Raw genomic sequence first — 57,671 nt, 5'->3', positions numbered from 1 at the left:
GCTGCGCGTGCGCAGCGTATGGGTGGCGCTGGCCGGCGGCCTGTTCACCCGGCTCGGCATCTCCGGCATGTTCCTGTTGCTGGTGCTGTTCCTGCAGGTGGGTTGCGGCTGGTCGCCGATGATGGCCGGCCTGATGATGGTGCCGCAGGCACTGGGTTCGATCAGCGCCAAGTGGGTGATCAACCGGGCCCTGGTCCACTTCGGCTACCGCCGCCTGCTGCTCGGCAACACGCTGATGGTGGCGGTGCTGCTGGCCGCTTTCGCCCTGCTCGGCCCGACCTCGCCGGTCTGGCTGATCACCCTGCTCACCTTCTTGTACGGCAGTTTCTCGGGGCTGCAGTACACCGCGATGAACACGCTGATCTACAACGACCTGGACATCAAGCACGCCTCGATGGCCTCGTCGATGGCCTCGACGGTGCAATACCTGGCGATGAGTTTCGGTATCGCGCTGTCCACGCTGTTGATGGAAGCGCTGCTGCAGGGCCATGCCCATGATGACTACGTCGTGGCGTTCCGCTGGACGGTATTGCTGCTGGCGGCAGTCACCGCCGCGGCCAGCCGGGTGTTCAGCCGGTTGCGGCACGATCGCCCGCTGCCAGGCGCTGCCGCGACCGAGTAGGCAGGCCCCTGCGCGTGGTCGCGACATGATCTGCACACATGTAGGATGCTGGCTCTGCCGACAGCTTGAGTTCGCCGCATGCACCACGCCAGCGACATCCTGTTCACCCTGTTCATCGTGTTCGTCGCCGCCCAGATCGGCGGCGAGATTGCGCAACGGCTGAAGCTGCCCGGCGTGGTGGGCCAGATCGCCGCCGGTTGCGTGATCGGTCCGTCGCTGCTCGGCTGGATCACTCCCGAGCAAACCGCCACCGGCACGCCGCTGGATGTGCTGGCCGAGATCGGCGTGGTGCTGCTGCTGTTCTCGGTCGGCCTGGAAACCCGGCTGGAGGATCTGAAGAAAGTCGGCAAGGTGGCCTTTCTGGTAGGCGTGCTCGGCGTGCTGGTGCCGTTCGGCATGGGTAGCGTGTGGGCGCATGGCAACGGCTTCGACTGGGACAAGTCGTTGTTCGTGGCAGCCGCCTTCGTCGCCACCTCGGCCGGCATCACGGCGCGTGTCCTGCAGGAGTTGCACGTGCTGCAACGCGTCGAGAGCAAGGTGATCCTCGGCGCGGCGGTGATCGACGACATCCTGGCGATGCTGCTGCTTGGCGTGGTGGTGTCGATGCAGGGTGGCGGCGGTTTCAATCTCTCGCACCTGCTGATGGTGCTGGCGGGCGCGGTCGGCTTCATTGCCGTCGTCGGCCTGGGCGGTGCGCGAGTGATGCGCTGGAACTCCAGCTGGCTGGAAAAACCGATGGATCCGCATTCGCCGCTGATGATCGTGTTGGCGCTGTGCCTCGGGCTGGCCTATCTGTCCACCCAGTTCGGGCTGGCGGCGATCATCGGCGCTTTCCTGGCCGGCATGATCGCCTCGGAAACGCGTCAGCAGCACACGCTGGAGAAGCAGACCATGCCATTGCTCGCGCTGCTCACGCCGTTCTTCTTCGTGATCACCGGCAGCAAGATCGACCTGCATGAGCTGGCCAGCGCGGACGCTTTGCTGATGCTCGCGGCGGTCACCGCGATCGCGATCATTTCCAAACTCGCCGGCGGCTGGCTCGGTTCGCTGTCGCTGGGCAAGCGCAGCGCCACGATCATCGGTTTCGGCATGGTGCCGCGCGGCGAAGTCGGCGTGGTGATCGCCAGCCTCGGCCTCGCGGCCGGCGTCTTCAACAACCGCATCTACGCGATCATCGTGGCGATGTCGCTGCTCACCGCGATGGTGACGCCGCCGGTGCTGGCATGGCTGCTGAAGCGTACCGGCAGCGCCGAAGTCGTCGATCAGCCACGCGAGAGCTGATACGCCGCCAGCGCCTCGGCGCGCGAGGCGCCGAGATCCACCACCGGCGTCGGGTAACCGCTGCGCTTCAGCAGCGCCGGATCCTTCCATGGTTCATGCAGCAACGCGGTCGGCGCCTCGGCCAGTTCCGGCAACCAGCGGCGCAGATAGCTGCCCTGCGGATCGAACTTCAGCGACTGCGTCACCGGGTTGAACACACGGAAATACGGCGCTGCATCCGCACCGCAGCCGGCCACCCACTGCCAGCCCAGCGTGTTGTTGGCGAGGTCTGCATCGACCAGCGTGTCCCAGAACCAGCGCGCGCCGTGCAACCAGTGCTGACGCAGGTTCTTGGTGAGGAAGCTGGCGACGATCATGCGCACGCGGTTGTGCATCCAGCCGGTATGCCACAGCTCGCGCATGCCGGCGTCGACCAGCGGGATGCCGGTGCGGCCGTGCTGCCAGCGCTGCAGCAACGCCTCATCGGCAGCAGCCCAGCGGAAACCATCGAAGCGCGGGTTGAAGTTCTCCGTCGGCGTGCCTGGGAAGTGATACAGCAGGTGGTGCGCAAACTCGCGCCAGCCCAGCTCGCGCAGGTAGGGCTCGATATCCGGCCGTCGCCTTGCATCCACGCGCTGCGTCTGCACATGCAGCGCATGATGGATCTGCCGCGGCGAGATCTCGCCGAAATGCAGATGCGGCGACAGCCGCGAGGTGCCATGCCGCGCCGGCAGATCGCGCGCCTGCGCGTAGTCGCCGATCGCGTCGTCGCCGAACAGTTCCAGCAGCTCTTCTGCACCCTGCTCGCCCGGTGTCCAGGCTTCGCGCAGGCCGCCATCCCAGCCGATCCTCGGCAACAAGGCCAGCGATTCCAATGAGGTGCTGCCCGTCGCCTTCGCGCAGCGCAGCGAGGATGGCACCGGCAACGGTGCGCTCACGCTCAACTGCGCGCGCAGATTGCGCCAGTACGGCGTGAACACCCGATACGGCTCGCCCTGCCTGGTGGCGATCTGCCACGGCTCGCGCCATAGCGCGGCATGGCTGCTATGCACCTCGACACCCCGCTCACGCAGCGCCGCCTTGATCGACGTGTCGCGCCTGATCGTCGCCGGCTCGTACAGGCGGTTCCAGTACACCGCGCCGGCGCCAGTCTGCTCCAGCAAAGCCTGCAGCACGGCGAGCGTGTCGCCCTGACGGATATGCAACTCGCCGCCACGCGCCTTCAAGCCGCGCTGCAAGGACGCCAGCGAATGGTGCAGCCACCAGCGGCTTGCCGCGCCGGGCACCCAGTCAGCATCCTCGTCGGGCGCGTGGATGTAGAGCGGCAACACCTGCTCGTGTGCGGCGCATGCAGCTGCAAGCGCCGGGTTGTCGGCCAGGCGCAGGTCGCGGCGAAGCAGCAGGATGGCCGTCGTCATCCGGCGAGTTTACGTGAGTTGCAGCGGGTCTTCGATATTCACGCCTTCACCGCATCGACCTGCCGATGCTGCATGATTGGGGAAGATCATCGTCCCGTACGCCACGTCCGGCTCGGCACTTCACGCATCGGGAACACATCCATGGTCAGTCGCAAGAACACCGAAGATGGCGGCCTGGAAACACCGCCATGGGCGAACCTGGGCGCCGGCCTGATCACCGGCGCAGCCGACGACGACCCCAGCGGCATCGCCACCTACTCGCAGGTGGGCGCCGCCTTCGGCTATGGCATGCTGTGGTGCATCCTGCTGACCATGCCGTTGATGATCGCGATCCAGGCGATCAGTGCCGGCATCGGGCGGGTCACCGGCAACGGCCTGATGGAGGGCATCCGCACGTACTATCCGAGGACGCTGGTGTACGGGCTGGTCGTCTCCATCGTCGTGGCTAACGTGATCAATCTGGCCGCGGACATCGGCGCGATGGGCGCTGCGCTGAAATTGCTGATCGGTGGTCCGGCGCTGGTCTACGCCGCCGTCTTCGCCATGCTGTCGCTGGTGCTGCAGATCTTCATCCCGTTCACCCGCTACTCGCCGATCCTCAAGCTGCTCACGCTGAGCCTGTTCGCCTACGTGGCGACCGTGCTGGTGATCGAGGTGCCCTGGCTGGCCGTGTTGAAGAGCATCGTGGTGCCGCCGATCACCTGGAATGCCAAATACGCCGTCGGCCTGGTCGCCCTGCTCGGCACCACCATCAGCCCCTACCTGTTCTGCTGGCAGGCGTCGCAGGAAGTGGAAGAGATCGGATCCAACAAGCAACGAAAGGCACTGCGAAAAGCGCCCCACCAGGCACCGAGTGCGCTGCGCCGCATCGGCATCGACACCACCATCGGCATGATCTTCTCCAACTTGATCGCCTTCTTCATCATCCTCACTGCCGCGGTGGTGCTGCACGCCCACGGCAAGACCGACATCCAGTCCTCGTCCCAAGCCGCCGAAGCGCTGCGGCCACTGGCCGGCAGGCTGGCCTTCGCCCTGTTCGCCGCAGGCATCATCGGCACCGGCCTGCTGGCCGTGCCGGTGCTGGCCGGCGCCACCGCCTACGCCGCATCCGGCGCGTTCGGCCAGCGCAGCGGGCTGGAGAACAAACTGCACGAGGCCAAGTTCTTCTACGGCGTGCTGATCGTCGCCAGCCTCGCCGGCATCGCGCTGAACCTGACCCCGCTCGACCCGATCAAGGCACTGTACTGGAGCGCGGTGATCAATGGCGTGGCCGCGGTGCCGCTGATGATCGTGATGATGCTGATGGGCTCCAGCCGCAAGGTGATGGGCAAGTTCACGATGCCGTGGCCATTGAAGCTGTTCGGCTGGATAGCCACGGCCGCGATGGCGGCAGCGGCGGTGGTGATGTTCATTACCTGGGGAGACTGAAGGGCCAACTCGGGCCCGCGTTCTTTTGGCAGCGAAGTGGGAATATGCTGGGCCACGCCGGAATGGGCCTGAGGGGCTATGCGTGGATACGAAGAAAACCGTCCTGATCGTCGATGACGATGTCCTGGTGCTGGAATCGATCGACCTGCATCTATCGGCGACCGATGACTTTCAGACTATCCGCGCCCAGGGCTCAGTGGGCGCCGCCAGCCACCTGGTGAATGCCCAGAAGATCGACGTCATCATTGCCGACGTCGTCCTGGCCGGAAGCATGACTGGCATCGACATCAGTCAGAAAGCCATCGAACAACACCCCGCCATCGCCGTGGTCGTGATCACCGCCGACCCGGAAGTGCATTGCGCCGAGATTCCGCAACGAGGCGTCTTTCTGCGCAAACCGTTTGGCGGGGAACAGTTGCTGGAAGCGATCGGAGAAGCGCTGGGACGTGTGGGTGGGGATTCGGCGTAAGGCCTGGATCAGCTCGTCCTAGGCATCAGGAAATCGCGCGCAACCGCATGGGCATGCCCTTTTCACGTCACCAGGGAAATACTCCCTCGTTGACCAGACACCGGCGCGACGAAATTCCCGAGGTTGCCTGGCCTGTCGAAAACTTTCAGGGCCATCGGACATGGGCAAGAAATACCCCGCTCCCGCACACCGCGACGAAAGGCTTGCCCAGCTGCGCAATCTGAAGATGGCGAAGTCCGCGCATGCCTATGTACGGGGCAATACCATTCAGTTCTACGAATGGCTGGAGGCGTCGGAGCGCGTGCTTCCGCACGGTCCCCCCGTATGGATCTGTGGCGATTGCCACGTCAGCAACATCGGTCCCATCGCGGATGCGGACGGCAACATCAAGGTGCAGATCCGCGACCTGGACCAGACCGTCGTCGGCAACCCGGCACACGACATCATCCGGCTTGGGGTTTCACTGGCGATGGCGGCACGAGGGTCCGACCTGCCGGGCGTGGTCACCGCGAAAATGATGGAACAGCTCATCGTCGGCTACGAATTGGCATTCAGCGCCAGGCCGGGCAGTCGCAAGACGATGCAAAAGCGGCCGGACACGATTCGACTCATCATGAAGCGCGCGATGCGGCGCAAGTGGAGGCATCTGGCCGCCGAACGCATTGAAGGCCTTGAGCCCAACATTCCCCTGTCGAAAAACTACTGGCCCATTTCAGGATCCGAACGGACCGAACTGAAGGCGCTCATGTCGACCGAGAAAGTTCGCCTGCTCGCCACTGCCCTGATCCAGCGCGACGCAAAGGATCAAGTGGAGATGCTGGACGCGGCTTATTGGGTCAAAGGCTGCAGTTCGCTGGGGCTGCTGCGCTACGCCGTCCTGCTCAGGGTGGGTGAATCCAAGGATCCGGAGAGCAGCCTTTGCCTCATCGACGTCAAGGAGGCCGTTCGCTCCGCAGCGCCAAGGGCCAAAGGCATCCGGATGCCAAGAGACAACGCGTCGCGGATCATCCAGGGTGCACTCCATCTTGCGCCCAACCTCGGCGAACGCATGCTGGCCGGGCGCATCCGAGGCAACGCGGTCTTTCTGCGGGAGTTGCTGCCGCAGGATCTGAAAGTCGACCTTGATCACCTGGACCATGAGCAGGCGATGGAGGTCGCCGCCTACCTCGGAAATGTCGTAGGGCGGGCGCATGCTCACCAGATGAAAAGCGCCGATCGGGGGCGATGGCTGCAAGAGCTGAGTCGCAACCGGCCGAAAACCATCGATACGCCGTCCTGGCTATGGCATAGCGTCGTGGAGCTGGTGAAAGCCCACGAAGGCGCTTACCTCGAACATTGCCGCCGGTTTGCAAACCTCCCTACCTGATCCGAACAGTATCCTTGGTGCGCATGGAGGGAGGCGCGGTGCACAAGTCGTGCATGTTGGCCTGAATGGCTCGGTTCCGGCTTCGGGAAGTGCAGCGTGTTTCCCGGAGACGCGCAGGCGCAACCAGCGGCACCGCCATGCCAGACGCTTGCACGAAAAAAGGCCCGGGCTGAATCCCCGGGCCTTCAAATGTTTCACATGCTTGTTGGAACGGTGTTTATTGAGCCAGTGTCGTGATCAATGCGGCCTTCGGACTACCCCAGCCGGTCACCAGGTCGTAGCCGGTCACGGCCGAATAGCTGCCGGACTTGCCGCTGGTGATGTCGTGGAAGTCCGTGGCGTAGGTACTCGTCACGTTCTGCGGATAGATGGTCGCGTTGAAGTTGCCGACGCGTGCCCCGCCATTGGCAACCAATTGCTGGTTGACCAGCGCAATGAACGCCGCCCACATCGGCGCCGCAAAACTGGTGCCGCCATATTCGTTGGCCTGGCAGGCTTGCTGGTCGCCACAGGTGTAGAAGGTGAAATTGGCGTTGGCCGAGACATCCGGACCATTGCGATAGGTGGTCGAGCCCTTGTTGGTCGAGGTGATCACGCCCGAAAGCTTCTGCCACGAAGGAATGGCGATCTTGTCGGGCGAGATGCCGCCACCGCTATCGACCCAGGCCGTCTCCGACTTCCAGGGACCTGCCGCACTGCTGGTCGTCAGGTCGGTGCCACCGACGGAGATGACATAGGCGTCGTCGGCGGGCCATGCCGCGGCGCTGCCGGTTTTCTTCCAGGTCGAATCATCGCCCGACGCGGCGAAGAAGGTCTGGCCCTGCGCGGCCATCTTCTCGAAGTACGGATCGAGCGTGGTCGGGTCCGCCGGCGTCCAGCCCCATGAGCAGCCGATCGTGGTGGGCAGCGGGCTGTGCGTCGTCATGGCACTGATGATGGCGGTGTCGGTGGAACCGACGTACATCACCAGGCTGCTCAGGCCGGGCGCCATGCCAAGGGCCTGCGTCATGTCGAGATTCTGCTCGCCATCGTCGCAGTCGCCGCCGGCCTTCGTATAGACGCACGAGGTGCTGGTTCCGTCGGTCGAGAAAAGCGTCACGGGAACGTTGTTGGTCTGCTTGACGTTCTTGTAATACGTCGTCAGGTCGGCCAGGTCGGTGCCGTAGTATTCGAACAGCCCCAGGTTCTGGCCTGCGCCGGTCAGCGCCGTGCCACCGTAGTAGGCGGCGCGCATGTCGCTGCCCAGGAACGAGGCCGAGGGACCCGAACCGGTCGTCGCATGCGTGACCACCGCATCGGGACTGATGCCATGGGCCTTGGCGTAATCGCCCTTCTTGACGTACAGCGGATGCGGGATCGAGTAGTTGTCCAGACCGGAAACATGCCAGAGCGGTATTGCCAGCGAAGTCGTGGGCTCGCGGTCCGGGCTGAAAAAGACGCGATTCTCCGTCGGGTGCCGATAGGTAAGCATGCGGACATTGAAGGCCGCTTCGACCGCCGAGACCGGCCCCCTTACCTGCACATCCATGCCATCGCGGCTTCCACCGGTCACCGTCAGCCCGTTCTTGCGCAGATACTGGACGACGGCGTCATAGTCCTGCTGGGTCGGACCGAATCGGGCCGTGAACTGCGCCGGCGTGAGGTATTGGCGGAAAGACGGGCTGGCCGGGTCGGCCACACTGGCCACGAACGCATCCAGGCCCGCCTTGTCGCGCACCGGCAGGACCACATTGAGACTCATCACCTGATGCATCGGAAGAGTACCGACCTGCGCTGCGGCATGTTCGCTCACTACATTGCGCACATGGTGAGTCATCACTCCGGCAGCTTGCACCGCCGTGGTTGTGCCCAATGCCAGGGCAACGGCCACCGAAAGCCCGCATGTCCTGCGGACCAGGTTGGCAAGGTCAATTCCCCGAGCGGTCCCACGCGAATCTATTCTATTCATTGGAAATCACTCCCCGTATTACCAGTGAAAGATTGAGGGGGACTGACCGCATGCTCCCCACAGCATGCTCCCCCGGTGCCGATTGGCCGCCGAAGCGTATGACGACATTTGTTATCTTCGGGTGATGAATTTTGTCTTGAATAACCACCGACCCAGCCCGTCGATAAAACAAGCCCGGCGCTGAAACATAATGCGATCCATGCGTATCATTTTGCATGCCGCAAAATCACCATGCCGGCTGATTCATGGACGAGTGTTAATCATCGAGACCATGGCCATCGCTGACGCAAGTTCTACTCGAAATTTTTTGGCAGCGGATAATGACATGCCGAGTTTCGCAAGAAAGCGTGGTTCGCAAGCGCGCGCCATGCCGTCATGCGACAGACTCATCACAAACCATTTCCGACATGAATGCCGCTGACCGATCGCCTGGAGCGCAGGACGACCGTGGTCTTGTTGCCTTTCCCGCCAGGTATGGAAAGCTTGTCTTCGGACGAACCGCAGGCGGTCGGAAGGGCACGAGCCATGAGTCCCGCTTGGCACCGGTTCTTGATGTTCGAAATCCGTCCTCGCAGCCCGCCGGGAGACTAATGAACTGTCTTCGCGAGCTCAGCCTCATCCTTGAGATAGCTTGCGCTGAGCGTCGCCTGTTTCTGCGCAATCGGCAGCAGCGTTGGGTAGAACTGGACGAAAGTCGTGTCCACCGCCGCATGCTCGCCATGGCATGCGTAGCAGGTTGCTGTCGTCGGTATCTTCGCGGCCGGCGCATTGCCATCGACATCGAAAAACGCCCAGCCACGGTCGAACCGAGCCATATCCTTCACATGCATCTCGAACCCCAGGACATCAGTGCTCTGGAAATGGCCGCGTTGATTGATTGAGCCCTTGCTGGATGAGCTGCGGACCTCAAGCACAAATTGCGTCTTGTCTGGCCAGGTACCTGTCTGGCGGAATACACGATAAGCCTCTGGGTTGACAAAGACATTGTCGAATACCGGCTTGTCGGATGCGATGGCCTTTTTGTTGTAGCTCATGTCCAGGCCAGAACTCAGAAAGACCCATTCGCGGTAGTCCTTCGGCGGAATGATCCTGCCGTCGCTCGTGTAGACGGGCTCATGAGCATTCTTCGTCTGGCCATCAGCGAACGATCCGATCGGCAGCGCAGCCACGGCGGCAACAACAAGTGCGAGGCGGAAAAGAACCGGTCTGGACATGTCATGCGCCCTTTGTCGTAAGGCGTGCATTGACGCCCTTGGGAGTGCCGGCTTTCGAAAGTTCGGCGGCCCGCACACTGGCAGCCGAGGGCATGCTCGGCAACACGGCGAGAACAACTGTCTTCACGATGGATCCTTGCTTGTTCGATGGGCCTGGGTTTGACTGACCTGGTCTGGCCCGGCCAGACCAAAGCGCCGGCAGTACGTGCTCGGTGATACGGAGAACCTTCGCTCGAACGCGCGCCGAAACGCATCGGCGCTGCGAAATCCGACGGCGCGGGAGATCGCCTCGACACGCAATCCCTGCATCAACAGGCTCCGCGCATGGTCAAGGCGCATGCGCTCGGCGAACCGGGCCGGCGGCTCGCCGAAAGCCTGCATGAAGCGCCTGGTCAGGTGCCGCGGGCTGGTGCCTGTGCGCTCGCACAACGCGGCAACCGAATGGTCGGCCTGCGGATTGGCCAGCATCCAGGCCAGTAAATCTCCCATTTTGCCGGCGCTGCGCTGCTGCCATTGCAAAGGCTCGGAAAACTGTGCCTGATCACCGGGCCGCCGGTAATGCACGACCAGCTGCCTCGCACAGGCGATCGACACCGTTTCGCCAAGATCCTCGGCAATCAATTTCAAGGCCAGGTCAATCGCCGCCGTCACGCCCGCCGACGACCACAGGTTGCCGTCGTGCACATACAGTGCATCGGCATCCACCTGCAATGACGGAAAGCGTGTGCGCAGCTCATCTGCGTACTTCCAGTGCGTGGCGATGCGATGAGAGCCCTGGGTGAGTTCAGCGGCCAGGAAAGCACCCGTGCAGACACTGACCAGGCGGCGGCTGCGACGGGCAAGCGTGGCCAGCAGCTTGCGTTGCAAGCCACTCAACTGCAGAGACCGCGCACCGCAGCCGCCGGGGATGATCAAGGTGTCGGGACGCAGATTGGCATGCATGCAACGATCGGCCAGCACGCGTGCGCCGTTCTCGGCTCGCACCACCTCGCCTTCGAGACTCCATGACTGCAAACGGTAACTGCCAGGCACCAGCGCGTTGGCCGCATCGAAAGCATCCAGTGGACCGAATACGTCCAGCGCCTGGAATCCCTCGAAAAGGATCAGCGCGACAGTTCGCTCCCTCGGCCCGACGGGTTTCATCGACCGGATCGAACCAAGCTGCAAAGCGGCTGCGGCGCGGAGTGCGCACTCAATAACGGTGGCATGAATCTTTCCCTATGGCGCCCGACGCCTGATTCTGCTGATTCGCGGATTTGGCGTAAAGGACATAAATACGACGATTTGGGACATCGCGCACAGGAGCTGTATTTGCCCACTCCGAGCTGGCCTCCAGCAAAGCATTCGCCGCTATCACCGACGCGTCGTGGCGCAACCAGCTTGACGACGTGCCATGGCGCGCGCATCATGAATATATGAAGTTAACCTTTGTAGTTATCCTTCACACATGCCGGACATGACCATGGGCAAGCCAGCGAACGATCCCCAGGCTGCACGCACGCTGGCTGCAGCCGGCGAACTTCGCGTCGTGCTGGGCAAGCTGAAACGGCGCCTGCGCGAAGAGCTGCACATGGGCAATCTGACCTGGCCGCAGGTGTCGGTGCTCGGTCACCTTGAGCGTGGCGGCCCCGCGACCGTCACCGCGCTTGCGCAAGCCGAGGGTGTGCGCCCGCAATCCATGGGCGCCACGGTGGCCACGCTGGAAAAGGCCGGGCTTGTCAGCGGCAGTGCGGATCCGAACGACGGTCGGCAAACGGTCATCTCGCTCACCGCGGCGTGCCGGGATTTGATCAAGGCCAGCCGCGCAGCGCGGGAGGACTGGTTATTCCGCAGCATGCGGGCAAACCTGACACTTGCCGAACAAAAGCAGCTCGCGAGCGCTGTCGAGCTGCTCAAGCGCATCGCCGATTCCTGACCTCCCCGGCCCAGCATTGACCGTGCGACAGCGGCGTTACCGGTCATGGTTTCGCCGTCATCCGGGCACGGAACCGGCGCATCGAACCACGGCGGCGCAATGCATTCGCGACCTCCCGCCATCCACCTCACCCGAAGGAACAGCCATGGCACTCACCACCCTCGATCCGAAGACCGCCCTGATCGTCATCGACCTGCAGAAAGGCATCGTCGCCTATCCCACCGCGCATCCCGCTGCCGAGGTCGTGAAGCAGGCCAGCACGCTGGCTGATGCGTTCCGTCGCCACGGCTTGCCGATTGTGCTGGTCAACGTCACCGGTGGCGCACCGGGCCGCACGGAACAGGTGCGCAATCTGGATGAGCTTCCTGCCGATTGGGCCGAACTCGTGCCCGAGCTCAACCAGCAACCCACGGACCATACGGTGACGAAACGCACCTGGGGCGCATTCACTCACACCGGCCTCGACGAATACCTGAAGAAGCTGGGCGTCAGCCAGGTCGTGATCGTCGGTATCGCCACCAGCATCGGCGTCGAATCGACCGCGCGCCACGCGCACGAGAACGGCTACAACGTCGCCCTCGCCATCGACGCGATGACCGACATGAATCCCGATGCCCACCACAACAGCGTCACGCGGATCTTCCCGCGCCTGGGCGAAACCGGCGCGACGCAGGAGATCATCGACCTGCTCGACCGCAGGAGCGCATGACCATGGCGTGGCTGCCTTATGCCGCCTGGTTCCTGGGCGGCGCTTTCCTCACCAATGCGGTCCCGCATTTTGTCAGCGGCGTGATGGGACGGCCTTTTCAAAGCCCGTTCGCCACGCCGCATGGCGTCGGGCTTTCCAGTTCGACCGTCAACGTGCTGTGGGGATGCTTCAACCTGGCCGTCGGCTACGTCCTGCTATGCCGGGTGGGCAACTTCGACCTGCGTTCCACGGCTGATGCGATAGCTGCGGGACTGGGCATGTCGCTGACGGGCGTGCTGACCGCGCGCATGTTCGGACGGCTGCACGGCGGCAACGACCCGGCACGCGGCGAGTGACATGAAAGGCACCTTCCGCTCGCTGCGCAACTACAACTACCGCGTATGGGCCAGCGGCGCGATCGTGTCGAATATCGGCACCTGGATGCAGCGCACGGCGCAGGACTGGATCGTCCTCACCCGGCTCACCCGCCACAATGCGGCGGCCGTCGGCGTGGTGATGGCGCTGCAGTTCGGGCCGCAGCTGCTGATGCTGCCACTGACCGGCTTTGCCGCCGATCATCTCGACCGCCGCAAACTGCTGATCGCCACCCAGGCAGCGATGGGCTTGCTGGCGCTGGGGCTGGGCCTGCTCACCGTCAGCGGCCTCGTGCAGTTGTGGCACGTCTATGTGTTCGCCTTCCTGCTTGGCTGCGTGGCCGCATTCGATGCACCGGCACGCCAGACCTTTGTCTCCGACCTGGTCGGCGAAACCGACCTGTCGAATGCGGTGGCGTTGAATTCCACCTCGTTCAACGTGGCACGGATGATCGGCCCCGCCGTCGCCGGCATGCTGATCGCCGGCGTGGGCACCGGCTGGGTATTCCTGATCAACGCAGCGTCGTTTGTTGCGGTGCTCTGCTCGCTGGGCTGCCTGCGCACCGGCGAACTGCACCGAAGCCATCGGCCGGTGCGTACCCGCGGCAGCCTCGTCGAAGGTTTCCGCTATGTCTGGCATCGTCCCGACTTGAAAGCCATCCTGCTCATGCTGTTCCTGATCGGCACGTTCGGGCTCAACTTTCCGATCTTCATCTCCACCATGTCGGTGACCGTGTTCCACGCCGGCGCGACCGAATACGGATTGCTCACGTCAATCATGGCGATCGGCTCGGTCGCCGGTGCATTGCTGGCTGCCCAGCGTGGCAAACCGCACATCGCCCTGCTACTCGTTGCCGTGGCCATCTTCGGCTTTGGTTTCGCGCTGGCCGCAGTCATGCCGGACGTCCAGCTGTTCGGCCTCGCTCTCGTCATCATCGGCGTGTCCGCGCAGACCCTCACCACCTCGACGATCAGCCTGGTGCAGCTGTCCACCGAGCCTGCGATGCGCGGGCGCGTGATGGCGATCTTGCTGGCGATTGCCCTGGGTGGCACACCGATCGGTGCACCGCTGGTGGGATGGGTGGCGGACACCTTGGGGCCGCGCCGGGCACTTTGGGTTGGTGCGATGTCGGGATTCTCGGCGGCGATGGTTGGCATCCGTTACCTGCTGAGGTACCGGGGGTTGCGGGTGCGGGTCGTGGACGGGTGGATACGGTTCAGTGTTGACGAGGGCGAGATGGAGGGCGGTCTCAAGGTTCCCCTGTAGCGCTCGGAATATTGCCCATGCCAACTATGGCCCCGCCGCAACCAAGCCATACTTGGCGGCACGCGCCTCGATTTCCCGATCGAGCGCGCGCGCAGCGACCAGGTCGGCGTTGCCCGCATCGGTCTGGCCACTGCGAATCTTGGCCAAGCCAAGGCCATAGCGCGACCACGCGTTGTGCGGCATTTGCGCCACGGCCTGCTCGTAGGCCTCGACCGATTCGGGATAATGCCCCAGTCGCAACTGCACCAGGCCGAGGCTGTCGAGGTAGGCCGGCTTTTCGCCATCGCGCCTGATCGCCTTGCGGCAGTCCTTCAAGGCATCGTCAAGCATCTGATTGCTCAGACCACGCGCCCAGCAGCGCTCGTTGAGCGCCGCTCCGAGCATGGCGTCATTGCCGTGCAGCCGAATCCATTCGTCGAGCATCGGCAGCGCCACGGCCGGTTGATCGAGCCGGACATACAGGTTGGCAAGCACGCGTGCCTGTGCCGATCCCGCCGGCGCCAAGACGCTTGCCGCCGTCACGTCGGCCGCCGCACCCGCGCGGTCCTTGTGCAAGAAGCGAAATTCGGCGCGCAGCAACAAGGCATCGACGTTGTTCGAATCCAGGCTCAGTGACTTGTCCAGATCGGCGAGCGCCGCATCGGGTTGTTTGTCCGCCATGTGTGCCCGCGCACGGGCAGCATAGTAAGCCGCCTGATCGGGGGCCATGCGGATCGCCTCGTCCAGATCGGCTACGGCGCCCTTTGGTTCGCCGCGAGACAGGTCCGCCTCGCCACGCAGCGCGTAGTCGGCCGCGGTCTTTGGTGCCGAACCGTCGTCGTCCGCTGTGGCACCGGCATCAGGTTTGTCGCTGTCGCTCGGCGCCTGGGCCAGGCTGAACACGCGCCCGCCGTTGTAGGTGAAATAGACTTTCCTCTGGCTGTTGGCAATGAACATGTGATGAGCGAGCATGAAATCCACGCCAAGCAACATGTCGGTGTCGCCGCCGCCAATGTTTCCGTCGATGACCTGCATCTGGCTGTGCTGGATGGTTTCCGTACCGACCGAGAACGAATCAATCGGCACGGTCCATGTCTTGACCGATCTGGCGCCAATGCCGAAGCTGCTGCCCACCCCGGCCTCGGGCGCATTCAAGTCGATGCCAACCCGCTCGGCGCCGCGGCGGCTGAGCAAGGTGGCATACGCCCCCGAATCGAGCACGGCACGCACCTTCTTGCCATTTATCATCACGTCGAGAAACGTGCGCCGATCGCTCCGATTGACGGCCGGCTCGATGTCTGCATCGTTGTACTTGCCGTCCTTGGACCAATACGCCAGCGCCCGCTTATCGCAGTGATCGGCCTTGAACAGAGTCAACTTGCCATGGGCCAGATCGATTTCCAGATCGACCAGATCGAGCAGGTTGGCGCCGAGCAATCCATGACCGGTATCGGTGCCTCCAACGATGAAAGCAATATCGTGCAGGGTGGTGCCGAGGATGCCGAAATCCTTGACCTGGGTGAACTGGACGTCCGTGGAACCTCCAATGCCGCTGATGCGATAACCGAATGGCGCAGGTCGCAGCTTGAGCCCCAGCGACAACGCGTTGGCACGCGACATGGTGTTGAAGAAAGCTCCGGTATCGATGATGAAGCGCGTATCGCTCCCGTTGATCTTCACCATGGTGGTGGCTTGCCCACCGACCATTTCCACCGGCAACGTGCCGTAATCCCTCAACTGGCAGCCGTCAGCCCAGGCGTGGCCGGCCAGCACAGCGCTGATGCCGAGGCAGCCCAAACGCAACATCCTTATCATCATCGTCCCCTTTGGTTGCCAAGGCTGCGGAATGCAGGCATGGCCGTCGAGCGCCGGTTCGTACGGGCGCTCCGGGCATAGTGGCGAAAACCATGAAGCCACTCAAGGCGTGACTGGGCAACGCAGGTCGAGCGGTTTACGCAGTCCGGAAGAACAGTGGCTGGAGCGCGGCAAACCGACTTCGCAGCTAGCGGCTCGATCGGCGCATCGATGAAAACACCGCCGCGTCGTTCGCATTTGACGCAAGCTGCCGCGCCAACTCGGCGTGCAGAAAGTCGACAAACCGGCGCACGCGCGGCGGCTGAAAGACGTTCCGGTGGTACATCGCATGGATGGGTGTGGGGGCGGACCACGCCGGTGCGTTGACCAGCACCAGCCGGCCTTCGCGCACATCCGCCGCCACCGCCCAAAGCTGCCGGTAGGCAAACCCGCGACCGCGCACGGCCCACCTGCGGATGACTTCGCTGTCGGTGCACTCGTGATATCGCCGAACCCGCACGACGGCCTCCCCAAGGCGCCATTCGTTGCGTGGCCCGGCATTCGTAGTCAGTACCAGCGTGGGCAATTCGACCAGATCCTCGGGTTGCCCTGGTGTCCCATGGGTCGCGATACATGTCGGCGAAGCGCACACCACGCGCCAGCTGTCGGCAAGATGGCGCGCAACGAGATCGCTGTCCTCCAAGGGGCCGACGCGGATGGCCACGTCGATGTCATCCGGCACGAAACGCGAGAGCGAATCCGACAGCGTCAGCACGATGCGCACCTCCGGGTGGAGGCCCATGAAACCGTCGAGGATGTCGACCAGCAGGTTGCGCCCCAGGTCGGACGGCGCCGATACGCGCAGCGTCCCGCGCACACCGTCGGTGCCGCTGCGAACCGCGCGCTCGGCCTCCTTCATGGTCTCGATGGCGACCCGGCAGGAGTCGATGTAGATGCGCCCCTCATCGGTCAGGCGCAATTGACGACTCGTGCGCTCGAAGAGCCGCGCACCGAGCATGGCCTCGACCCGTTGCAGACAGGCACTGGCGGCGGCCGGCGAAAGCCCGGCCCGACGCCCGGCAGCCGACAGGCTGCTGAGGTCGGCCGCATCGACGAGGAGCTGCATGTCGCTGAGGCGATTCATGGCGTCAGGTCCGGGCTGCGGAAGGCATGGCGGGATGATCTTCAAATCCCATTTGAAGATCAATAAAGACCAAAGCCTATTATCAAAAAGGAAGGCGCGGGAGACGATGCCAGCTACCCCACACACCCAAGGCATCCCCATGTCACGCGCAAAACTCCTGCTGCTCGCCGCCTTCCTCGCCCCGATGCTCGCGCCGATCACGGCCGCCGCCCAGGATGCGGCGATGAAGCACAGTGGCGGCACCGGCGATCACGCGCTGGTGCCCAGGGAACTGATCAGCGCCTGGACCCTCGTCCGCTGCGACAACGTCTACCCCGATGGTCGCCGCGTGGAGCTGTACGGTCCCCATCCGGAAGGCATGTGGCTCATCGATGCCCAAGGCGACTACATGATGCAGATCGTGCGGGCGAAACGGATGCCCTTCGCGGCGAACGACAAATCCAGGGGAACCCCGGACGAGTACCGTGCCGCCTCGATGGACAGCAATGCCCACTTCGGCCATGTCAGCGCCGACGCCAAGGTCATGCACACTCAGATCCTGCATGCGTCGTTCCCGAACTGGGACGGCAAGAGCGGAGATTCGGGCTACACCATCAACGGCGATGAATTGACCTATCGCGTGGCCAAGCCGTCAAGCGGTGCCGCCGAAGGCGCCCATGGCGAGGTGGTATGGCGGCGCGTTCACTCATAAGCGGGCAAGCCAAAGCATGGTGGCAGGGACACTACGGGCATGCCGCGGTCGCCCGATCCGGCATGCAACGACATTACAGCTGGTTCTGGCTTCGACCCGCGCGCGGAACCGATCCGCTCCGCGCGCGTTTCAGACCTTGTCCACCCTCTCGGCATCGCACTTGCGGGAACTCAGTTTTTCGCGCCTTCAGCGGCAAGCAAGTCGGCGATCTGCTCGGCCAGCAGCCAGTGTTGCGACGGCCCTTCGTTGCTGGTCAGCGCCACCGCCGCACCGGTCTCCCAAACCATCTCCAGGTTGGCCGTGGTGCCCTCGATGCCGCCCTGGTGGCCACGGATGTGGCGACCGTGCGCGAGCCGCTCGTCGATGCCGGCGCCAATGGCACCGGGGCCGTCGTTCGGCACTTCGCCGTCGAACATCTTCGCCAGCGTGGTGGCTTTGAGCAGCTTGCCTCCATGCACGGCCCGGGCGAACCGCAACAGATCGGCATTGGTCGAATAACCGCCACCTGCGGGACTGCCCTTGTAGATGCCCTGCACCCAGTTTGCCTTCCACGTCCGGGAGAACACCCCATCGTCGTGGTAGTAGCCGACCGCAAGCCCGGGCACGATCTCGTCCACGCTGTCGAAGCCGCTGGATGCCATCTGCGCGGGTTCGAAGACGTGGCGCTGGATATAGTCGAAGTAACTTTCGCCGGAGACGTTCTCGATGATGCGGCCGAGCAGAATGTAGCCGGCGTTGCTGTAGCTCAACCCCTTGCCCGGCTCGCCCACCTTCGGCTGGCGGGCGATCAGCCCCAGATAGTCCACCGGATTGACGTAGCGTTCGGCGTGCTCGAAATAGTCCGGCACCATGAAATCGCCCAGACCCGAGGTGTGGTGCAGGAGTTCCCACACCGTGATCTTCTTCGCCATCGCCTGGTCGGGATATTCCGGAACCAGCTTCGCCAGCGTGTCGTTCCACGACAGCTTGCCGGCCTCGACCAGTTGCGCGATGGCGACCGCGGTGAACATCTTGCCGACCGAGGCGATGCGGAACTTGGTCTGGTGATCGACCGGCACGTTGAAACTGCGATCGGCCAGTCCGCGGCATTCGTCGAACACGGTCTCGCCGCCATCGAAGACGGTCACGCAACCTGAGAAATCTGACACGCGCACCAATCGGTCCAGTACGGCATGTATCTGTTTTCCCAGCTCCGCATGCGATACCGGCCGCCTGGGCCAGTCGGCATAAAGCGGATTGTCCATCGGGACCAGCATCGCCTGCGCGAGCCGGTCCGGATGCGCCGGGTCGGCGGTCAGCCAGAACAGGGCGGCCTGCCCGTTGTGACGTCCCTTGACGGCAACTTCGAGCAGTCCCGGCTGGTGCGGATCGGTGCGCACATCGAACACGTCCAGGCCGCCGCTGTCGCGTGCCGCCGAGACCAGGTCCGTGACAAATGCCGCCTTGTCGTCGGAAGCGACGGACGCCGACAGGATACTGGGCGCCCATTGCCGGATCCGCACGGGACCATCGGCATTGGCATGACGGATCAGTTCGCCGGCAAGCCGGCCCACCGGCGTATCGGGCAGTTGCGTGTGCAAGGACGCCGCGGCCATGGACGGACCCGCGGCGCTGTACAGCGCAACGAAAATCCACAAGGGAACGAGTCGGAACGCGTGGATCGCAATCCTGACGCTGGAGGTGCGCTCGATCATGGGGGAGGCTCTCTGGGTCACCGGCCGACATGGCGGTATGGGTCCCCAGATGCAGCAAGCCCGCTGTTGGTTGCGGGGCGCATTTGTGCAGGCTCGGAGCGGCAGCCGAAGTCGGCTCGGCAACAACGACACCACGAGGGCGGCTGCGGACCAGCGTGCCGCTCGCGTTTGGCGTTCGTCATCTGGCTGATCTAATCCGCGATGCCGAATGAAATCTGCCGAGCTGGAACTCGAATTCAAACTGCTGATCAGTGATGGTGCTCGTGCAGCTGCATCGGTACAGCCGCACCATCCAGGCCGCCGTCATCCAGCCATTGCCGTGTGCATGCTTTGGCCTGGGCAATGAGCGCGTGCGCCATGGAATAGTCGTACGGCGATGTTTCGAGTGGGCATAAGCTGGGGACGATTCGCAGTTCGACCCGGCCACCTGCGAACTGCTCCGCATCGTGCACCAATTGGCGCGATACCAGCAGGCTGAGTGCGTGCATCGCGCGTGCGATGGCCCCTCTTGGCATCTGGTTGAGTGCGCAGGCAAAGCCCGTGGGCAGCACGATGATCCGCGTTGCGCCCAGCTTCACCGCCGTGGAAATCGGCGTGTTGTTGGCGACACCGCCATCGACCAGCAAGCGTGCGCCGACCTGCACCGGCGGAAACACGCCAGGTATCGCCGTGCTCGCCAGCACCGCGTCAATCACCGATCCCGACGACAGCAACACTTCATGCCCAGTCAACATGTCCGAGGCCACGATGTGAATCGGCATGGCCGCTTCTTCGAGTCGCCGATACGGCAGATGCTGCTCCAGCAGACGCCGCAGCGCATCCGGATCCACCAGGTAATCGCGACGACGCAGCAGACCAAGCACGCTGCTCAGGTTGAGCGGAAAAACATCCCGGCGGCGCAGCACACACCAGAGCCGCTCCAGCTTGTCGGCCCCCGCGCGGGTGGGATCAGCGGCGAAGTAAGCCGCATTGATGGCGCCCGCCGATGCGCCGACCATGAAGGCAGGCGTCTCGCCCCAGTCGAGCAGGGCCTGCAGCATGCCCACTTCCACCGCGCCAAGACTGCCGCCGCCGGCGAGCACAAAGGCCGTGCGTCGGGTTGTGCTGTCGATGATCGCGCTGGTATCCGTCATTCCAGTCACCTGCGTGAACGGGTGTCGTGCCTGATCCGACTATCGCTTGGGCACTCGGCCCGGGCATGCTCTTCACCTCGACCTGCCCCGCTGCAAAAGCGGCCTGTTACAGCGAAGTCGTCAGGCGCGTCAGCCAGTCGGGACTGATCGAGAGAATGAGCGCCTCGAGCTTGCGATCGAAGCCGGTCAGGATGAGCGTGCCGAGGATCACGAACAGTCCGCCCATCACCGCTTTTGCGGCATGCCCGAGCGAAGACAGCGAACCGCGCATCCGCATCATGGTGGCATGCGACAGGCCGCCCAGCAGCAGCAACGGCAAGCCTGCCCCCAGCCCGAACACCAGCATGAGCAAGGCGATCTGCGCAAGATCGCGCCCTTGTGCCGCGAGCGTGGAAGCGGCGCCAAGCGTCGGCCCGACGCATGGGCTCCAGACCAGGCCCAGCAGCAACCCGATCGCGAACTGGCTCGCCAGGCCTTCGCCCTTGATCGCGCCGAGGGCGTGCTGCCCGCTCGAGCCGACCCGGGAACTGGCGGTGGCGAACGCCAGCTGCAACCGCGGCGACAGCATCACCACACCGAACAGCACCATCAGCGCGGCGGCCACGCGGCGCAGCGTCTCCGTACCCAGACCAATCGATGCACCCAGCGTGGCGATGAAAATCCCGACCACGGCAAACGACAGGGCCAGCCCGAGTGCCAGCGCCGCCGTGCCGAGGCGGTGCCTGGACAATGCCGAGGCGATCAGGATGGGCAGGATCGGCAACACGCACGGCGACAGGATCGAGGCGCAGCCGGCCAGGAAACTCACTGCATACGTGGCGAGGCCAAAATCCATCACAACGCCTTCTGCAGTATTTCGCGGATCGCCGGCTCCTGCGTCTGCCCGGTGGAACGCGCGACTTCGTGGCCGTGGCTGAAAACCACGAAGGTCGATTGCTGGCCGACCTTAAGCGTCTTTTCCAGCGCGGTTTCCGTATCGAAGTCGGCCTCGAAGATCGTCACGGCCTTGAGCTGCGGCTCCACCGCGAGCCGCGCCACGATGGGCTGCTGTACGCGGCAGGTCGGGCACCAGTCGGCGTGGAAATAGACCACGACCGGCTGGCCGGCGGCCCTGGCCTGGTCGAACTTCGCCTGGTTGAAAGGCACCTCGTCCGCCATCGCGCCGCATGCCAGCGCCAGCAGGAACACGCCCAATAGAAGTTTTTTCATGATGAAGACCGTCCTCGTGACTTTTTCAATCTGCAGCGACGCGTTACATCCAGTCATTCGTCCGCTGAATGCGTCCGGTTACAAGCCGCGCCAACGATGCGATGTCGCCGTCATCGGTCCGCGCGTGCAGCGCAGGCAATCAGTCCTGCGTGCGAATGCCGAGCCAGCGCGCCACCAGCGTGTCGAGGCTGGCCTTGCCCGGTCCGGCAATGAGCAGCCAGAAGAAGATCAGGCTGTAGACCACCTCGTCCGCCTCGACGTAATCGTCCAGGCCCATCAAGTTGGCCGACACCACCAGGGTGACCGCAACGGCCATATTGATGATCATCGGAATGCAGACGAGCCGCGTGCACAGGCCCAGCAGGATAAACAGGCCGCCGAGCAGTTCGGTCCACGCCGAGAGCGCCGCGTTGAAGGCTGGATGGGGAATGTGCCAACCGACAAAACGCTGGGTGAAGCCATCCAGGTTCTGCACTTTGGCGATGCCTGTCTCGAGCCAGAAATAACCGAACACCAGGCGCACCACGAGCGGCCCCACCCAGCGGTTGGCATGCAGCAATTCGAGTAATCGTGAAGCCTTGTCAGCGATGAACTGGCGCATCGTAAAATCCCGTGAGCATGACGAGCCGGCATCTTGCGTGCGTATCCGGGCCGCCGCCATGTTCGTGCGTCCATGCTTTCTTGCCGCGCGTCCGGCTCTGCGCCCGGTTGCTCGCTACCGGACGATCGGGCACAAAAACGGGATGCACGGGAACAGCCAGTGCCCCCTGCGAATGCCGAAGATGCGCTCGTCGGGATCGGCTCAAGGCGGCAAGGCAAACCTACCCGGCGAGACATCTCCTTATGCCGCATTCGATTGCGGCCCATACGACTTAGCTGGAGTTACCCATGAAGACCAACAAACTCAACGGTGCTGCAATGGCAGTGATGGTTGCCGGCCTGTTTGCGATGAGCTCGATGTCGTCCGCAGTCGCATCGCCCAGCGGCGCCAGCGATACCGCCACGGTCAAATGCATGAACTCGTCATCCTGCAAAGGCCATGGCGCATGCAAGCAGGCCACCAACTCGTGCAAGGGCCAGAACTCCTGCAAGGGCCAGGGCTTCACCATGCAGAAGACACAGGCGGACTGCACCGCTGCGCAAGCGACCAACAAGTCGTCTTCCTGATCCACCAGGCGGGGCTTTCCGGTTCCGATGCACGGAAAGCCCCTTCCTCCTGCGCCTGCCTGCGGCTTTCCCAAATCATGACCATCGAGACAGACATCCATCGGTTGCCCTATCTGGGTTACGGCCTTGGCTTGCGCGTCGAGCATTACGAAAGCCTGCTGGAGGAACCCGGCAACGTCGAATGGCTGGAAATCGTTTCCGAGAATTACATGATCCCCGGCGGTCGCCCGCTGGTGTGGCTGGATAAATTCCGCGAGCGCTTTCCGCTGGTGATGCATGGCGTATCGATGTCGATCGGCGGCACCGATTCGCTGGACGAGGGCTATCTTGCGCGCCTCGCCGCGCTGGCCCGCCGCGTGGAGCCGGCATGGATTTCCGATCACCTGTGCTGGACCGGCGTGCAGGGCATCAACCTGCACGACCTGATGCCGCTGCCCTATACCGAAGAGGCCCTGGCGCATGTGGTCGATCGCGTGCGCCGCGTGCAGGACGTGCTGGGCCGGCGCATCCTGCTGGAAAATGTTTCGAGCTACATCAGCTTTGCCGACGCACAGCTGACGGAATGGCAATTCCTGGCGGCCGTGGCCGAACGCGCCGATTGCCTGATCCTGCTGGATATCAACAATATCCATGTCAGCGCGCACAACCATGGGTTTTCGCCGCTGGACTATCTCGATGGCATCCCGGCATCGCGCGTCCAGCAGTTCCATCTGGCCGGCCACGAACACGGCGAACAGCTGCTGATCGACACGCACGATGCGCCGATCGTCGACGACGTGTGGAACCTCTATGTCGAGGCGGTTCGTCGATATGGCGCGGTCTCGACGATGATCGAACGCGACGACCATATGCCGCCTCTCGCCGACTTGCTGGCCGAACTCGACGACGCGCGTTCGCTGGCCAGACCACTGCTGCGGGCTGCGGCATGAGCCAGCTGCAGGCACTTCAACAACGCATGCTGCAGGCCGTGCTTGCCGACAGGCCACCCCAGCTGCCGGAACTGCGGAACGATGCGCGCGCGGATGCCATGATGCGTCTGGCGATCTATCGCAACGGTTACCGCGTGCGGCTGCGGGATGCGCTGGCCATCGAATACCCTGGCCTGGGCTTGATGATGGGCCGCCGATTCGGCAACTTGCTGGACCGCTATGTCGAGACGCACCCGTCCGTGCACTACAACATCCGCTGGCACGGCGCAGGCATCGCGGCCTTCCTGGAATATGCCCTGCCCTGGCGCGAGCGGCCCGCGCTGGCCGAGATGGCGCGTCTGGACTGGGCCATCTCCACCGCGTTCGACGCCGCCGATGAACCGGTGCTTGCCGCTGCCGACCTGGCTGGCGTGCCCGCCGACGCCTGGGCGAATCTGCGCCTGCTTCCGCAAAACCACCTGCAGATCCTTTCCACCCACCACAACGTGGAAGCTTTTCGCCGTGCGGCGGATCGCAACGACAAACGCCCGCGCTTGCACCGCCATGACACAGCACGCCACCTGCTGGTCTGGCGCCAGGCGCTGACGGTGCATTACCGATCCATCGGCCTGGACGAATTGTCGGCACTGCATGGTGCGATCAAGGGCGAGCCATTCGCGATCCTGTGCGAACTGCTTTCCGAGCATCACGACCCGGCAGAAGCGTTGCCGCGCATGGCGGGCTTCCTGCATCAATGGCTCGCCGACGGATTGATCAGCCGCTGCCTGCCGGACTGAGGTATCCATCGCACCTGACGGCCGATGTAACCATCGGTGTGCCTTTGGCGAAAGAGGCTATGAGCGCCACTCGCCGGAAGGACACACCTGTGTATATCGAACCCAATCCGATGCTGGCCAGCGAACCTCGTCCGCCGCTGATCGAGCCGGCACTCGAATCGCTGCTGAATCAATCGATATTGCGCGTGGCGGTCGTCGCCGAGCTGCATCGGTGCGGCTCGTGGTTTCTCGATGGGCCACGCTACCACTGCGGACTGTTCCATCTCGTCGGTACCGGCCAATGCAAAGTCGAGTGCGCCGCACTCGGCCACGCCATGCAATTGGAAGCCGGCGACTTGGTCGTGTTTCCGCAGGGCGATCCGCATCGCTTGAGCACCGATGGGCAAGCCAATCCGGAAGATGCCGGCCGGACCAGCCTTGTCTGCGGCGAAATGAAGTTCTCCGGCAACGCACACCACCCGCTCAACCACGCCCTGCCGGCCTGTTTCGTGGTGCGCTCGAAGGACGCCGGAAATACCTTCCGGCAGCTCTCGGCGATGATGGTCGAGGTGGTCAATGCCGGCCAGGACGGACGGCAGGTGCTGCTGAACAAGCTGGCCGACGCCCTGTTCACGCTCGCCGTCTGCGACTACGCCAGGCGTACCGGCGAGCGGCGTGGCTTGTTTGCCGCAGTGGCTGATTCGCGCATCAGCAAAGTGCTGCAAGCCGTGCATGAAAGCCCCGGCAATCCCTGGACCATGCAGACGATGGCCGGGCTTGCCTGCATGTCGCGCTCGGCCTTCGCGGAACGCTTTACCCATCTGATGCAGATACCGCCGATGCAATACGTCACTCAATGGCGAGTGAGTGTCGCCGAACAGTTGCTGCGCGATCGGCAGCAGTCCGTGGCGTGCATTGCCGAGCAGCTTGGCTACAGCAGCGAAGCGGCTTTCCGACGCCTTTTCAAGCGCGTCAGCGGCATGTGTCCCGGCAGGATCCGCTCGGATATCGCCAGCGCCGCGCTGAACTAGGCACTGGCTCGCCCAGACACTTGCCAAACCAAGACTGACAACCAAGACGTGGATGGCAAGGAACTGGTCGTCCCGCCACTCGGGGTTCCACCAAGGCTGCCGGCACGGCCTCATGCACACTCGCCCGACGATCCTGACCTCGCCACCCAAGCCTCGCGTCCACCAGCACGCCCAGCACGAGGCGTACGTGGGCGGCGCCGGCCTCGCCGATGCCCGCCCGGACGTCCGCGGGCTCGGCATCGAGCAGAATGTCCTTGTGGATCGAAGCCATGGCGCCTCCTCGTCAGACGGTTGCGTTTGCTCACGGCGATCGGCCAGCGGGCGTGTCGGTGGACGTCCAGGTGGGTACCCAGCTCTTGCCTGCGTCCGTGGAAATGGCCCAGTCCTGTTGGCCGGATTTTGCGGTGATGTGCGACCAGACGTTCCGGGTCAGCACGGTCTTGCCGTCGATCTCGTCCATGCCGATGAAGCTGCCCACGCCATCTTTGAATCCGCCGACCATCGGCTTTTCCAGCGTGCCGGACTTGCTGTCCGCGAAATAGACGCGCCATTGCTGCGTCTTGCGGTCGTACAGGCGTAGCGCCAGGTCCTCGATGTGACCCTTCGGCCCGTCGACTTCGAGTTGGCCCACATGGGCCCAGTCGTCCCAGACGCGATACACCTGATGCGTGCCGCTCAAATCGCTCCACGCGTGGGGTGAGGACAACGGATCCGGCACGGCCCGTATCCGGGTCGACCAGTGTCCCAGGTTGAAATCGAAATCGTGCTCCGCTCCCGTGCCCGGCGTGTAGCGTGCAGGGTCGTCGGAATTTTTCTTCAGCCGGGTGAGCTGCGCGACGAAATGGATGACCCAGGTCTTGCCGCCATCGGGCGAAGACGCAATCTCGTAATGGTAGGAATCCGGCGTGATGTTCGACCAGATGTCGCGCTCGAAAATCCGCTTGCCCGCAGACTCGGTCCAGCCATAGAACACACCGCGTCCATCCTTGAACGAGCCATACGAAGCTTCCTGCATGATGCCATCGCTGCTGCCGGCGAACTGCTCGCTCCATTGCCCGGACTTCGGGTTGTACAGAAACAGCGTCAGGCCCTGGAAGTGGCCGCCCGCCCCGGAGGCTTCGATCTTTTCCAGGTTGGCCCGCCCCTGCCACAAGGGCTGGTCGATCACCGTTCCGCTGAACTTGACCCACTTGCCGACACCCGATGCCGTCACGTCCCGGCTCATGATCTGCGTCGCCCAGGTGCCGAAATGAAAATCGAAGGCATGCTGCTGATCGTCGCCCTGGCTGCCCGCGACCAACGACGACTGCCATCCGGTCGCCAGCAGCACAAGCAGGCCTGCCCGCAAGATCATCTTTGTATGCATCACGATTACCCTCTGGGTTGGAATACGTCACGGAGCGAGGCTCGTTGCCCGCGCCGCCAAGGAACACCGACTCGCCGCCCTGCCTGCCCGCCCAAGCCCGAGCAGGCACGATGTTCTGGCCGGCTCAACCCATCAGTGGACATAGTTGATCGCGATGGCCGGCGTCAGCGAACGCTGTGTGTTGTGCCCGCCTGCGATCACGCGCACGCCCAGCAGCACGCCGAGATTCGGCGTCCAGCTGTATTCGACCGCGGGTGCGTAACCGTAGGCGTCGCTGGCGCCGGTGCGCAGGCTTACCGGCGCAGGCAAGGCATCGAGCGGATCGGTATAGCCGTTCACCCGGCTGGCGCCGTCGTGGCTGCGGAACAGATCCAGTGCCAGCACCCAGCGACGAGTGAGGCTGTATTCGAACGAGCTGCCGATGTAGAACGCGTCGCCCGGCCGGGCCGTGCCGTGGAAGCCGGGCGCGGTACCGTAGACGCTGGCTCCGGTCACCTCGGCATCGCCGGAGAAGGTGCGGGTCAGGTTGAGCCGCACGCGCAGCAGGCGGCCGTTCGGCATCCAGAAATAACTCTGCGCATTGAGGCCCAGCGTGGTGGCCCAGGCGCCGCCGCCCATGCCGTCGCTGGCGCGCGCCAGTCGATCGTAGCGACCGGTGGGTACCGTCTCCTGCAACTCCACCGCGAGCGAGGGCAGCCAGCTGCCCTCGTGGAAGCGCGTCAGCCGGTACTGCGCCTGCACGATCTGGTCGCCGGCGCCGATGCCCGAGCTGCTCGGTCCCTGGCTGACCCGGTTGTAGCCGATGATCGGAATCAGGCCCACGGTCAGCCGTTCGGTGAGCCCGTACAGCACGTAGGCGCGCGAACCGAACGCATCGGCGCCTTTCGAGCTGACGTCGTAGACGTATGGCTCGATCAGCAGGTGTCCGGGCGGCAGCGTCTCGGCGGAATTGGCCAGCATCGGGCCGGTCCACCAGGCGTCGTCCAGCGACTGGCGCGGCGCGGCAGCGTCCTGGGCCGAAGCCGTGCCCATGCCCAGCAGCAGGACCAGCCATGCCGCGAGACGGCATGCCGTCCGTCGCGCCTGCCGTGGCTTGCCTGACCGCCATCGCATGACCACCGACACCTCCGCCGTTCGCCCGTTGCGAGCAGACTAGGCAGCAAAGTGGCTCGAACGAATAGCCACTTGATGAGAAAATGACATGGCCACTTGGAGATCGCCATGAAACGCCTGCCTACCGGTCTGCTGCCATCGATCGCCCTTGAGGACAGCGGCCCGATCTACCAGCAACTGGCCGACTGGTTTCGCCGCGCCATCGCCGAGGGCCGGCTGCGGCCGGGCCAGCGCGTGCCCTCCACCCGCGCGCTGGCCGGCGAACTGGGCGTGTCGCGCCTGCCGGTGCTGAGCGCCTACGAACTGCTGCATGCCGAGGGTTATCTGGAGAGCTTCAGCGGCGCCGGCACCTGCGTGGCCGCGGCAATTCCGCACGAAGCGCCGCCCGCACCGACCCGCCGCCTGCCGCGCGTCGTGGCTGCATCCGCGGCGCTGGCGCCGCGCCCGGTCGCTGCGCGCGTGGCAGCCATGGCCTCGCCACCGCAGACCTGGCTGAAAAGCCAGGGCGCGTTTCGCGTGGGCGTGCCGGCGCTTGACCACTTCCCGCACGCCGTGTGGTCGCGCCTGCTGAGCCGGCATGCACGCCATGTCGGCAGCGACGCGCTGATCTACGGCGACACCTCGGGCCATGCGCCGCTGCGCGAAGCGATCGTCGAATACCTGGCGACGGTGCGCGCCGTGCATGCCGATACCGCCCAGCTGATGATCACCAGCGGCGCGCAGCATGGCTTGCAGATCTGCGCGCACGCCCTGCTCGATCCCGGCGACCGCGCCTGGGTGGAAGAACCCGGCTACCCCAGTGCACACCAGGCGCTGGCGGCGGTCGGCGCCGTCCCCGTGCTGGTGCCGGTGGACGCGGACGGGATGGATGTCGCCACCGGCGTTCGCCGTGCGCCGACGGCGCGGCTGGCCTACGTCACGCCCTCGCACCAGTTTCCGCTGGGCGCCACGATGAGTGCGGCGCGGCGCATCGAGCTGCTGCAGTGGGCCGCACGCGCGGGCAGCTGGATCGTCGAGGACGACTACGACAGCGAATACCGCTACGGCGGCCGGCCGATCACCGCGCTGCAAGGCCTGGATACGGACGCGCGGGTGATCTATGTCGGCACCTTCAGCAAGGTACTGTTCCCCGCGCTGCGGCTCGGCTACCTGGTGGTGCCGAAGGACCTGCTGCCAGCCTTCCGCGCCGCCCGCGACGCGCTGGACACCTGCTCGCCGATGCTGCCGCAGCGCGCACTGCACGACTTCATCCGCGAGGGCCACTTCGCACGACATATCCGCCGCATGCGTATGCTGTACGCGGCACGACGCGCGGCCTTGCAGGCCGCAATCCGCCAGCACCTGCCCGATGCGCTACACGTGGTGGGCGCCGAAGCGGGCATGCAGCTGACTGCCCTGCTGGCGCCGGAGTTGGACGACATCGCGCTATCACGACGGGCGACACAGGCCGGCGTGTCGATACGACCGCTGTCGCCTTGCTATCGCGGCGAAACGCGATGCAGTGGCGTCATCCTGGGGTATGGCAATGTGGATGAGGATGCCATTGAGGAGGGCGTGAAGCGGTTGCGGGAGTGTCTGTGAGCCCTTGAAGTCAATTCCTCGGCTGAAGCAGTCGTCCCAAGCGCCTTGCAGCAATTATCCCCGACACCTTTTCTCGCTGCGCGTGGCCGCCATAGGTGACCTGGCCCACGTATCCGATTTAACTACCCCCGTCCCCTTATCTCAGTTCGGCTATCAAAAGGTGCGTTTCAAGGGGCTGCTCAAGAACACGGCGCAGGTGCTGACCCTATTTGCCCTGTCGAACCTGTGGATGGCGCGACGAACGTTGCTGGCGTCTGCAGGGGAGGTGCGCCTGTGAGGCGGGAAATCGAGGTGATTCGGAGGAAAGTCGGCACTACGGTGGCAGCGATCCACCTCCACAGTCGCCTTTTTGTCGTAGCAAGTTCGGTGTTTTCGCATGGCCGCCTGGACGGCCGTTTCGAACTCAATTGATCAGAGCATCCTTAGACTCCCCTTTCACCGTGTGCTAGCAATGTATCACGTTGCAACGAGACCATACGCAGCGCAAAAGAAACACAGCGTGCATACCGCTTAATTGCTACGGCTATTGATCTTAAAAGGTGCGCGTAGGCCATGCAGGCATGTGCGGGAGGGCCTCGCGCGGATAGGTCAGCACCTGCCCCTGCTGACCCGGCTTCCACAGTAAACACGCAAACCGCGCTCATCCGCTTCATGGCCATCCCTAGCAGTCCGTTTACAAGCGAGGCATGTAGTAGGGACGGCGAACATTTTGCAAAAATCCCATCAATTCATGGGCCTAGTTGCATAACTGGCGGAGAGGGCGGGAAGCGAGTAGCGCTCAACCCATCAACCCCTGCGGCGCCTGACCGATCAGTTGGAGTTTTCTCTCTGAGTTGGCCAAGTTGCGGAAGACTATCGTTTCTGCACCGGAGCGATCAACCTCGCTCTGGTCCCCCGCCGCTGGGTGTCGTATAACTCACTTCCGGGGCGCCACATCCTTTACATGCTGGATGTTGAGAACGTAGGGCGTCAGCGGACTTGGGTCTGATTGAAAGAGCCCCGTGATGGTGGCGATGCCCTTGCGGCCCTGATGGTTCATTTGCACGTAAAAGTGATGCACGTCCTTTTGTTTGAACACCGGGTCCGACTTGATAACGAGCTCGATCCCCTGGCCAGGGCATGCCTTGTCGCTGATGTTCATGTGGTCCTCACCAAGGTAGACAAGCCCCCGGAGGCGAATAACCTGATTGACGAAGGTCTCAGGCGTCTTCAACACGCTGCAAACGTCAGTTGAGATGACCTTGGGCTCGCCTTTCATGGTCCCTGCGGATGCCGTAAGGGGAACGCTCATGAGCCACACGAAGGAAGCAGTCAACGCCAAGGTTTTCATTGCGCATCACTCGGTGGGTAGGCCACATCATGCGCGTTTGAATAGGCTGACGCATCGCGGGCCGCATTGGTTTCTGGTGTTTCCGACCAACCACTTGTCCAAAGGCCATAAGGCGAGGTCGTGTTTGTTCCTTCGTTGACGTAAGACTGTGCCGTGAAGCCCTTAATTTCTGTGTTCAGCAGGGTTGCATGATTGCTTGGCTGACCGAAGAAGCGCCCGGTGATGCCATTTTGCCCCTCATGAGCAACCGCACCCGCAAGCTCTGCTGAACCGTTCGTTCCAGGGTTGCTGCCCGTCATTTTGATGTTGGCGAGGTTGAACGTGATCGTCGTGACTCGGGTTTCTGGTTGGTTACCCTTGGTCTCGGTGATCGAGTTGTTTCCGTTCGCTGACCCAAATGCCACGTTAACGTGATTGTCCACACCTTCCTTTCCATAGAAAGAAACAATGGCATTGAGCGTCGCTTGTCCCTTGGAGTTGGCAGGCAAATTTTTGGCAGCATTGGAGACAGTGGTCAACGCTTTGCTGATTATGGCGCACTGCGTTTTTGAACCGCCGCACAGGTAGTCACCCGTGGGGTCTGTTCGCATGATCGGATTGTCACCGACGTAGCTGTATCGATTAAACGAAACAAGGTCGCCCGCCTTGGGCGGCACAGCATCAACTGACAAAAACCGAGCGGTCGTTGGGTCGTAGTATCGGTGCTGCATGTAAACCAAACCGGTGTCCGGGTCGTTCACATGACCGGTATAGCCAGGCCCATTTGGAGGTGTGCCGTTTGCTTGGCTGCCATAGGGCGTGTAATCGAAGGTGGCCGTGATGTTGCCTTGGGCATCAGCTTCCGCCAGAGGGGTCCCCTGGGGATCTGTGTAGATGTAAGTCACTGTGCCCGTGCTCTGAGCCGAGGCGGTTGAAATGGCCAGCAACAACACGATGCCAGCGATCCACTCACTTCCGATGTGGCGCATGATCCCAATCCCCTGTCAGTCCCCACCCAACAGGGCCGATTTGACCACATTCCTGAGCGATCGCGAATAATTTTTGCAGCAACCGACCGCATACCTCAGTTCAACCGACTTCGCCAAGCGCCATTTTTCTCTCAACTCACAAAAAAAGCCTATAAAACTAGGCTTTTTTGTGAAGCTGGCGGAGAGAGTGGGATTCGAACCCACGGTAGGCTCACACCTACGGCAGTTTTCAAGACTGCTGCCTTAAACCACTCGGCCATCTCTCCAGAACTCGTTGTCTGCTGCAAGGCGCGCGCTGCGCGCCACTACGGCAGTTTTATTCCGGGCATTCCTGGATCAAGTCCAGGACAGGCTCTGCCCTCCACCCCTTCGGGGCCATCGACTTCGTCGATGTTCGCTTCGGCTTCCTACCTTCGCGTCAAGACTGCTGACTTAAACCGCTCGGCCATCTCTCCATAAACTCGTTGTCCTGTCGAAGGCGCGCTTCGCGCGCCACTACGGCAGTTTTGCTCCGGGCATCCTGCCCTTCGCCCCTTCGGGGCCAGCGACTGCGTCGCTGTCCGCTTCGGCTTCCTGCCTACGCGTCAAGACTGCTGCCTTAAACCACTCGGCCATCTCTCCAAAACTTGTTGCTGACAGGCTTCCACTACCAGCGAGCGTCGCAGTTTATCAGGAACCTGTCGGCGGGCTAGCGCTTGTGTCCTTCTTCGACAGCGCCATCAGGCAACCCACCAGGATCGCGATCGGTATCAGCGCGCCGATCAGCGGAAACAGCAGCACCGGTTCTCGGATCACCATCGGCACGATCTGGGTGGCAGTAGCGAAGCCGATGGTCCACAGGCGCCAGCGGCGGCTGTGGCGGCCGAACCAGAAGCTGGCGAGGACCAGCAGCATCGCGATGACCGAGAGGACGAAGTCGATGGTCGGCAGTTGCCACACAGTGGCGAAGGCCAGCCGGGTGCCGATGAAGGAGATCAGCACCAGCAGCAGGAACCAGCTGGTGTAGAACTCGACCTTGTCCCACTTGCCGCGGACGGGTGCCGGCGCGTTCATGCGATGCGGTCCAGCCCGGCCATGTACGGGCGCAGGGCTTCGGGCACGCTGATCGAGCCGTCGGCGTTCTGGTAGTTCTCCATCACCGCGATCAGGGTGCGGCCGATGGCGAGGCCGGAGCCGTTCAAGGTGTGCACGAGTTCGGGCTTGCCGGTGTCGGCGTTGCGCACGCGGGCCTGCAGGCGGCGGGCCTGGAAGTCCTCGCAATTGGAGCAGCTGGAGATTTCGCGGTAGGTCTGCTGGCTGGGCAGCCACACTTCGAGGTCGTAGGTCTTGGTCGACTGGAAGCCCATGTCGCCGGTGCACAGCAGCAGCTTGCGATACGGCAGGTCGAGCTTCTGCAGCACTTTCTCGGCGTGGCCGACCATTTCCTCGAGTTGCGCGTAGGAGTCGCTGGCGCGGGCGACCTGCACCATCTCGACTTTCTCGAACTGATGCTGGCGGATCATGCCGCGGGTGTCGCGGCCGTAGCTGCCGGCCTCGGCGCGGAAGCACAGCGAGTGCGCGGTGAAGCGCAGCGGCAGTGCGTCGGCGTCCTGGATGGTGTCGCGCACCAGGTTGGTCAGCGAGACTTCGGCGGTGGGAATCAGGTAGCGCCTGGAGTCGCCGACCTGGGTGGAGAACAGGTCCTCCTCGAACTTCGGCAGCTGGGTGGTGCCGAGCATGCTGTCGGCGTTGACCAGCACCGGCACGTTGCATTCGAGGTAGCCGTGCTCAGCGGTGTGCAGGTCGAGCATGAACTGGCCGATCGCGCGATGCAGGTGCGCGAGCTGGCCGCGCAGCACGGTGAAGCGCGCGCCGGAAAGCTTGGCGCCGGCATCGCCGTCGAGCCAGCCGTGGCGCTCGCCCAGCACGACGTGGTCCTTGACTTCGAAATCGAACGCGTGCGGCGTGCCCCAGCGGCTGATCTCGACGTTGTCGCTCTCGTCCTTGCCGAGCGGCACCGATTCGTGCGGGATGTTCGGGATCAGCAGCGCGATGTCGGAAAGCTTGGCCTGCGCCTCGGCCAGCGCCTGCTCGTTGGCCTTGAGCTTGTCGCCGATGCCGGCGACTTCGGCCATCAGCGCGGCAACATCCTCGCCCTTCGCCTTGGCCTGCCCGATCGCCTTGGAACGCGTGTTGCGCAGGTTCTGCAGCTCCTGCGTCTCCATCGCCAGCTGCTTGCGCGAGCTTTCCAGCGCCTCCATCGCGGCGACGTCCAGCGTGAAGCCGCGGGTTTCCTTGAGGCGTGCGGCGGTTTCGGCGAGGCGCGAACGCAGCAGTGCGGGATCCAGCATGGTCGGGTCCAGATGAAGGCTTGAACCCTGAATTATCGCTGGCGAGTGGCAAACACCGCAATCAACGGCGCCACCGACCGCAACCGCCGCCGTGCATGGCGTCAACCCTGCCCTGCCGCACGCCCTTCCCTCGGTCGCGAGGGAGGGACCATGGTCGGTCAGCTGGCCAGCTTGCGCTCGCCGCGACCCAGCCACCACGCCATGGCGGCGCCGGCGAGCAGCCAGCCGACCAGTTGCTCGATCAGCGCAGCCCAGGTGAAGTCGAGCGGGAAGCGATACCAGTTCCAGTACGGCACCATCGTGCTCAGCCACGCGAACACCGCGACGGCGGCCGCCACGGCGAGGCGACGGCGGAAGCCGAGCCCGGCCAGTCCCATCACGAAGGCCAGCGCCAGTGCGCCCAAGGTATCGGATGCCCATTGCCGCGGAATCTGCTGCTGCATCTGCAGCATGTCGTCGCCCTGCGGGAGGTAGACCACCCAGGCATACGGCGAGCGGATGGCCTTCTGCTGGTAGGCACGCACCTTGTAGGGATCGTTCATCTGCTTCGGATCGAACGAGGGCAGCATGTACACGCCGGCCTGCTCGCCGAGGCCTTCGTGCAAGGTGGCCAGCACGGCACTTTCATCGGCAGGCTGCCGGATGCCCACATTGCCGAGCCCCAGCGCCATGTGCGCCACCACGCCCCAGACGAACATCAGGATGCCGCCGATCAGACCTGCCACGAGTACGCGCATGACTCACCTCCCGGTTGATGGCGCGAATCTAAGTCGGACGTCGGAAGCCCTGCAAGGGCGCGCGCAGCAGTCACGCCACGCATGCTGATTACCTGCCGCGTGCCTTTGCACGCGCCGCACGCAGCGCCAGCAGCTTATCGCGCAACTGCAGCTCCAGCCCGCGTTCGACCGGCTCGTAGAACACGCTGCCGACGAGTTCGTCGGGCAGGCATTGCTGGTCGAGCGCGATGCCGCCTTCGGCGTCGTGGTCGTACTGGTAGCCCTTGCCGTAGCCGAGGCCCTTCATCAACTTGGTCGGCGCGTTGCGCAGGTGCATCGGCACTTCCAGCGTGCCGCCCTCGCGGATCGCGGCGCGGGCCTTGTTGTAGGCCATGTAGGCGGCGTTGCTCTTGGGCGAGATCGCCAGCCAGATCGCCAGCTGGGCCAGGCCCAGTTCGCCTTCGGGACTGCCCAGGCGTTCGTAGGTATCCCACGCGTCCAGCGCCATGCGCCAGGCGCGCGGCTCGGCCAGGCCGACATCCTCCACCGCCATGCGTGTCATCCGGCGCGCCAGGTACAACGGATCGACGCCGCCGTCGAGCATGCGGCACAGCCAGTACACCGCGGCATCGGGATCGGACGAGCGCACGGATTTGTGCAGCGCCGAGATCTGGTCGTAGAACTGCTCGCCCTGCTTGTCGAAGCGGCGGGTGCGGTCGGCCAACACCTGGGCCAGGGTGACCTCGTCGATGCGCTTGTCTTCGGCCAGTTCGGCGGCGATTTCCAGCAGGGTCAGCGCGCGGCGCACGTCGCCGTCGGCGGCCTGGGCGATCGATTCAAGCGATTCGTCGCCCACCTGCAACTGCAATTCGCCGAGGCCGCGTTCGTTGTCGGCCAGCGCGCGCTTGAGCGCCGCCACGATGTCGTCGGTGGAGATCGGTTCCAGCACGTGCACGCGGCAGCGCGACAGCAGCGCGGAGTTCAACTCGAACGAGGGGTTCTCGGTGGTGGCGCCGATGAAGATGATCACGCCTTTTTCGATATGCGGCAGGAAGGCGTCCTGCTGGGTCTTGTTGAAGCGATGCACCTCGTCGACGAACAACACGGTGCGCCGCCCCTGCGCGAAATTCAGCTCGGCCTCGGCCAGCGCCTTGCGCACGTCCGGCAGGCCGGACAGCACGGCGGAGATCGCGCGGAAATCCGCATCGGCATAACGCGCCACCAGCAGCGCCAGCGTGGTTTTGCCGCAACCGGGCGGCCCCCACAGCACCATTGAGTGGATCTTGCCGGCCTCCAGCGCGCGGCGCAGCGCCTTGTCGGGACCGACCAGCCGCTGCTGGCCGACGATCTCGTCAAGGCTGCGCGGGCGCATGCGCTCGGCCAGCGGCTTGAGCGCGTCGGGTTCGGCGAACAGGCCGGGGACGCCTGGAGCAACACGGGATGACATATTGGGATGATAAGACATCCAGCCAGCTGCGCGCGGGAACGAGCGGCGCTGCTCGATGACTATGGCTGGCCTGAATGATTCGCCATCCCCAAGGCTCGCCGCCGGGCAACTCGAACAGCGGGAATAAACCGTATTAACCGATTAATGAAAGTATCCGTCATACACACTTTATTTGCATTTAATTACCAAGCTTAGATTCCGCTTAGCGTATTTATTTTCGATTATGTCGAAAGATTTTCAATTAATACGCCTGTTACCAAACTGTCATGTTGGATGACTAGGTTGGCGCCCCGCACAGCGCCCCTATCCAACAACAACTTTGGGACAACCCATGACGCGGCTGACCTCGACCACCCGTTTTCGCAAACCCGCCCTGCTCGCCTTCTGCATCGCCGCGGCATTATCCGCCCCGGCATTTGCCGAAAACTCCACGGCGACTGGCACCGCAGCTGCCGCGAATGCCTCCAACCCGAATAATTCAGCCGCGAATAATCCCGCCCCGAATGACAATGCAGCCACCGGTGCGTCGGTACAGAATGCGCAGAACCTCAGCACGGTCCACGTCACCGGCATCGCCAGCACGGTGAGCGATATCGCCCCCACCCAGGGCTCGATGGTGGCGATACAGCCACAGTCGATCATCGGCGACCTGTACCTGCGCGAAAACATGTCGCCGACCGGCGACTACACCGACGCCATCTCGATCGCGCCCAGCGTATCCACGGTCGCGCCGAACGGGCCCGGCCTGATGGAAGCGGCGAGCGTCACCATGCGCGGCTTCCAGGACGGCCAGTACAACGTCACCTTCGACGGCATCCCGTGGGGCGACTCGAACGACTTCACCCATCACTCGACCTCGTACTACACCAACCAGGATACCGGCGGCATCGTCGTCGACCGCGGTCCCGGCACCGCCAGCACGCTGGGCAATGCCACCTTCGGCGGCACCATCGCGGTGGATTCGCGCACGCCCTCGGGCACGTTCAGCATCGAGCCTTCGCTGAGTTTCGGCAGCTGGGATACCCAGGTGCAGGGCCTGCAACTGAACACCGGCGCGATCGCCCAGACCGGCGGCACCACCGCCTTCATCAACCTGCAGAACTCGACCTCGGACGGCTATCTCACCGATGCCGGGCAGCGCCGGCAGAACGTCTTCGCCAAGGTGGTGCAGCCGATCGGCGACAACACCACGCTCACCTTCGTCGGCATGTACAACAACCTCAACCAGTACGTGCCGCCCGGCGCAACACGTGCCCAGATCAGCGAGTACGGTCCGAACTACGGCCTGAGCAGCAACCCGGACAGCCAGAACTTCTACGGCTACAACCGCGATGAAATCAACACCTACTTCGGCTACATAGGTCTCCATTCGGCATTCGATGGCTGGACCATCGACAACAAGGTGTACACCCTTTCCTACAACCATTTCGGCTGGAATGGCGAGGATCCGAACGGCGAAACGCCGAATGGCACGATATACAGTCCGACCGATGTGCCCGGCCAGGACATGCGCAACACGTACACATCCTGGGGCGATGTCTTCCGCATCAGCAAGGAACTCGGGCCCGGCGAACTGCGCACCGGTTTCTGGTACGACTACCAGACCAACGAGCGCTGGGAGAACGAGGTGGACGACACCCTGGACTTCATCTACAACGCCAAGACGCCGGCCGCAGCCAGCGATCGCTACATGACCGACACGCTGAAGACCTTCCAGCCCTTTGTCGAATACAACTGGAACATCACCGACACGGCCTGGCTCACCGGCGGCGTGAAATATGCGGATTTCGAACGCAGCATCGATGCGTTGATCAACCAGAAGACCAAGAAGCCGCTGGATTACACCAAGGACTGGAGCAAGCCGCTGCCGTCGCTGGCCCTGCACTGGCAGTTCAGCCCGAACTGGACGGCTTACGCGCAGTGGGCGAAAGGCTTCCTGGCGCCCAACCTCAATACCTTCTACACCACCAATCCGCAGGCCAGCAGCGACCTCAAGCCGGAACAGACCGTCAACCGCCAGCTCGGCACGACCTGGAGCGATGAGCGCCTCACGCTCTCGGCCGACGTCTACAGCATCGACTTCAACAACCTGATCAACAGCCACAAGATCGGTGGGGTCACGTACTTCTACAACGAGGGCGGTGCCGTCTACAAAGGCTTCGAGGCCGAAGGCACCTATGTCATCGGCGATGGCCTCAGCATCTACGCGAATGGCTCGCTCAATCGCGCCAACGACAAGGCCACCGGCGACTGGGTACCCAACTCGCCGCACAAGACCGCCGCGCTGGGCCTGCTCTATCACAACGGCCCGTTCCGTGCCTCGCTCATCGACAAGTTCGTCGGCCACAGCTACGGCGACACCGGCAATTCCCAGCCGATCGGCGGCTATGCCATCACCAATTTCGCCACCAGCTACACCTTCGCGCAGGACATGGGCGAGCTGAAGGACATCAAGCTCGGGCTGCAGGTGAACAACATCTTCGACAACAAGAGCATCTATTACCTGGCCGGCTATACGGCGCAGGACAATACGCCGCTGTATTACACGATTCCCGAGCGCAGCTACTTCGTCACCTTGTCGGCCAAGTTCCAATGATGCCTCGCGGCCTCCTGCTGCTTGCCGCTTTGCTGCTGCCCGCTGCGCCGGCGCTTGCGGCCGACGGCAACGCCGGCACCGATGGCATCGACCTGATCCGGCTGCTGGCGCCGCCGCCAGCGGCCGGGTCGCCGGCGGCGCTTGCCGACCTGCAGGCTGTCCTGGCGACCCAGGCGTCAAGGACACCGGCTGAAGACGAGGCCGCCAAAGCCGATGCGGAACGTTCGGTGTTTCGCCTGACCGACACGCTCGGCCCCGGCCTGTCCCCGGCCACGCTGCCGCGAACCGCCGCCTTCTTCAAGCGTGTCGCGGAGCTCGACAAGGCCTCCGCCAAGGAAGCCAAGTCCTGGTGGCGGCATCCGCGTCCGAGCGAGGTATCGGACAAGGTGCATCCGCTCAGCATGGGAAAGCCCGGCGACTGGAGCTACCCGAGCGGGCATGCCACCTTCGGCTATACCGCCGCGATCCTGCTGGCCAACATGCTGCCGGAGAAGCGGGTGGCGATTTTCGACAGGGCGGCGTTGTATGCCCATCATCGGGTGGTGATGGGCGCGCACTTTCCCAGTGACGTGGAAGCAGGCCGGATTGCGGGAACGGTCATCGCGGCAGAACTGCTGCGGGACCCGCTCTGGCACGCGGATTTTGTCGCCGCGCAGGATGAACTGAGGAAGTCGCTGGCCCTGAAGCCGACCGCCGCCCCGCAAGTTGCTGCTGACCGGCATGGCGCAGGCCGCTCCTGAGGCGACCTGCGCCGGCCCGGCCTCATGACTGAACTGCTGGCGCAAAATTAAGCAGCAATACCGGTATCATGCACTCCATTGCGAACCTGGTTCGCAAATGCATGACGTGACTGGGGGAGGCACGCAGGTGAAAACCGCGACGCACAATTCTTTTGCATGGGCGACCATGCCAAGGGGACTCCCTTGCGCGCGCGTGGCCGGCCGTCTGCACATGGCATGAGCCACCGGTTACGCCGCCGTTTGCAGCACTGCTGCCTGAGCCTGCTCGGGCTCTTTTTGCTGGCCTTCGGCGTCGGCACCCGCGCATCGACCGGCGACCCGTGGGCACCATTCGATGCACCCTGGTTCGACCGGGTAAGCAGCAGCGAAGGGGTGCCGCAGTCGATCATCACCTCGCTCGCGCAGGACCGCAGCGGCCTGGTCTGGGTCGGCACCATGGTTGGCCTGGCCCGTTATGACGGCTATCGCGCGCAGGTGTTCGACACCCGCAACAGCGGCAGCGGCCAGGGCTTGCCCGACGCCTACGTGCGCAGCCTGTTCGCCCTGCCCGATGGCGGCCTGTTGATCGGCACCAATGCGGGTGGCCTGGTCCGTTTCGATCCGGCGACCAACCGCTTCCAGGCTTATCCGATCGGCGCGAACGGCACCTCGGATCGCAAGATCTACGATCTTGCCGACGATCATGCCGGCGGTGTGTGGATCGCCACCGACTCCGGACTGGATCACTTCGACCCGCGCACCAACGCGATCGTCCAGCTGAAAACCGGCACCGGCACCGCGGCGCGCAATTTCAGCGTGATGCAGGACCGGGCCGGCAACCTGTGGCTGGGCAACAACGACGGCTTGTTCGTGCGCCATGCCGGTTCGAAGGCCTTCGTGAGGCCCGACCACCCGGCGGGCACCGTGGCAACCGTGCTGACCAACCAGATCTGGGCCATCTACGAGGATCATGCCGGCCGGCTGTGGGTGGGCAGCGGGCAGACCGGTGCGGTCTATCGCGACACCGATGGGCAATGGCATCCCGTACCGGGTTTCAGCGGATACCAGAACGGCGCGCAGCAATCCACCGTGCGCGACTTCCTGGAGATCGCGACGGACACCATGTGGATCGCCACCGACGGCAGCGGCGTGCTCGCGTACAAGGCAGGGGACAGCCAGCTGCGCCGGATCGATCACGATGCGGCGATAAGTTCCTCGCTGCCCGGCGACTCCGTGCGGGGTTTGCTGCAGGATCGCTCGGGCAATATCTGGACGGCCACCGACCTGGGCCTGGCCCGCACCGACCCCAATGCCCGCAGCGCGTTTTCGCTGCTGCCCTCGCCGCTGGAACAGAACGCGCTGAGCGACACCAGCGTGCGCGGCATCTACGTCGATGCGCGCAGCCGCATCTGGCTTGGGCTCGGCTCGGGCCGGATCGACATGATCGATCTCAAGACCGGCCGCATGACTCACCTGCAGCTGGGCGGCAACCAGGTCCATCGCGACGTGCAGACCTTTGTGGAAGCCGCCGACGGTTCGATCCTGGTGGGCACGCAGGGGCTGGCCCGGATCAATCCCGATACGCTGGCGATCCAGCCCTCGGTGCTGCCGGCGCTGGAAAACAAGCCCGTCCTGAGCCTGCAACGCGATGGTTCGTACATCCTGATCGGCACCTATGACGGCCTGTATCGCTACGACACGCGTGGCGGAGCGCTCGATCACGTCGGCCACGACCCGAATGACCCGGGCAGCCTCAGCAGCGACACCGTGCGCGAGATTGCCCGCGTCGGCGACAGCTGGTGGTATGGCACGACCCACGGCATCAGCATCGCCAACAGCGTGCTGGACGATCGCGGCTTCGTGAACCTGGCGCACCATCGCGACGATCCCTCCAGCCTGCCGCAGAACTACATCAGTTCGATCACCCTGGTTCCGCAGGGGCAGCTGTGGGTGAGCACGTTCGGCGGACTGGGCGTCATCGATCATTACTCGCCGGGCGGCCCGTACCGCTTCCGCACCGTCGGCATTGCGCAGGGGCTGGCCAGCGACAAGGTCAGCAGCCTGCTCGACGATGATCGCGGCAATCTGTGGGTCAGCACTTCCGGCGGCGTGTCGATGATCGACAACGACACGCATGCCGTGCACAACCTAGGACCGCGCGACGGGCTGCACATTCCCAGCTACATCTACGTGGCCGCCGCCCGTGCGCCGGGTGGCGAGCTGATGTTCGGCGGCCTGGGCGGCCTGACCGTGATCCGGCCGCACTGGCGGCCGCCGGCAGGCACCCCCGCCGCCCTGGCGATCACCCATGCGGTCGTCAACGGCGACGAGATACCGTTCGCGCAGCTTCCGCAGGACGGCCAGGAAATCCAGCTGGATCCGCGCAGCCGAAACCTGCGCGTGGATTTCGCGCTGCTCGACTACCAGACACCGCTGGAAACCTCCTACAGCTATCGCATGGAAGGTCTCGACGATGGCTGGAACCAGATCACCCGCGGCAGCCTGCCCAGCGCGATCTACACCAACCTGCCGCACGGCGAATACCACCTGCGACTGCGCGCCGAGACTCACGGCATGCAACCGCACACCGCCGAAACCCGCATCGGCATCGTGGTCAAGCCGCGCTGGTACGAGACCCTGGTCAGCCGGTTCGTCGCCGTCCTGCTGTTGATCGCACTGATCGTCCTGCTGGTTCACCTGCGCACGCTCTACCTCAGGCGGCAGGCCTTGCAGCTGCAGCGGCAGATCGACGAGCACACGCGCGACCTGCTGTCGGCCAACCAGCGCCTCGACGAACTGGCCGGCACCGACGGATTGACCGGCGCCTACAACCGTCGCCGCTTCCTTGAACTGGCCGGTGGCGAGCATGAGCTGGCGAAGGGGCGCGCGCTTTGCATCGCCCTGTTCGACCTGGATCGCTTCAAGCGGATCAACGACACCCATGGCCATCTGGCCGGCGACGCGGTGATCCGCTGTGCGATCGAGGTGATCCGGCAACATTGCCGGCAAGGCGACCTGGTCGGGCGCTACGGCGGCGAGGAATTCGTACTGTGCCTGCCCGACACCGCCCTGCCGCAGGCGCTCGACATCGCCGAGCGCATCCGCAACGAGCTGGCCATGGCCGAGGTCATGCACGAGGGACGCTCGATCGCGGTGACCGTCAGCATCGGCGTCGCCGCGCTGCAGCCTGGCGAATCCATCGAGCAATGGCTGTCACGCGCCGACAAGGCCCTCTACGAAGCCAAGCATGCGGGACGCAATCGCTGCGTCACGGCGTCCTGAAACACCGCGATCAGTCCCCGTCGGCATGCATCCCGGTGCTGCCCGTGTACTGGCAGTAAAGACTGTAGGCCACGCCACACAGGCCGGTCAGCACCGCCGGAATCAGCAGCGTCCGTTCCTGCAGCACGCCGAACAGCAACGCACCGGCAGCACTGCCCAGCAGGAAACTGCCGATCACCAGCACGCAGACGCGCACACGCAGCGTGTCCACCTGCAGACCACGCAGGCGCTGGCCGATGTAGATGCCGAGGTCGGTGAACATGCCCGAGACATGGGTGGTGCGGAACACCATGCCGCTGTAGGTACTGACCATGCCGTTCTGCAGCCCGGCCCCCATCGAGGCCAGGTACAGGCCGATGGAGCTGCCGGCATCGAGCAGCGGCACGGCGGCAAACAGCAGCAGCGATTCCAGCATCAGTGCCATACCGTAGTGGCGCCCGAGTTTCAGTGTGCGCTGCTGCACCAGCAAGCCACTGAGGATGGCGCCGGCCAGAAACGCGCCGATCGACAGCACCCAATGCACGACCTCGCCACCGTCGGCGGTACCCAGCGAGATGCCTAGCAGACTGGTGGACCCGGTCAGGTTGGTGATCGACTGATGACGGAACCCCATGTAGCCGGCAGCGTTGACGATACCGGCGACGAAGGCCAATGCGCCGCCACCGATCCACGCCCAGCCTGGCAACTGACGCAGCACAGGCATCGGCGGATCAGTCTTTCAGCGGTTGGGTGGTGATCACCGGCACATCGCCGATCACGTCGGCCCCCTTCGGCGGCACGAAGTTGAAGGTGGACGGCGGCATCGCCGCATTGCGCTGCCAGCCGGAAAAACGGATCTCGGTGGTGGAGCCGAGCTGGTCGCGGAACGTCATGCGCGCCAGGCCGTTCGCGTCGAAGCCCAGGTCGGCATGGTCGAACTGCGGGTCCTTCGCGGTGGAGGTGAGCCGCAGCCACGCCAGGCCATCATGCTCGCCCTGCTCGACCACCTTGAAGTCCTTGTCCATCTGCTTGAGATCGGTCAGCACGGTGAGCGGGCTGTGCGACTCCTCGCTGCTCTGCACGCGCACGGTGACCTGTTCCAGCTCCGGGTCGTACATCCACACCCGGCTGCCGTCGGCGACGATGGTCTGCTTGTACGGCGTCAGCGTGTCCCAGCGGAACTGCCGCGGCGCCTCCAGCGCCAGCGTGCCGGCGCTGCTCTTGCTGGCCTGGCCGTTGATGTCGGTCAGCGTCTGGGTGAAGTGGCCGGTCAGCGAATGCAGGCCGGTGGCGAAGGCGTCGAGCTTCGCACGGGCGGGGCCGACGGCGGCCTGAGCGAGGCTGGTCAGCGACAACAGGAGTGCCGCAGAGGCGATAAGAAGATGGCGTTTCATAAATGCCTTGAGGGTGAGGCGATGACGCGTATTGTGGGTTGTGCAGGCTTAATGGCAAGGAATACCGCATACATCTTTGCCGTCATCCCGGCGAACGCCGGGATGACGGCAAAGAACGCGTGTCGGCGCCTGGCTCAGTTTTTCGGCGGCGGCGGCGCCAGCACTTCGCGGTTGCCGTTGTGCTGCGGAGCGCTGACCACGCCGTCCTGTTCCATCTGCTCGACCAGCCGCGCGGCGCGGTTGTAGCCGATGCGCAGGTGGCGTTGCACGCCGGAAATCGAGGCGCGCCGGGTCTGCGTGACGATCGCCACGGCCTTGTCGTACAGCTGGGTGTCGGCATCGCCGCCGCCTTCCTCACCATCCTGCGGCAGGCCGGAGTCGTTGATGTACTTGCCGTCGCTGGTGGCCTGCACTTCCTCCAGCACACCCTCGATGTACTGCGGCGCGCCCTGCGACTTCAGCCAGGCGACCACGTGATGCACCTCGTGGTCGTCGACGAAGGCGCCGTGCACGCGTTCGGGCGTGGCGGTGCCCGGCGGCAGGTACAGCATGTCGCCGTGGCCGAGCAATGCCTCGGCGCCGGATTGATCGAGGATCGTGCGCGAGTCGATCTTGCTGGAGACCTGGAACGCGATGCGGGTCGGGATGTTGGCCTTGATCAGGCCGGTGATCACGTCCACCGACGGGCGTTGCGTGGCCAGCACCAGGTGCACGCCGGCGGCGCGTGCCTTCTGCGCGAGGCGGGCGATCAGCTCCTCGACCTTCTTGCCGACGATCATCATCATGTCGGCGAACTCGTCGATGATGATCACGATGTACGGCAGCGGTTCCAGCGGTTCCGCGGCGAGATTCGGCATCTCGGGGTTCGGCCGGAACAGCGGGTCCAGCAGCGGCTGGCCGGCGTTCTCGGCGTCCTTCACCTTCTTGTTGAAGCCGCCCAAGTTGCGCACGCCGACCGCGGCCATCAGCTTGTAGCGGCGCTCCATCTCGGCGACGCACCAGCGCAGGGCGTTGGCCGCTTCCTTCATGTCGGTGACCACCGGCGCCAGCAGGTGCGGGATGCCCTCGTACACCGAGAGCTCCAGCATCTTCGGGTCGATCATGATCATCCGCACGTCTTTCGCGCTGGCCTTGTACAGCAGCGAGAGCACCATCGCGTTGACCGCCACCGACTTGCCCGAACCGGTGGTACCGGCGACCAGCAGGTGCGGCATCTTGGCCAGGTCGACCACGACGGGTTTCCCGCCGATGTCCTTGCCCAGCGCCAGCGCCAGTGGCGACTTCAGCTGGTCGTACTTGTCCGAGCGCAGGATCTCCGACAGGTAGACGATCTGCTTCTTGGTATTCGGTATTTCCAGGCCGATCACGTTCTTGCCGGGGATCACGTCGACCACGCGCACGCTGACCACGGAGAGGCCGCGCGCGATGTCCTTGTCCAGGCTCGATACCTGCGAGCCGCGCACGCCGGCCGCCGGCTCCATCTCGAAGCGGGTGATCACCGGGCCCGGATAGGCGCCGACCACCTTGGCGTCGATCTTGAAGTCCTTCAGCTTGAACTCGACCTGGCGCGAGAGCACCTCGAGGGTTTCCTCGGAATAGCCCGGCCCCTGCTCCGGCGCCTCGTCCAGCAGCGACAGCGGCGGCAGTTCGCCCGGCGTGGCGGCGCCGACGAACAGCGGAATCTGCGTTTCGAGTTTGGCCCGCTCACTCTTGGTCACCGGCGCAGGTGCCGGCTCGATGCGTACCGGCTCGCGCTTGGCCTGCTTCACCGCGTCGGCCTTCTTGACCACCTCGCGCTCGGTACGCGCCTGCCGTGCGGCCAGCGCCTGCGGCGCCTCGCGCAGCTTGCCCTTGAGCCAGTCGGCCAGTTTCAGCACGGCCTGCCCGGTCCAGTCCATCACCTTGAACCACGACAGCCCGGTGGCCAGGGTCACCGCCACCAGGAAAAGGGCCAGCAGCAGCAAGGGCGCGCCCTTGTCCAGTGCCTGCGCAAGCGGGCGACCGACCCACAGGCCGATGATGCCGCCGGCGCCCTGCGGGGGCACCGGGTCGTCGCCGAAATCGAGATACAGCAGCGCGGGCCCGGTGACGAAGAAAAACACCGAGCCGATCAGCCGCAGCGAGGGCTCCCACGCGTGCGTGGTCCGCTCGCCGTGCTGGCGCAGCACCTGCACGCCCAGCAGCAGGAGCAGCAACGGAAAGCAGTACGCCACGTAGCCGAAGATCCAGCGCAGCAGATCGGCGATGTGCGCACCGAAGGTACCGCCGAAATTCTGCACCAGGTTGATCTGGTTGGCGTTGGTCCAGCTGGGATCTCGCGCGTCGTAGGTCAGCAGGCAGATCAGCAGGTACAGCGCCAGCGGCATCAGCAGCAGGGCGCCGGCTTCACGCAGCCGGCGCTTCAACTCCTCGCTGAGGCCTTCCTTCGGTTGTTGTTTGACGTTCGCGCTTCGCGCCACCTTGGAAGGCTTCCCTTGTTTGGACCGGTTCGTTCCGGACAGGGTCAGAGCATACCTTGCAATGCCGGATGTACCAGCTTGCCGCCGTCGACATTGATGCCGCCGGCCAGCGGAGCGAACTCGCGCCATTCGTTGCCGGCCGCCAGGCGCTGCACGTACGGCAGGATCGCGGCGGAGATCGCCACCGACGAGGTCTGCGGCACCGCGCCCGGCATGTTGGTCACGCAGAAGTGCGTCACGCCGTGCACGTCATAGGTCGGCTCCTTCCAGGTGGTCGGCTTGGAGGTCTCGAAGCAGCCGCCCTGGTCGATCGAGATGTCGACCAGCACCGAGCCCGGCTCCATCGTCCTGACCATCGCTTCGGTGACCACGCGCGGGGCCTTGGCGCTGGGGATCAGCACGGCACCGACCACGATGTCGGCATCGCGCACTTCCTCGGCGACCGAGGACTCGTAGGCGTACAGCGCGGTGACGTTCGGGCCCATCGCCATCATCTCGGCAAGGCGATCCTGGCGCTTGTCGAACACCACCACGTTGGCACCGGCCGCCGCGGCCAGTGCGGCAGCGTTGCCACCGGCCGCGCCGGCACCCAGCACCACCACCTTGCCGCGCGGGGTCGAGGCCATGCCGCCCAGCAGCTTGCCCTTGCCGCCCTGCGGACGATGCAGCAGGGTCGTGCCGATCTGGGTCGCGATGCGACCGGCAATCACCGACATCGGCAGCAGCAGCGGCAGGCCGCCGTTTTCTTCCACCGACTCGAACGCCACGCCGGTCAGGCCGATGTCGAGCAGGCTCCTGGTCAGCGCCGGCTCGGCAGCCAGGTGCAGGTAGCAGAACAGCAGGTGGTGCTTCCTCAGCAACGCCAGGTCGCCCGCGACCGGCTCCTTCACCTTGACGATCAGCTCGCCAGCCTCGTACAGCGCGGCGGCGTCCGGCACGATCTTGATGCCCTGCTTGACGTAGGCCTCGTCGGCGAAGCCGCTCTTCAGGCCGGCGCCGGCCTGCAGGAACACTTCGTGGCCACGGCGCACCAGGTCGGCGGCGGCGGCGGGAACGAGGGCAACGCGACCTTCGAGGGTCTTGGTTTCGGAGGGGATACCGATACGCATGGGAGCAGTCCTGTGGGTTCGTAGCAGGGGCGATTGCATGCGCCCAGCCTGGTTAATAAAGCATCAATGGACTGGAAAGCTTGAATCGGGGTGCTCCCTTCCCCATCCTTGCGAATTCAGACTCCGCCTCGTGCCGCGAAACGGTTGCATGAAACCACGGCCGGGGTTGAAGCGAATAACGATCAAAGCTGCCAGTTAACCCAAGGATTATAACCATGACGACCCCCAAGCACAGCCGCCTGCTGATCCTCGGCTCCGGCCCGGCCGGCTACACCGCTGCGGTGTACGCCGCGCGCGCCAACCTGAAGCCGACCATGATCACCGGCCTGCAGCAGGGCGGCCAGCTGATGACCACCACCGACGTGGACAACTGGCCGGGCGACGTCGAGGGCCTGCAGGGTCCGGCGCTGATGCAGCGCATGGCCGAACATGCCGAACGCTTCCATACCGAGATGATCTTCGACCACATCCATACGGCGGACCTGAAGCAGCGCCCGTTCCGGCTCAAGGGCGATTCGGGCGAGTACACCTGCGACGCGCTGATCATCACCACCGGCGCCACCGCCAAGTACCTCGGCATCGCCAGCGAGGAGAAGTACAAGGGCAAGGGCGTGTCCGCCTGCGCCACCTGCGACGGCTTCTTCTTCCGCGACCAGGACGTGGTGGTGATCGGCGGCGGCAACACCGCGGTCGAGGAAGCGCTGTACCTGGCCAACATCGGCCGCAAGGTCTACCTGGTGCATCGCCGCGACAAGCTGCGCGCCGAGAAGATCATGCAGGACAAGCTGTTCGAGAAGGCCGCCGCCGGCAAGATCGAACTGGTGTGGAACCACAGCATCGACGAGGTGCTCGGCGACGACACCGGCGTCACCGGCGTACGCGTGAAGGACGTCAACTCCGGCGTCACCCGCGACATCGCCGCGACCGGCTTCTTCGTGGCGATCGGCCATACGCCGAACACCGGCATCTTCGAAAGCCAGCTGGACATGCACGACGGCTACCTCAAGATCCACAGCGGCCAGCACGGCATGGCCACGATGACCTCGATCCCCGGCGTGTTCGCCGCGGGCGACGTGGCCGACCACGTGTATCGCCAGGCGGTGACCTCGGCCGGCTTCGGCTGCATGGCGGCGCTGGATGCCGAGCGCTGGCTGGATCAGCAGACGCCGGCTGGATGACATGCGGGAGCGCACCCTGTGCGCGACGCTTTCCGTCACGTGACGAAGAGCCATCGCGCACAGGGTGCGCTGCTGCAGCAAGGCCGCACCCACCATGCATGACATCCGTTTCCACGCCGCGATCGCCGAACTGCCTGCCGCGGAGTGGGATGCGCTGCGCGCCGATGCGAATCCATTCGTGTCGCACGCGTTCCTCGCCGCACTGGAACAGGCTGGTTGCGTGCGCCCCGAGTGGGGTTGGCAGGCGCATCACCTGGGCCTGTACGACGATGGCCGACTGCTGGCTGCCGCACCGCTGTACCTGAAAGGCAACTCGCATGGCGAGTTCGTGTTCGACTTAAGCTGGGCCAGCGCATGGCAACGTGCCGGCGGCGAGTACTACCCGAAGCTGCTCAATGCCGTGCCCTACTCGCCGGTGCCCGGCCCTCGCCTGCTTGCCGGCAACGATGCACGGACAGCCTTCCTGCAGCGCACGCTGGTCGAGGCGATGCGCAGTGAAGCCGCGCGGCTGGGACTGTCCTCGGTGCATGCCAACTTCCTGCAGGAAGCCGAACTGGCGGCGTTCGGTGCAGACTGGCTGGCCCGCTCGGACGTGCAGTTCCACTGGCACAACCGCGGCTACCGGCACTTTCCGGATTTCCTCGCCGCGCTCAACCACAAGAAGCGCAAGAACATCCTGCGCGAGCGCAGCCAGGTCGCCGCCAGCGACCTGCTGATCGAATGGCGCAGCGGCGACACGCTCAGCCACGACGAATGGCGCCAGGTGCATGCGCTGTACGAAGCCACCTTCGATGCCAAGGGCAACCATGCCGCGCTGACCGCGGCCTTCTTCCGCCAGCTCGGCACACTGGGCCAGACTGCGCAGCTGGCGCTGGCCCGCCACGATCAGTCCATCGTCGCCATGGCGTTGTTCGTGCAGAGCGAGCATGTGCTGTACGGCCGCTACTGGGGTGCCTCGGTGGACGTGCCAGGGCTGCATTTCGAGCTGTGCTACTACCGCGGCATCGAGCATGCGATTGCGCAGCAGCTGATCCGCTTCGAGCCCGGCGCGCAAGGTGAGCACAAACTGGCGCGCGGCTTTCTGCCGGTGCGCACGCACTCGCGGCATTGTCTGCTGAATCCGGGGTTTCGCGCCGCCGTGGCCACCGCGCTTGCGCGTGAGGCGGAAGCGGTCGACGCTTATGCTGCCGAACTGCAACATCACAGCCCGTACGCCGACCACGCCAGACGATGATCCACCTGCCGCAGCTCGCCGCCGATCTACCGGATCATTTCCCCGATCCACGCGCTGCCCTGGCCGAGCCGAACGGGCTGCTGGCGTTCGGTGGCGACCTGTCACCGTCACGGCTGCTCACCGCCTACAGCATCGGCATCTTTCCCTGGTTCAGCGAAGGCGAACCGATCCTGTGGTGGTCGCCGGACCCGCGCTGCGTGTTTCGCACCGGGAGCCTGAAGATCAACCGCAGCCTGCGCCGCCAGCTTGCCGGCAAGTCGTGGCGATTGACTGTCGATCATGCGTTCGACCAGGTGATCCGCGCCTGCGCCGCGCCGCGCGCCGGGGAGTCAGGTACCTGGCTGGTCCCGGCGATGATCGATGCCTATGCGCAGCTGCATCGCCAGGGCCATGCGCACAGCATGGAGGTCTGGGATGGCGCCCGCCTGATCGGCGGCATCTATGGCGTCGCGATCGGCCGGCTGTTCTGTGGCGAGTCGATGTTCAGCGCCGTCAGCGGCGGTTCGAAGATCGCCCTGACAGCGCTGGCCCAGCTGCTGCGCGAACTGGAATTTCCGCTGATCGACGCCCAGGTGAGCAATCCACACACACGGTCCATGGGTGCACTCGAAGTGCCGCGTGCGTGGTACCTGTCGGAGGTTGAACGCCTTACGCGGTTGCCCGGACCCACTGGCAACTGGGCCTGGCTCACCCCACGGCTATCGCAGCCGTGCGTGGATCGGGCAACGGATCGGCCGGACTGACAAGTCGCTGCAGATTCAGCCGTTGACGGCATCGCCGAGCTTTCTGATGTCCTCGCGATGCTGCAGGAACAGCGCCACCAGATTCGGATCCAGCTGGCTGCCGGCGGCCTTGCGCAGGTAATCCAGCACGTCCGCCTCCGGCCATGCCGGCTTGTAGACGCGCGCCGTGATCACCGCGTCCCATACGTCGACCACGCTGAAAATCCGCGCCGCCAGCGGAATCGCCTCGCCGCGCAAACCTTGCGGATAGCCGGTACCGTCCCAGCGTTCGTGATGGCTGTACGGGATGTCGGCAACCCCACGCAGGAAATCCACCCGTTGCAGCAAGTCGTAGCCGATCTGCGGATGCTGGCGCATCAGCGTCATCTCGTTCTCATCGAGCTTGCCCGGCTTGATCAGCACCGCATCGGGCAAGGCCAGCTTGCCGATGTCGTGCAGCAGCGCCCCCAGCATGAGGTTGTGCAGCGCCTCGCCCTGCACGCCGGCGAACCTGGCCAAGCCGGCGGCCATGCGCATCACCCGGTCGGAGTGGTCGCCGGTTTCCTTGTGGCGAATATCCATCGCCGACACCAGCACACGCAGCGACTGCTGATGGCCGTCCCGCAACGTCTGGTTGATCGCCCCCAGCCGGCTCAGGTCACGGCCGATCATCCAGTACAGCACGACCCCGGTGACCAGCACGAACAAGCCGCCCTTGATGCTTTGCAGGAGGGTGAGTTCGGCCTGTCCGTGGACCAGGGCGTTCAGCGCGCGATCCGAAAACCAGATCCACAGCACCGAGATCAGCACATAGAAAAAGGCAATGCGGAATTGGGGATTGATCTTCACGGCAAGGCTCCGGCGAGGGGTCTCGCACGCGGCATTCGCGCCACGCTTCGTCGTGGACAGGCGAAAGTGTGAAGCACCGACCACGAAGACAGTGTGACAGAAGCCTCAGCTGGCCCGCGCCGTGTACTTGCGGGCCACGTAGTCGTCGAGGATGCCGACGAATTCGTTGGCGATGTTGTCGCCGCGCAAGGTCATCGCCTTCTCGCCGTCGATGAATACGGGCGCCGCGGGCGCCTCGCCGTTGCCGGGCAGCGAGATGCCGATGTTGGCGTGCTTGGATTCGCCCGGTCCGTTGACGATGCAACCCATCACCGCCAGGGTGAGGTTCTCCACGCCGTCGTATTTCACCCGCCACAACGGCATCTGCTCGCGCACGTGCTCCTGCACCGTCTTCGCCAGTTCCTGGAAGAATTCGCTGGTGGTGCGCCCGCACCCCGGGCAGGCCGTGACCAGGGGCGTGAACGAACGCAGGCCCATGGTCTGCAGCAGCTCCTGCGCCACGATCACCTCGCCGGTACGCGAGGCGCCCGGCTCCGGCGTCAGCGAGATGCGGATGGTGTCGCCGAGGCCTTCCTGCAACAACACCGCCAGAGCCGCGCTGGAGGCGGTGATGCCCTTGGAGCCCATGCCGGCCTCGGTGAGGCCCAGATGCAGCGCATAGTCGCAGCGCGCGGCAAGGTCGCGGTACACCGCGATCAGCTCCTGCACGCCGGAGACCTTGCACGACAGGATGATGCGATCGCGCGCCAAGCCGATCTCCTCGGCTCGAGCGGCGGAATCCAGTGCCGAACGGATCAACGCCTCGCGCGCCACATGCGAGGCATCCCACGGCTGGGCGCGCTGGTGGTTCTCGTCCATCAGGGTGGCGACCATGCTCTGGTCGAGCGAGCCCCAGTTGGCGCCGATGCGCACCGGCTTGTTGTACTGGATCGCCTTCTCGATGATGGCCGCGAACTGGCTGTCCTTCTTCTTGCCGAAACCGACGTTGCCCGGGTTGATGCGGTACTTCGCCAATGCCTCGGCACAGGCCGGCTCGGCCTCCAGCAACTGATGACCGTTGTAATGGAAGTCGCCGATGATCGGCACTTCCACGCCCATCATCGCCAGGCGCTCGGCGATGCGCGGCACCGCCGCGGCGGCGGCAGGCGTGTTCACCGTGATGCGCACCAGCTCGGAGCCGGCGCGCGCCAGTTCGGCGATCTGCTTGGCGGTGCTGGCCGGATCCTCGGTGTCGGTGTTGGTCATCGACTGCACCACGATCGGCGCACCGCCGCCGACCTTCACCTTGCCGATCTGCACGGCCACGCTGGGACGGCGCGAGGTGGGCTCAGCCAGACGCGGGGACGAGGAAGCTGTTTCATTCATGGCGAACGTGACCGGATCGTACGGCCGCAACGACGGGGCGGCGAAGCTGCAAGGATAACCGAACCGGTGTGACCGCTTCAGCGTCGCAAGGCCGCCTGCAGCAGTCGACGCTGTACGCGATCGGCGAGCGTGCGCGGTACCGCCAAGCCCATCCGCGCCAGCGCCTCGGCTTCGGCTTCCGCCACCGGGCCCGGCCGGCAGACGGCACGCAGCAGGCGGAATCTGCCTGGCCAGGTGCTGCTGGCGGATTTCAGCCAGTTCAGGGCAGGCAGCAGGCGCTGCTCGACTTCGGTGAAATCGCTGCCGAACGGAAAGACCGGCAACATGCCTTTCTGCTGCAGCGGCGCCAGCGCCTCATGCAGGTGTCGCGGATGGTGCTGGCGCCAGGCCTCCGGGATCGCGAAATCCGCCGCCAGCTTGCCATGCGCCTTCGCCTCGGCGCACAACGCATCGAGGAAACGCGCGTCGCTGATCGACAGCATCGCCTCGATGCATTCGCTGTCGCTCTTGCCGCGCAGGTCGGCGATGCCGTACTCGGTGATGATGAAATCGCGCAGGTGGCGCGGGATGGTGGTCTGGCCGTAGTTCCAGCGGATATTGCTCTCGATGCCGCCGCGGGTGCTGCGGGTCGCGCGCAGCAGCAGCGCCGAGCGGCCATCGGGCAGCTCGTGCGCCATCGCCACGAAGTTGTACTGGCCGCCGACGCCGCTGACCACCGCGCCGTCTTCGAGCGTATCGGACACCGCCGCGCCGAGCAGGGTCGCCATCATGCAGGTATTGAAGAATCGTGCGCCGCGCCGCTGCAGCATCGCCAGCGCCTGATGGTCGCCATACAGCTGGTTGACATTGGAGACCGGGCACATGTCGATCGCATCCGGGTCGGCCGCCTCGGTGGCGTCGAGCCAGTCGTACAGTTCCTGCGAGCCGAGGAAGAACGCGCCGCGCAGATAATGGCCGCCCGGCGTGGATTGGTTCAGCCGGCCATTGGCGGAAGCGCGCTCCAGCGCGAGGTTGTCCCAGCTGCGCCGCTTGAGGATGCCGCCGCGCTGCAGGTGCATGAAACCATCCATCACCATCTCGCTGGCGCCGTACAGGCCGGCCTGGAACGGCGCCAGGCCGCCGATGCGTCCAGCCAGCGCGTGGGTGGCGCCTTGTGGATCCAGCGCCACCAGGGCGCGTCGCCATTGCGTATTGTCGTGCTGGCGCAGCAGCAATGCCTTGACCAGCGCGTCGGACAGGGCGCCGATGCCGATCTGCAGGCAGCCGCCGTCCCTGACCAGCGCGCTGGCATGCAGGCCCAGCGCGTATTCCGCCAGGTCGACCGGCAGCCGCGGCAGCATGAACAGCCGCGGCGATTCCTGCGGACACAGCTCCACATCGAAATACGCTTCCGCCACTTCGGCGGCACCGCTCATGTAGGGCAGATCCGGATGCACCACGGCGACGCACAACGGCCGCTGCCTGCCTGCAGCCTGCACCTGGCTGAGGAAATCCAGCGTCAGATCCGGGTTGCACGACAGGCTGTAGCGCACGCCGTCCGGCCCTTCGCGCCGCGCCACCAGCTGCACCAGCAGGTTGATCTCCTGCACCGCCAGGTCGCGGGCGACGTGGGTGTAGTTCTGGCTGATGTAATTTCGTTGGGCGCGCGTCGAGTGCAGCAGCGCGCCGGACTGCAGGTAGAACTCGTGTACCTCGACGTTTGCAGGCAACGCGTCGCGCGCCTCGTCCAGCGCGTACTGCGGATCGACCTGGTCGGCACCGAAATGCCGCTCAAGGAAAGGGGCGAGGAAACGCTGCTCCAGCCCCGGCGCCGGCTGCGGTTGCGTCAGCGAAAGCGCCGTGTACAGACGCAACGAACGGGTCGGTTCGCCCCGGGTCAGCTGGTACAGCGCATTGAGCAGGCCGTGCGGCTTGCCCAGACCCAGCGGAGCGGCGATGCGCAGATCCGGGCCCAGCTCGTCGGCGAGGTAGCGTGCACAGGCATCGGTGTCGCTGTAGCGGTGCTCGATCGGCATGCTCCGGATCATGCCAGAAGCCCCGGCCGCCGGCTCCTGGCCAATCCCGAATATCCAGCGCGGACGCGAATGGCCTGAAGCAGACGATGGCTGCGCGCCCGCTTTCACTGCTTGATGCTGTTCATGCACTTTCCGCGTCAAGCGGATGTTTTCTCACGACTTGATACTGCCAGCATGCTAGGCTCGTATCCCTTATGCATGCGCCGTTCGACGATACGCCACGCCACCTACTGACCCCCAGCTCGCTCAACCGTCTGGTGCGCGACCTGCTGGGCGATGTGTTCCCGCAGGTGTGGATCGAGGGCGAGCTGTCGAATGTGGCGAAACCGGCTTCAGGCCACCTGTACTTCACCCTCAAGGACAACGGTGCGCAGGTGCGCTGCGCGATGTTCAAGCCGAAGGCCGGGATGCTGCGCTTCCGTCCGGTCGACGGCATGCAGGTGCTGTTGCGTGCCAAGGTCGGCCTGTACGAGCCGCGCGGCGAGTTCCAGCTGGTCGCCGAGAGCATGGAGCCGGCGGGCGAAGGCGCCTTGCAGCGCGAATTCGAACAGCTCAAGGCGCGGCTCGATGCCGAAGGCCTGTTTGCGCAGGCGCGCAAGCGCCCCCTGCCCCGTTATGCGCGTCGCATCGGCGTGATCAGCTCGGCCACCGGTGCCGCCGTGCGCGACGTGCTGAGCGTGCTTGGCCGGCGCTGGCCGCTGGTGGACGTCGAGGTGTTGCCGGTACCGGTGCAGGGCCGCGAGGCGCCACCGGCGATCGTCGCGATGCTGCGCAAGGCCTCGGCCAGCGGGCGCTACGACGCGCTGTTGCTGACCCGCGGCGGTGGCTCGCTGGAAGACCTGTGGGCATTCAACGACGAGGCGGTGGCGCGGGCGATCCATGCCAGCGCGGTGCCGGTGGTTTCCGCGGTCGGCCACGAGATCGACTTCAGCATCGCCGACTTCGTCGCCGACCTGCGCGCGCCGACACCGTCGGCCGCGGCGGAACTGCTGGTACCTGATGCCGTGGCGATCGACCGTCATCTGCAGCAGCTGCAACAGCGCATGGTCACCTTGCAGCAACGCCAGCTGCAGGCACATGCACAACGCGTCGACCACCTGCTGGCACGGCTGCAGGCCCAGCGGCCGCAGGCACGGCTGGCACGCGACCGCGAACGCCTGCTGCATCTGCAACACCGCCTGGGCGTCGTGTTGCGCGAACAGAGCCAGCTCCGCCATACCCGGCTGGAGCGGCTGCATGCGCGCCTGCTGGCTCGGCATCCACGAGCACAGCTGTCGTTGCTGGCGCACCGGCTGACCGAACAGGACCAGCGCCTGCGCCGCGCGATCACCTACACGCTGGAGCGCCGGCAGACCGCGCTACGTCATGCAGGGCACGCCCTGCATGCGATAAGCCCGCTGGCTACGCTGGAACGCGGCTACGCGATCCTGTTCGACGAGGCGGGACAGGTCGTGCGCTCGGTCGCCACTGTCAGCGAGGGCGACACCGTCAATGCCCGCGTGAGCGATGGCAAATTCAGCCTGCGGGTGCTTGGCAAGTAGTCGGCAGCACTTGCCGGCGCTCGCCGGCCGCCGATGCAGGCCCGCTCAATCGCTGCCCGCTGCCTTGTCCGCCACGCGCACCAGGGCGCTGGCCGCACTGACGAACTCCGACGGCATCATCACGATGGTCATCGTGTTCTGCTCCGCGCCGACTTCGGTCAGCATCTGCATGCGGCGCAGCTCCATCGCCATCGGCATGTGCGCCATCTTGGCGGCCGCCTCGGTAAGCTTCAGCGCGGCATCGTGCTCGGCCTCGGCCTTGATGATGCGGGCGCGCTTCTCGCGGTGCGCCTCGGCTTCCTGCGCCATCGCGCGCTGCATGGACTGCGGGATCTCCACGTCCTTGATCTGCACGCGATCGACTTCGACGCCCCACGGCTCGGTGACCTTGTCGATGATCTCGCCGAGCATGCTGGACAGCTTCTCCTGTTCCTTCAGCAGCTCGTCCAGCGAATGCTGCCCCATCACGCTGCGCAGGCTGGTCAGCGCGGTCTGGCGCACCGCGTCCTCGAAGTTCGCCACCTGCACGATCGCCCGCTCCGGGTTGATCACCTTGTACCAGACCACCGCGCGCACCTTCACCGGCACGTTGTCGTTGGTCATGGTTTCCTGCGGCTCGATGTCCTGGGTCATCACGCGCACGTCGACCACCTGCATCCGTTCGATGACGGGGATGATCCAGGTCAGGCCGGGTTCGCGGGTGGCGCTGTAGCGCCCCAGCCGGAACACCAGGCCGCGCTGGTACTGCTGCAGCACACGCAGGCCACTGAGGCCCAGAAAGATCAGCACCACAAAGAAACCGAACAGAGGCATGGAAATCACCCGGAGTGGAGAGCACCGACCGCACCAGTGTACGCGCGTGCCGGCATGGTGCCGCATCCCG

49 protein-coding genes, 1 tRNA gene and 1 pseudogene (1 of these 51 running past the window's edge) are annotated in these 57,671 nt (G+C 64.6%); 22 read left to right on the top strand and 29 right to left on the bottom strand.

The features are described 5' to 3' along the window. Positions 1-622, top strand: partial view of an MFS transporter gene (locus B0E46_RS07120; RefSeq protein WP_077555090.1) — the 3' portion only. Its footprint begins 803 nt before the window's first position; the window shows 622 of its 1,425 coding nt (coding positions 804-1,425); its start codon lies beyond the left edge, outside the window; its stop codon occupies positions 620-622. 78 nt (positions 623-700) lie between these two features. Beyond that, a complete protein-coding gene (locus tag B0E46_RS07115) occupies positions 701-1,903 on the top strand; it encodes a cation:proton antiporter (protein WP_077555089.1) in 1,203 nt (400 codons plus the stop codon). Here B0E46_RS07115 and B0E46_RS07110 read toward each other — a convergent pair. Then, positions 1,885-3,300: a deoxyribodipyrimidine photo-lyase gene (locus B0E46_RS07110; protein WP_077555088.1), complete on the bottom strand. Its 1,416-nt coding sequence runs from the start codon at positions 3,298-3,300 to the stop codon at positions 1,885-1,887. The two genes, B0E46_RS07115 and B0E46_RS07110, sit on opposite strands and share 19 nt — an antisense overlap. Positions 3,301-3,441: 141 nt before the next feature. On the opposite strand from B0E46_RS07110, the gene B0E46_RS07105 reads away from it, so the two are divergent. The 3 genes from B0E46_RS07105 (at position 3,442) to B0E46_RS07095 (ending at position 6,563) form a co-directional block, all read left to right on the top strand. Continuing rightward, positions 3,442-4,728 carry a divalent metal cation transporter gene (locus tag B0E46_RS07105; protein ID WP_077555087.1) on the top strand — a complete coding sequence of 429 codons (1,287 nt, stop codon included), beginning with the start codon at positions 3,442-3,444 and terminating at the stop codon, positions 4,726-4,728. An 82-nt stretch (positions 4,729-4,810) separates the two neighbouring features. Beyond that, positions 4,811-5,197, top strand: a complete 387-nt coding sequence (locus B0E46_RS07100) for a response regulator (RefSeq protein ID WP_168171158.1) — start codon at positions 4,811-4,813, stop codon at positions 5,195-5,197. A 160-nt stretch (positions 5,198-5,357) separates the two neighbouring features. Continuing rightward, positions 5,358-6,563 carry a DUF2252 family protein gene (locus B0E46_RS07095; protein ID WP_077555085.1) on the top strand — a complete coding sequence of 402 codons (1,206 nt, stop codon included), beginning with the start codon at positions 5,358-5,360 and terminating at the stop codon, positions 6,561-6,563. A gap of 217 nt (positions 6,564-6,780) precedes the next feature. Here B0E46_RS07095 and B0E46_RS07090 read toward each other — a convergent pair whose 3' ends face one another. The 3 genes from B0E46_RS07090 to B0E46_RS07080 form a co-directional block, all read right to left on the bottom strand. Further along, on the bottom strand, positions 6,781-8,379 hold the full coding sequence (locus B0E46_RS07090) for a S53 family serine peptidase (protein WP_168171157.1): 1,599 nt from the start codon (positions 8,377-8,379) through the stop codon (positions 6,781-6,783). A gap of 719 nt (positions 8,380-9,098) precedes the next feature. Continuing rightward, positions 9,099-9,725, bottom strand: a complete 627-nt coding sequence (locus tag B0E46_RS07085) for a cytochrome P460 family protein (RefSeq protein WP_077555083.1) — start codon at positions 9,723-9,725, stop codon at positions 9,099-9,101. A gap of 123 nt (positions 9,726-9,848) precedes the next feature. Then, positions 9,849-10,868, bottom strand: a complete 1,020-nt coding sequence (locus tag B0E46_RS07080; RefSeq protein WP_077555082.1) for a helix-turn-helix domain-containing protein — start codon at positions 10,866-10,868, stop codon at positions 9,849-9,851. A 319-nt stretch (positions 10,869-11,187) separates the two neighbouring features. Between B0E46_RS07080 and B0E46_RS07075 the strand changes: the two genes are divergently transcribed. The 4 genes from B0E46_RS07075 to B0E46_RS07060 all read left to right on the top strand — a co-directional run bounded on the left by B0E46_RS07075 (position 11,188) and on the right by B0E46_RS07060 (position 13,969). Further along, complete coding sequence (locus B0E46_RS07075; protein ID WP_217316330.1) at positions 11,188-11,640, top strand: MarR family transcriptional regulator; 453 nt, start codon at positions 11,188-11,190, stop codon at positions 11,638-11,640. 145 nt (positions 11,641-11,785) lie between these two features. After that, positions 11,786-12,349 (top strand): isochorismatase family protein, encoded by a 564-nt coding sequence (locus B0E46_RS07070; RefSeq protein ID WP_077555080.1) that lies wholly within the window; start codon positions 11,786-11,788, stop codon positions 12,347-12,349. Between the two features lie 2 nt (positions 12,350-12,351). Then, positions 12,352-12,684, top strand: a complete 333-nt coding sequence (locus B0E46_RS07065) for a hypothetical protein (RefSeq protein WP_077555079.1) — start codon at positions 12,352-12,354, stop codon at positions 12,682-12,684. Between the two features lies 1 nt (position 12,685). Beyond that, on the top strand, positions 12,686-13,969 hold the full coding sequence (locus B0E46_RS07060) for an MFS transporter (RefSeq protein WP_077555078.1): 1,284 nt from the start codon (positions 12,686-12,688) through the stop codon (positions 13,967-13,969). Positions 13,970-13,993: 24 nt separating this feature from the next. On the opposite strand, the gene B0E46_RS07055 is transcribed toward B0E46_RS07060, so the two are convergent. Both B0E46_RS07055 and B0E46_RS07050 read right to left on the bottom strand, forming a co-directional pair. After that, positions 13,994-15,754 (bottom strand): aspartyl protease family protein, encoded by a 1,761-nt coding sequence (locus tag B0E46_RS07055; protein ID WP_077555077.1) that lies wholly within the window; start codon positions 15,752-15,754, stop codon positions 13,994-13,996. A gap of 196 nt (positions 15,755-15,950) precedes the next feature. Next, a complete protein-coding gene (locus B0E46_RS07050) occupies positions 15,951-16,886 on the bottom strand; it encodes a LysR family transcriptional regulator (RefSeq protein WP_077555076.1) in 936 nt (311 codons plus the stop codon). A gap of 34 nt (positions 16,887-16,920) precedes the next feature. Here B0E46_RS07050 and B0E46_RS07045 point away from each other — a divergent pair, with 34 nt between their 5' ends. Then, positions 16,921-17,577: a lipocalin-like domain-containing protein gene (locus B0E46_RS07045; protein ID WP_168171156.1), complete on the top strand. Its 657-nt coding sequence runs from the start codon at positions 16,921-16,923 to the stop codon at positions 17,575-17,577. Between the two features lie 170 nt (positions 17,578-17,747). Here B0E46_RS07045 and B0E46_RS07040 read toward each other — a convergent pair whose 3' ends face one another. The 6 genes from B0E46_RS07040 to B0E46_RS17695 all read right to left on the bottom strand — a co-directional run bounded on the left by B0E46_RS07040 (position 17,748) and on the right by B0E46_RS17695 (position 22,785). After that, on the bottom strand, positions 17,748-19,271 hold the full coding sequence (locus tag B0E46_RS07040; protein ID WP_254425077.1) for a serine hydrolase domain-containing protein: 1,524 nt from the start codon (positions 19,269-19,271) through the stop codon (positions 17,748-17,750). A gap of 248 nt (positions 19,272-19,519) precedes the next feature. Continuing rightward, complete coding sequence (locus tag B0E46_RS07035) at positions 19,520-20,404, bottom strand: patatin-like phospholipase family protein (protein ID WP_077555074.1); 885 nt, start codon at positions 20,402-20,404, stop codon at positions 19,520-19,522. A 106-nt stretch (positions 20,405-20,510) separates the two neighbouring features. Then, positions 20,511-21,239, bottom strand: a complete 729-nt coding sequence (locus B0E46_RS07030) for a cytochrome c biogenesis protein CcdA (protein ID WP_077555073.1) — start codon at positions 21,237-21,239, stop codon at positions 20,511-20,513. Next, a complete protein-coding gene (locus B0E46_RS07025) occupies positions 21,239-21,613 on the bottom strand; it encodes a thioredoxin family protein (RefSeq protein WP_077555072.1) in 375 nt (124 codons plus the stop codon). Before B0E46_RS07025 ends, B0E46_RS07030 begins: the two co-directional genes overlap by 1 nt. Before the next feature lie 139 nt (positions 21,614-21,752). Further along, the gene (locus tag B0E46_RS07020) at positions 21,753-22,274 is read right to left on the bottom strand and encodes a DoxX family protein (RefSeq protein WP_077555071.1); all 522 of its coding nucleotides are present in this window, start codon (positions 22,272-22,274) and stop codon (positions 21,753-21,755) included. A gap of 211 nt (positions 22,275-22,485) precedes the next feature. Continuing rightward, positions 22,486-22,785 carry a hypothetical protein gene (locus B0E46_RS17695; RefSeq protein ID WP_168171155.1) on the bottom strand — a complete coding sequence of 100 codons (300 nt, stop codon included), beginning with the start codon at positions 22,783-22,785 and terminating at the stop codon, positions 22,486-22,488. Between the two features lie 72 nt (positions 22,786-22,857). Here B0E46_RS17695 and B0E46_RS07010 point away from each other — a divergent pair, with 72 nt between their 5' ends. From B0E46_RS07010 to B0E46_RS07000, 3 genes are all read left to right on the top strand, one after another. Beyond that, positions 22,858-23,709: a DUF692 domain-containing protein gene (locus B0E46_RS07010; RefSeq protein ID WP_077555069.1), complete on the top strand. Its 852-nt coding sequence runs from the start codon at positions 22,858-22,860 to the stop codon at positions 23,707-23,709. Further along, on the top strand, positions 23,706-24,485 hold the full coding sequence (locus B0E46_RS07005) for a DNA-binding domain-containing protein (RefSeq protein ID WP_077555068.1): 780 nt from the start codon (positions 23,706-23,708) through the stop codon (positions 24,483-24,485). Before B0E46_RS07010 ends, B0E46_RS07005 begins: the two co-directional genes overlap by 4 nt. An 89-nt stretch (positions 24,486-24,574) precedes the next feature. Then, on the top strand, positions 24,575-25,495 hold the full coding sequence (locus B0E46_RS07000; protein ID WP_168171154.1) for an AraC family transcriptional regulator: 921 nt from the start codon (positions 24,575-24,577) through the stop codon (positions 25,493-25,495). 301 nt (positions 25,496-25,796) lie between these two features. Here B0E46_RS07000 and B0E46_RS06995 read toward each other — a convergent pair whose 3' ends face one another. Next, positions 25,797-26,849: a hypothetical protein gene (locus B0E46_RS06995; protein ID WP_077555066.1), complete on the bottom strand. Its 1,053-nt coding sequence runs from the start codon at positions 26,847-26,849 to the stop codon at positions 25,797-25,799. Positions 26,850-26,993: 144 nt separating this feature from the next. Beyond that, on the bottom strand, positions 26,994-27,974 hold the full coding sequence (locus B0E46_RS06990) for a transporter (RefSeq protein ID WP_139350455.1): 981 nt from the start codon (positions 27,972-27,974) through the stop codon (positions 26,994-26,996). Positions 27,975-28,082: 108 nt separating this feature from the next. Here B0E46_RS06990 and B0E46_RS06985 point away from each other — a divergent pair, with 108 nt between their 5' ends. Further along, complete coding sequence (locus B0E46_RS06985) at positions 28,083-29,555, top strand: PLP-dependent aminotransferase family protein (RefSeq protein ID WP_077555215.1); 1,473 nt, start codon at positions 28,083-28,085, stop codon at positions 29,553-29,555. A 142-nt stretch (positions 29,556-29,697) separates the two neighbouring features. Further along, positions 29,698-29,832: pseudogene (locus tag B0E46_RS06980) on the top strand (IS5/IS1182 family transposase); the annotation flags it as partial. Between the two features lie 639 nt (positions 29,833-30,471). Here the strand turns inward: B0E46_RS06980 and B0E46_RS06975 are convergent. From B0E46_RS06975 to B0E46_RS06945, 7 genes are all read right to left on the bottom strand, one after another. Next, on the bottom strand, positions 30,472-30,813 hold the full coding sequence (locus B0E46_RS06975) for a hypothetical protein (protein WP_168171153.1): 342 nt from the start codon (positions 30,811-30,813) through the stop codon (positions 30,472-30,474). A 68-nt stretch (positions 30,814-30,881) separates the two neighbouring features. Further along, the gene (locus tag B0E46_RS06970) at positions 30,882-31,853 is read right to left on the bottom strand and encodes an RHS repeat-associated core domain-containing protein (RefSeq protein ID WP_077555062.1); all 972 of its coding nucleotides are present in this window, start codon (positions 31,851-31,853) and stop codon (positions 30,882-30,884) included. A gap of 176 nt (positions 31,854-32,029) precedes the next feature. Further along, positions 32,030-32,119, bottom strand: a tRNA-Ser gene (locus B0E46_RS06965). A 403-nt stretch (positions 32,120-32,522) separates the two neighbouring features. Continuing rightward, entirely contained in the window at positions 32,523-32,906 is a 384-nt protein-coding gene (locus B0E46_RS06960) for an LrgA (RefSeq protein ID WP_077555061.1), read from the bottom strand. Then, entirely contained in the window at positions 32,903-34,183 is a 1,281-nt protein-coding gene (serS, locus tag B0E46_RS06955; RefSeq protein WP_077555060.1) for a serine--tRNA ligase, read from the bottom strand. Before serS ends, B0E46_RS06960 begins: the two co-directional genes overlap by 4 nt. A gap of 158 nt (positions 34,184-34,341) precedes the next feature. Beyond that, complete coding sequence (locus B0E46_RS06950) at positions 34,342-34,920, bottom strand: hypothetical protein (RefSeq protein ID WP_077555059.1); 579 nt, start codon at positions 34,918-34,920, stop codon at positions 34,342-34,344. 88 nt (positions 34,921-35,008) lie between these two features. Continuing rightward, entirely contained in the window at positions 35,009-36,346 is a 1,338-nt protein-coding gene (locus B0E46_RS06945; RefSeq protein WP_139350454.1) for a replication-associated recombination protein A, read from the bottom strand. Positions 36,347-36,677: 331 nt separating this feature from the next. On the opposite strand from B0E46_RS06945, the gene B0E46_RS06940 reads away from it, so the two are divergent. The 3 genes from B0E46_RS06940 to B0E46_RS06930 all read left to right on the top strand — a co-directional run bounded on the left by B0E46_RS06940 (position 36,678) and on the right by B0E46_RS06930 (position 42,943). Further along, the gene (locus B0E46_RS06940; protein WP_077555057.1) at positions 36,678-38,942 is read left to right on the top strand and encodes a TonB-dependent receptor; all 2,265 of its coding nucleotides are present in this window, start codon (positions 36,678-36,680) and stop codon (positions 38,940-38,942) included. Next, positions 38,939-39,682: a phosphatase PAP2 family protein gene (locus B0E46_RS06935; RefSeq protein ID WP_077555056.1), complete on the top strand. Its 744-nt coding sequence runs from the start codon at positions 38,939-38,941 to the stop codon at positions 39,680-39,682. Before B0E46_RS06940 ends, B0E46_RS06935 begins: the two co-directional genes overlap by 4 nt. A 216-nt stretch (positions 39,683-39,898) precedes the next feature. Further along, positions 39,899-42,943, top strand: coding sequence for a ligand-binding sensor domain-containing diguanylate cyclase (locus B0E46_RS06930; protein WP_077555055.1), 3,045 nt, complete (start codon positions 39,899-39,901; stop codon positions 42,941-42,943). A 10-nt stretch (positions 42,944-42,953) separates the two neighbouring features. On the opposite strand, the gene B0E46_RS06925 is transcribed toward B0E46_RS06930, so the two are convergent. The 4 genes from B0E46_RS06925 to ald all read right to left on the bottom strand — a co-directional run bounded on the left by B0E46_RS06925 (position 42,954) and on the right by ald (position 47,884). After that, positions 42,954-43,646: a YoaK family protein gene (locus tag B0E46_RS06925; RefSeq protein WP_077555054.1), complete on the bottom strand. Its 693-nt coding sequence runs from the start codon at positions 43,644-43,646 to the stop codon at positions 42,954-42,956. Positions 43,647-43,653: 7 nt separating this feature from the next. After that, on the bottom strand, positions 43,654-44,316 hold the full coding sequence (lolA, locus tag B0E46_RS06920) for an outer membrane lipoprotein chaperone LolA (RefSeq protein ID WP_077555053.1): 663 nt from the start codon (positions 44,314-44,316) through the stop codon (positions 43,654-43,656). Between the two features lie 134 nt (positions 44,317-44,450). Next, complete coding sequence (locus B0E46_RS06915) at positions 44,451-46,775, bottom strand: DNA translocase FtsK (RefSeq protein ID WP_077555052.1); 2,325 nt, start codon at positions 46,773-46,775, stop codon at positions 44,451-44,453. A gap of 44 nt (positions 46,776-46,819) precedes the next feature. Further along, on the bottom strand, positions 46,820-47,884 hold the full coding sequence (ald, locus tag B0E46_RS06910; protein WP_077555051.1) for an alanine dehydrogenase: 1,065 nt from the start codon (positions 47,882-47,884) through the stop codon (positions 46,820-46,822). Positions 47,885-48,099: 215 nt separating this feature from the next. On the opposite strand from ald, the gene trxB reads away from it, so the two are divergent. The 3 genes from trxB (at position 48,100) to aat (ending at position 51,039) form a co-directional block, all read left to right on the top strand. Next, positions 48,100-49,062: a thioredoxin-disulfide reductase gene (gene trxB / locus B0E46_RS06905; protein WP_077555050.1), complete on the top strand. Its 963-nt coding sequence runs from the start codon at positions 48,100-48,102 to the stop codon at positions 49,060-49,062. A 94-nt stretch (positions 49,063-49,156) separates the two neighbouring features. After that, complete coding sequence (locus tag B0E46_RS06900; RefSeq protein ID WP_077555214.1) at positions 49,157-50,296, top strand: GNAT family N-acetyltransferase; 1,140 nt, start codon at positions 49,157-49,159, stop codon at positions 50,294-50,296. Next, positions 50,293-51,039, top strand: a complete 747-nt coding sequence (gene aat / locus B0E46_RS06895; RefSeq protein WP_077555049.1) for a leucyl/phenylalanyl-tRNA--protein transferase — start codon at positions 50,293-50,295, stop codon at positions 51,037-51,039. The genes B0E46_RS06900 and aat overlap by 4 nt, the downstream gene beginning before the upstream one ends. 15 nt (positions 51,040-51,054) lie before the next feature. Here the strand turns inward: aat and B0E46_RS06890 are convergent, their stop codons facing one another. From B0E46_RS06890 to B0E46_RS06880, 3 genes are all read right to left on the bottom strand, one after another. Further along, positions 51,055-51,867, bottom strand: a complete 813-nt coding sequence (locus B0E46_RS06890) for an HD domain-containing phosphohydrolase (RefSeq protein ID WP_139350453.1) — start codon at positions 51,865-51,867, stop codon at positions 51,055-51,057. Between the two features lie 105 nt (positions 51,868-51,972). Further along, positions 51,973-53,232, bottom strand: a complete 1,260-nt coding sequence (ispG, locus tag B0E46_RS06885) for a flavodoxin-dependent (E)-4-hydroxy-3-methylbut-2-enyl-diphosphate synthase (RefSeq protein WP_077555212.1) — start codon at positions 53,230-53,232, stop codon at positions 51,973-51,975. A 77-nt stretch (positions 53,233-53,309) separates the two neighbouring features. Then, positions 53,310-55,247: an acetyl-CoA hydrolase/transferase C-terminal domain-containing protein gene (locus B0E46_RS06880; RefSeq protein WP_254425076.1), complete on the bottom strand. Its 1,938-nt coding sequence runs from the start codon at positions 55,245-55,247 to the stop codon at positions 53,310-53,312. A gap of 194 nt (positions 55,248-55,441) precedes the next feature. Here B0E46_RS06880 and xseA point away from each other — a divergent pair, with 194 nt between their 5' ends. Further along, on the top strand, positions 55,442-56,788 hold the full coding sequence (gene xseA / locus B0E46_RS06875; protein ID WP_077555047.1) for an exodeoxyribonuclease VII large subunit: 1,347 nt from the start codon (positions 55,442-55,444) through the stop codon (positions 56,786-56,788). 45 nt (positions 56,789-56,833) lie between these two features. Here xseA and B0E46_RS06870 read toward each other — a convergent pair whose 3' ends face one another. Continuing rightward, positions 56,834-57,601, bottom strand: coding sequence for a slipin family protein (locus tag B0E46_RS06870; protein WP_077555046.1), 768 nt, complete (start codon positions 57,599-57,601; stop codon positions 56,834-56,836). Between the last annotated feature and the right edge of the window lie 70 nt (positions 57,602-57,671).

It is taken from the genome of Rhodanobacter sp. B04, assembly GCF_002001125.1.
In the GTDB taxonomy this organism is placed as follows: Bacteria; Pseudomonadota; Gammaproteobacteria; order Xanthomonadales; family Rhodanobacteraceae; genus Rhodanobacter.
The sequence above is the reverse complement of the archived record's forward strand: the minus strand, read 5'-3'. Positions and strand labels throughout refer to the sequence as shown.

Coding starts and splice junctions, on each gene's coding strand:
- B0E46_RS07115 (WP_077555089.1), top strand. CDS start 701: ATGCACCACGCCAGCGACATCCTGTTCACCCTGTTCATCGTGTTCGTC.
- B0E46_RS07110 (WP_077555088.1), bottom strand. CDS start 3,300: ATGACGACGGCCATCCTGCTGCTTCGCCGCGACCTGCGCCTGGCCGAC.
- B0E46_RS07105 (WP_077555087.1), top strand. CDS start 3,442: ATGGTCAGTCGCAAGAACACCGAAGATGGCGGCCTGGAAACACCGCCA.
- B0E46_RS07095 (WP_077555085.1), top strand. CDS start 5,358: ATGGGCAAGAAATACCCCGCTCCCGCACACCGCGACGAAAGGCTTGCC.
- B0E46_RS07090 (WP_168171157.1), bottom strand. CDS start 8,379: ATGACTCACCATGTGCGCAATGTAGTGAGCGAACATGCCGCAGCGCAG.
- B0E46_RS07085 (WP_077555083.1), bottom strand. CDS start 9,725: ATGTCCAGACCGGTTCTTTTCCGCCTCGCACTTGTTGTTGCCGCCGTG.
- B0E46_RS07080 (WP_077555082.1), bottom strand. CDS start 10,868: ATGAAACCCGTCGGGCCGAGGGAGCGAACTGTCGCGCTGATCCTTTTC.
- B0E46_RS07075 (WP_217316330.1), top strand. CDS start 11,188: ATGGGCAAGCCAGCGAACGATCCCCAGGCTGCACGCACGCTGGCTGCA.
- B0E46_RS07070 (WP_077555080.1), top strand. CDS start 11,786: ATGGCACTCACCACCCTCGATCCGAAGACCGCCCTGATCGTCATCGAC.
- B0E46_RS07065 (WP_077555079.1), top strand. CDS start 12,352: ATGGCGTGGCTGCCTTATGCCGCCTGGTTCCTGGGCGGCGCTTTCCTC.
- B0E46_RS07060 (WP_077555078.1), top strand. CDS start 12,686: ATGAAAGGCACCTTCCGCTCGCTGCGCAACTACAACTACCGCGTATGG.
- B0E46_RS07055 (WP_077555077.1), bottom strand. CDS start 15,754: ATGTTGCGTTTGGGCTGCCTCGGCATCAGCGCTGTGCTGGCCGGCCAC.
- B0E46_RS07050 (WP_077555076.1), bottom strand. CDS start 16,886: ATGAATCGCCTCAGCGACATGCAGCTCCTCGTCGATGCGGCCGACCTC.
- B0E46_RS07045 (WP_168171156.1), top strand. CDS start 16,921: ATGATCTTCAAATCCCATTTGAAGATCAATAAAGACCAAAGCCTATTA.
- B0E46_RS07040 (WP_254425077.1), bottom strand. CDS start 19,271: ATGATCGAGCGCACCTCCAGCGTCAGGATTGCGATCCACGCGTTCCGA.
- B0E46_RS07035 (WP_077555074.1), bottom strand. CDS start 20,404: ATGACGGATACCAGCGCGATCATCGACAGCACAACCCGACGCACGGCC.
- B0E46_RS07030 (WP_077555073.1), bottom strand. CDS start 21,239: ATGGATTTTGGCCTCGCCACGTATGCAGTGAGTTTCCTGGCCGGCTGC.
- B0E46_RS07025 (WP_077555072.1), bottom strand. CDS start 21,613: ATGAAAAAACTTCTATTGGGCGTGTTCCTGCTGGCGCTGGCATGCGGC.
- B0E46_RS07020 (WP_077555071.1), bottom strand. CDS start 22,274: ATGGCGGCGGCCCGGATACGCACGCAAGATGCCGGCTCGTCATGCTCA.
- B0E46_RS07010 (WP_077555069.1), top strand. CDS start 22,858: ATGACCATCGAGACAGACATCCATCGGTTGCCCTATCTGGGTTACGGC.
- B0E46_RS07005 (WP_077555068.1), top strand. CDS start 23,706: ATGAGCCAGCTGCAGGCACTTCAACAACGCATGCTGCAGGCCGTGCTT.
- B0E46_RS06995 (WP_077555066.1), bottom strand. CDS start 26,849: ATGATCTTGCGGGCAGGCCTGCTTGTGCTGCTGGCGACCGGATGGCAG.
- B0E46_RS06990 (WP_139350455.1), bottom strand. CDS start 27,974: ATGCGATGGCGGTCAGGCAAGCCACGGCAGGCGCGACGGACGGCATGC.
- B0E46_RS06985 (WP_077555215.1), top strand. CDS start 28,083: ATGAAACGCCTGCCTACCGGTCTGCTGCCATCGATCGCCCTTGAGGAC.
- B0E46_RS06975 (WP_168171153.1), bottom strand. CDS start 30,813: ATGAAAGGCGAGCCCAAGGTCATCTCAACTGACGTTTGCAGCGTGTTG.
- B0E46_RS06970 (WP_077555062.1), bottom strand. CDS start 31,853: ATGCGCCACATCGGAAGTGAGTGGATCGCTGGCATCGTGTTGTTGCTG.
- B0E46_RS06960 (WP_077555061.1), bottom strand. CDS start 32,906: ATGAACGCGCCGGCACCCGTCCGCGGCAAGTGGGACAAGGTCGAGTTC.
- serS (WP_077555060.1), bottom strand. CDS start 34,183: ATGCTGGATCCCGCACTGCTGCGTTCGCGCCTCGCCGAAACCGCCGCA.
- B0E46_RS06950 (WP_077555059.1), bottom strand. CDS start 34,920: ATGCGCGTACTCGTGGCAGGTCTGATCGGCGGCATCCTGATGTTCGTC.
- B0E46_RS06945 (WP_139350454.1), bottom strand. CDS start 36,346: ATGTCATCCCGTGTTGCTCCAGGCGTCCCCGGCCTGTTCGCCGAACCC.
- B0E46_RS06940 (WP_077555057.1), top strand. CDS start 36,678: ATGACGCGGCTGACCTCGACCACCCGTTTTCGCAAACCCGCCCTGCTC.
- B0E46_RS06935 (WP_077555056.1), top strand. CDS start 38,939: ATGATGCCTCGCGGCCTCCTGCTGCTTGCCGCTTTGCTGCTGCCCGCT.
- B0E46_RS06930 (WP_077555055.1), top strand. CDS start 39,899: ATGAGCCACCGGTTACGCCGCCGTTTGCAGCACTGCTGCCTGAGCCTG.
- B0E46_RS06925 (WP_077555054.1), bottom strand. CDS start 43,646: ATGCCTGTGCTGCGTCAGTTGCCAGGCTGGGCGTGGATCGGTGGCGGC.
- lolA (WP_077555053.1), bottom strand. CDS start 44,316: ATGAAACGCCATCTTCTTATCGCCTCTGCGGCACTCCTGTTGTCGCTG.
- ald (WP_077555051.1), bottom strand. CDS start 47,884: ATGCGTATCGGTATCCCCTCCGAAACCAAGACCCTCGAAGGTCGCGTT.
- trxB (WP_077555050.1), top strand. CDS start 48,100: ATGACGACCCCCAAGCACAGCCGCCTGCTGATCCTCGGCTCCGGCCCG.
- B0E46_RS06900 (WP_077555214.1), top strand. CDS start 49,157: ATGCATGACATCCGTTTCCACGCCGCGATCGCCGAACTGCCTGCCGCG.
- aat (WP_077555049.1), top strand. CDS start 50,293: ATGATCCACCTGCCGCAGCTCGCCGCCGATCTACCGGATCATTTCCCC.
- ispG (WP_077555212.1), bottom strand. CDS start 53,232: ATGAATGAAACAGCTTCCTCGTCCCCGCGTCTGGCTGAGCCCACCTCG.
- B0E46_RS06880 (WP_254425076.1), bottom strand. CDS start 55,247: ATGCCGATCGAGCACCGCTACAGCGACACCGATGCCTGTGCACGCTAC.
- xseA (WP_077555047.1), top strand. CDS start 55,442: ATGCATGCGCCGTTCGACGATACGCCACGCCACCTACTGACCCCCAGC.
- B0E46_RS06870 (WP_077555046.1), bottom strand. CDS start 57,601: ATGCCTCTGTTCGGTTTCTTTGTGGTGCTGATCTTTCTGGGCCTCAGT.